Annotated in this window: 53 protein-coding genes and 2 tRNA genes (2 of these 55 running past the window's edge); 34 read left to right on the forward strand and 21 right to left on the reverse strand. The window is 57.2% G+C overall.

All coding sequences use genetic code 11. From position 1 onward, the window contains the following. A protein-coding gene (gene leuB / locus AAF465_00450) for a 3-isopropylmalate dehydrogenase (GenBank protein MEM7081197.1) crosses the window boundary here: on the forward strand, positions 1-824 show its 3' portion. Its footprint begins 241 nt before the window's first position; the window shows 824 of its 1065 coding nt (coding positions 242-1065); its start codon lies beyond the left edge, outside the window; its stop codon occupies positions 822-824. A gap of 22 nt (positions 825-846) precedes the next feature. On the opposite strand, the gene AAF465_00455 is transcribed toward leuB, so the two are convergent. Continuing rightward, positions 847-1224 (reverse strand): GTPase, encoded by a 378-nt coding sequence (locus AAF465_00455; protein ID MEM7081198.1) that lies wholly within the window; start codon positions 1222-1224, stop codon positions 847-849. Positions 1225-1528: 304 nt separating this feature from the next. On the opposite strand from AAF465_00455, the gene AAF465_00460 reads away from it, so the two are divergent. The 6 genes from AAF465_00460 (at position 1529) to AAF465_00485 (ending at position 6084) form a co-directional block, all read left to right on the forward strand. Next, positions 1529-2425, forward strand: a complete 897-nt coding sequence (locus AAF465_00460) for a DMT family transporter (protein ID MEM7081199.1) — start codon at positions 1529-1531, stop codon at positions 2423-2425. A 50-nt stretch (positions 2426-2475) separates the two neighbouring features. Next, complete coding sequence (gene plsY, locus AAF465_00465) at positions 2476-3114, forward strand: glycerol-3-phosphate 1-O-acyltransferase PlsY (protein MEM7081200.1); 639 nt, start codon at positions 2476-2478, stop codon at positions 3112-3114. A gap of 16 nt (positions 3115-3130) precedes the next feature. After that, positions 3131-4114, forward strand: coding sequence for a biotin--[acetyl-CoA-carboxylase] ligase (locus tag AAF465_00470; protein MEM7081201.1), 984 nt, complete (start codon positions 3131-3133; stop codon positions 4112-4114). A gap of 133 nt (positions 4115-4247) precedes the next feature. Next, positions 4248-5018: a type III pantothenate kinase gene (locus tag AAF465_00475; GenBank protein ID MEM7081202.1), complete on the forward strand. Its 771-nt coding sequence runs from the start codon at positions 4248-4250 to the stop codon at positions 5016-5018. A 28-nt stretch (positions 5019-5046) separates the two neighbouring features. Next, on the forward strand, positions 5047-5868 hold the full coding sequence (locus tag AAF465_00480) for a hypothetical protein (GenBank protein ID MEM7081203.1): 822 nt from the start codon (positions 5047-5049) through the stop codon (positions 5866-5868). A gap of 140 nt (positions 5869-6008) precedes the next feature. After that, positions 6009-6084, forward strand: a tRNA-Thr gene (locus tag AAF465_00485). Between the two features lie 33 nt (positions 6085-6117). Here AAF465_00485 and AAF465_00490 read toward each other — a convergent pair. The 3 genes from AAF465_00490 to AAF465_00500 form a co-directional block, all read right to left on the reverse strand. Then, complete coding sequence (locus AAF465_00490; protein ID MEM7081204.1) at positions 6118-6621, reverse strand: RDD family protein; 504 nt, start codon at positions 6619-6621, stop codon at positions 6118-6120. A gap of 39 nt (positions 6622-6660) precedes the next feature. Then, complete coding sequence (locus AAF465_00495; GenBank protein ID MEM7081205.1) at positions 6661-7035, reverse strand: DUF4345 domain-containing protein; 375 nt, start codon at positions 7033-7035, stop codon at positions 6661-6663. Between the two features lie 169 nt (positions 7036-7204). Next, a complete protein-coding gene (locus tag AAF465_00500) occupies positions 7205-12040 on the reverse strand; it encodes an NAD-glutamate dehydrogenase (protein ID MEM7081206.1) in 4836 nt (1611 codons plus the stop codon). A gap of 359 nt (positions 12041-12399) precedes the next feature. On the opposite strand from AAF465_00500, the gene AAF465_00505 reads away from it, so the two are divergent. Then, on the forward strand, positions 12400-12672 hold the full coding sequence (locus AAF465_00505; GenBank protein ID MEM7081207.1) for a hypothetical protein: 273 nt from the start codon (positions 12400-12402) through the stop codon (positions 12670-12672). 5 nt (positions 12673-12677) lie between these two features. Here AAF465_00505 and AAF465_00510 read toward each other — a convergent pair whose 3' ends face one another. Then, the gene (locus AAF465_00510; GenBank protein MEM7081208.1) at positions 12678-13163 is read right to left on the reverse strand and encodes a MarR family transcriptional regulator; all 486 of its coding nucleotides are present in this window, start codon (positions 13161-13163) and stop codon (positions 12678-12680) included. Between the two features lie 133 nt (positions 13164-13296). Here AAF465_00510 and AAF465_00515 point away from each other — a divergent pair, with 133 nt between their 5' ends. Further along, positions 13297-13782 (forward strand): GNAT family N-acetyltransferase, encoded by a 486-nt coding sequence (locus tag AAF465_00515; protein MEM7081209.1) that lies wholly within the window; start codon positions 13297-13299, stop codon positions 13780-13782. 21 nt (positions 13783-13803) lie between these two features. On the opposite strand, the gene zapE is transcribed toward AAF465_00515, so the two are convergent. The 9 genes from zapE to AAF465_00560 form a co-directional block, all read right to left on the reverse strand. Further along, positions 13804-14892, reverse strand: coding sequence for a cell division protein ZapE (gene zapE, locus AAF465_00520; protein MEM7081210.1), 1089 nt, complete (start codon positions 14890-14892; stop codon positions 13804-13806). Between the two features lie 78 nt (positions 14893-14970). Beyond that, a complete protein-coding gene (locus AAF465_00525) occupies positions 14971-15912 on the reverse strand; it encodes an electron transfer flavoprotein subunit alpha/FixB family protein (GenBank protein MEM7081211.1) in 942 nt (313 codons plus the stop codon). Then, positions 15912-16658: an electron transfer flavoprotein subunit beta/FixA family protein gene (locus tag AAF465_00530; GenBank protein MEM7081212.1), complete on the reverse strand. Its 747-nt coding sequence runs from the start codon at positions 16656-16658 to the stop codon at positions 15912-15914. Before AAF465_00530 ends, AAF465_00525 begins: the two co-directional genes overlap by 1 nt. 60 nt (positions 16659-16718) lie before the next feature. Further along, entirely contained in the window at positions 16719-18299 is a 1581-nt protein-coding gene (locus AAF465_00535; protein ID MEM7081213.1) for an electron transfer flavoprotein-ubiquinone oxidoreductase, read from the reverse strand. 134 nt (positions 18300-18433) lie between these two features. Further along, on the reverse strand, positions 18434-19822 hold the full coding sequence (locus AAF465_00540) for a pitrilysin family protein (protein ID MEM7081214.1): 1389 nt from the start codon (positions 19820-19822) through the stop codon (positions 18434-18436). Continuing rightward, positions 19819-21222, reverse strand: coding sequence for a pitrilysin family protein (locus tag AAF465_00545; protein ID MEM7081215.1), 1404 nt, complete (start codon positions 21220-21222; stop codon positions 19819-19821). The genes AAF465_00540 and AAF465_00545 overlap by 4 nt, the downstream gene beginning before the upstream one ends. A gap of 131 nt (positions 21223-21353) precedes the next feature. After that, positions 21354-22121 carry an SDR family NAD(P)-dependent oxidoreductase gene (locus tag AAF465_00550; GenBank protein ID MEM7081216.1) on the reverse strand — a complete coding sequence of 256 codons (768 nt, stop codon included), beginning with the start codon at positions 22119-22121 and terminating at the stop codon, positions 21354-21356. 126 nt (positions 22122-22247) lie between these two features. Continuing rightward, on the reverse strand, positions 22248-23429 hold the full coding sequence (locus tag AAF465_00555) for an acetyl-CoA C-acyltransferase (GenBank protein MEM7081217.1): 1182 nt from the start codon (positions 23427-23429) through the stop codon (positions 22248-22250). Positions 23430-23481: 52 nt separating this feature from the next. Further along, positions 23482-24651 carry an acyl-CoA dehydrogenase family protein gene (locus AAF465_00560; protein ID MEM7081218.1) on the reverse strand — a complete coding sequence of 390 codons (1170 nt, stop codon included), beginning with the start codon at positions 24649-24651 and terminating at the stop codon, positions 23482-23484. A gap of 391 nt (positions 24652-25042) precedes the next feature. Between AAF465_00560 and AAF465_00565 the strand changes: the two genes are divergently transcribed. Further along, on the forward strand, positions 25043-27022 hold the full coding sequence (locus tag AAF465_00565; GenBank protein MEM7081219.1) for a DUF3857 domain-containing protein: 1980 nt from the start codon (positions 25043-25045) through the stop codon (positions 27020-27022). Here the strand turns inward: AAF465_00565 and AAF465_00570 are convergent. After that, positions 27005-27700 (reverse strand): lysophospholipid acyltransferase family protein, encoded by a 696-nt coding sequence (locus AAF465_00570; GenBank protein MEM7081220.1) that lies wholly within the window; start codon positions 27698-27700, stop codon positions 27005-27007. The two genes, AAF465_00565 and AAF465_00570, sit on opposite strands and share 18 nt — an antisense overlap. Positions 27701-28041: 341 nt before the next feature. Here AAF465_00570 and xerD point away from each other — a divergent pair, with 341 nt between their 5' ends. Beyond that, positions 28042-28974 (forward strand): site-specific tyrosine recombinase XerD, encoded by a 933-nt coding sequence (xerD, locus tag AAF465_00575; GenBank protein MEM7081221.1) that lies wholly within the window; start codon positions 28042-28044, stop codon positions 28972-28974. A 186-nt stretch (positions 28975-29160) separates the two neighbouring features. Further along, positions 29161-29955 (forward strand): DsbC family protein, encoded by a 795-nt coding sequence (locus AAF465_00580; GenBank protein MEM7081222.1) that lies wholly within the window; start codon positions 29161-29163, stop codon positions 29953-29955. A gap of 167 nt (positions 29956-30122) precedes the next feature. On the opposite strand, the gene fdxA is transcribed toward AAF465_00580, so the two are convergent. The 3 genes from fdxA to AAF465_00595 all read right to left on the reverse strand — a co-directional run bounded on the left by fdxA (position 30123) and on the right by AAF465_00595 (position 31167). Then, positions 30123-30452 carry a ferredoxin FdxA gene (gene fdxA, locus AAF465_00585; protein ID MEM7081223.1) on the reverse strand — a complete coding sequence of 110 codons (330 nt, stop codon included), beginning with the start codon at positions 30450-30452 and terminating at the stop codon, positions 30123-30125. A gap of 25 nt (positions 30453-30477) precedes the next feature. Further along, a complete protein-coding gene (locus tag AAF465_00590) occupies positions 30478-31026 on the reverse strand; it encodes an NUDIX hydrolase (GenBank protein MEM7081224.1) in 549 nt (182 codons plus the stop codon). Positions 31027-31080: 54 nt separating this feature from the next. Next, positions 31081-31167: transfer RNA gene (locus tag AAF465_00595), tRNA-Leu, on the reverse strand. A gap of 107 nt (positions 31168-31274) precedes the next feature. Here AAF465_00595 and AAF465_00600 point away from each other — a divergent pair. The 8 genes from AAF465_00600 to secF all read left to right on the forward strand — a co-directional run bounded on the left by AAF465_00600 (position 31275) and on the right by secF (position 39372). After that, positions 31275-31880 (forward strand): RNA polymerase sigma factor, encoded by a 606-nt coding sequence (locus AAF465_00600; protein MEM7081225.1) that lies wholly within the window; start codon positions 31275-31277, stop codon positions 31878-31880. 4 nt (positions 31881-31884) lie between these two features. Then, the gene (locus AAF465_00605) at positions 31885-32592 is read left to right on the forward strand and encodes a hypothetical protein (protein MEM7081226.1); all 708 of its coding nucleotides are present in this window, start codon (positions 31885-31887) and stop codon (positions 32590-32592) included. After that, a complete protein-coding gene (locus tag AAF465_00610; protein MEM7081227.1) occupies positions 32586-33737 on the forward strand; it encodes a PDZ domain-containing protein in 1152 nt (383 codons plus the stop codon). The genes AAF465_00605 and AAF465_00610 overlap by 7 nt, the downstream gene beginning before the upstream one ends. Positions 33738-33813: 76 nt before the next feature. Further along, positions 33814-34851: a tRNA preQ1(34) S-adenosylmethionine ribosyltransferase-isomerase QueA gene (gene queA, locus AAF465_00615; GenBank protein ID MEM7081228.1), complete on the forward strand. Its 1038-nt coding sequence runs from the start codon at positions 33814-33816 to the stop codon at positions 34849-34851. 55 nt (positions 34852-34906) lie between these two features. Beyond that, entirely contained in the window at positions 34907-36022 is a 1116-nt protein-coding gene (tgt, locus tag AAF465_00620) for a tRNA guanosine(34) transglycosylase Tgt (GenBank protein MEM7081229.1), read from the forward strand. Between the two features lie 70 nt (positions 36023-36092). Then, positions 36093-36461 (forward strand): preprotein translocase subunit YajC, encoded by a 369-nt coding sequence (yajC, locus tag AAF465_00625; protein MEM7081230.1) that lies wholly within the window; start codon positions 36093-36095, stop codon positions 36459-36461. A gap of 44 nt (positions 36462-36505) precedes the next feature. Then, the gene (secD, locus tag AAF465_00630) at positions 36506-38380 is read left to right on the forward strand and encodes a protein translocase subunit SecD (protein ID MEM7081231.1); all 1875 of its coding nucleotides are present in this window, start codon (positions 36506-36508) and stop codon (positions 38378-38380) included. 29 nt (positions 38381-38409) lie between these two features. Continuing rightward, a complete protein-coding gene (gene secF, locus AAF465_00635) occupies positions 38410-39372 on the forward strand; it encodes a protein translocase subunit SecF (GenBank protein ID MEM7081232.1) in 963 nt (320 codons plus the stop codon). Positions 39373-39499: 127 nt separating this feature from the next. Here secF and AAF465_00640 read toward each other — a convergent pair whose 3' ends face one another. Together AAF465_00640 and AAF465_00645 are read right to left on the reverse strand one after the other, a co-directional pair. Next, positions 39500-39883: a translation initiation factor 2 gene (locus AAF465_00640; protein ID MEM7081233.1), complete on the reverse strand. Its 384-nt coding sequence runs from the start codon at positions 39881-39883 to the stop codon at positions 39500-39502. 90 nt (positions 39884-39973) lie between these two features. Beyond that, positions 39974-40765 carry an inositol monophosphatase family protein gene (locus AAF465_00645; protein MEM7081234.1) on the reverse strand — a complete coding sequence of 264 codons (792 nt, stop codon included), beginning with the start codon at positions 40763-40765 and terminating at the stop codon, positions 39974-39976. A gap of 123 nt (positions 40766-40888) precedes the next feature. Between AAF465_00645 and trmJ the strand changes: the two genes are divergently transcribed. The 14 genes from trmJ (at position 40889) to AAF465_00715 (ending at position 53823) form a co-directional block, all read left to right on the forward strand. Beyond that, the gene (gene trmJ / locus AAF465_00650) at positions 40889-41689 is read left to right on the forward strand and encodes a tRNA (cytosine(32)/uridine(32)-2'-O)-methyltransferase TrmJ (protein MEM7081235.1); all 801 of its coding nucleotides are present in this window, start codon (positions 40889-40891) and stop codon (positions 41687-41689) included. 7 nt (positions 41690-41696) lie between these two features. Then, a complete protein-coding gene (locus AAF465_00655; GenBank protein MEM7081236.1) occupies positions 41697-42920 on the forward strand; it encodes an IscS subfamily cysteine desulfurase in 1224 nt (407 codons plus the stop codon). Next, positions 42895-43353, forward strand: a complete 459-nt coding sequence (locus tag AAF465_00660; protein ID MEM7081237.1) for an iron-sulfur cluster assembly scaffold protein — start codon at positions 42895-42897, stop codon at positions 43351-43353. Before AAF465_00655 ends, AAF465_00660 begins: the two co-directional genes overlap by 26 nt. Then, the gene (locus AAF465_00665) at positions 43343-43663 is read left to right on the forward strand and encodes an iron-sulfur cluster assembly accessory protein (protein MEM7081238.1); all 321 of its coding nucleotides are present in this window, start codon (positions 43343-43345) and stop codon (positions 43661-43663) included. Before AAF465_00660 ends, AAF465_00665 begins: the two co-directional genes overlap by 11 nt. Before the next feature lie 191 nt (positions 43664-43854). Next, positions 43855-44283: a nucleoside-diphosphate kinase gene (gene ndk, locus AAF465_00670; protein MEM7081239.1), complete on the forward strand. Its 429-nt coding sequence runs from the start codon at positions 43855-43857 to the stop codon at positions 44281-44283. A gap of 27 nt (positions 44284-44310) precedes the next feature. Then, positions 44311-45480, forward strand: a complete 1170-nt coding sequence (gene rlmN, locus AAF465_00675) for a 23S rRNA (adenine(2503)-C(2))-methyltransferase RlmN (GenBank protein MEM7081240.1) — start codon at positions 44311-44313, stop codon at positions 45478-45480. Next, complete coding sequence (pilW, locus tag AAF465_00680) at positions 45477-46247, forward strand: type IV pilus biogenesis/stability protein PilW (protein ID MEM7081241.1); 771 nt, start codon at positions 45477-45479, stop codon at positions 46245-46247. The genes rlmN and pilW overlap by 4 nt, the downstream gene beginning before the upstream one ends. Continuing rightward, positions 46237-47115, forward strand: coding sequence for a RodZ domain-containing protein (locus AAF465_00685; protein ID MEM7081242.1), 879 nt, complete (start codon positions 46237-46239; stop codon positions 47113-47115). The genes pilW and AAF465_00685 overlap by 11 nt, the downstream gene beginning before the upstream one ends. A 144-nt stretch (positions 47116-47259) precedes the next feature. Next, complete coding sequence (gene hisS / locus AAF465_00690; GenBank protein MEM7081243.1) at positions 47260-48543, forward strand: histidine--tRNA ligase; 1284 nt, start codon at positions 47260-47262, stop codon at positions 48541-48543. A 63-nt stretch (positions 48544-48606) separates the two neighbouring features. Continuing rightward, positions 48607-49239, forward strand: coding sequence for a tetratricopeptide repeat protein (locus AAF465_00695; GenBank protein MEM7081244.1), 633 nt, complete (start codon positions 48607-48609; stop codon positions 49237-49239). A gap of 136 nt (positions 49240-49375) precedes the next feature. Next, positions 49376-50542: an outer membrane protein assembly factor BamB gene (gene bamB, locus AAF465_00700; protein ID MEM7081245.1), complete on the forward strand. Its 1167-nt coding sequence runs from the start codon at positions 49376-49378 to the stop codon at positions 50540-50542. Between the two features lie 229 nt (positions 50543-50771). Continuing rightward, positions 50772-52154, forward strand: coding sequence for a ribosome biogenesis GTPase Der (gene der / locus AAF465_00705; GenBank protein ID MEM7081246.1), 1383 nt, complete (start codon positions 50772-50774; stop codon positions 52152-52154). Between the two features lie 2 nt (positions 52155-52156). Then, complete coding sequence (locus tag AAF465_00710; protein MEM7081247.1) at positions 52157-53368, forward strand: serine hydrolase; 1212 nt, start codon at positions 52157-52159, stop codon at positions 53366-53368. 203 nt (positions 53369-53571) lie between these two features. After that, positions 53572-53823: a hypothetical protein gene (locus AAF465_00715; GenBank protein ID MEM7081248.1), complete on the forward strand. Its 252-nt coding sequence runs from the start codon at positions 53572-53574 to the stop codon at positions 53821-53823. A gap of 163 nt (positions 53824-53986) precedes the next feature. Here the strand turns inward: AAF465_00715 and AAF465_00720 are convergent, their stop codons facing one another. Next, a protein-coding gene (locus AAF465_00720) for an NPCBM/NEW2 domain-containing protein (GenBank protein ID MEM7081249.1) crosses the window boundary here: on the reverse strand, positions 53987-57671 show its 3' portion. 1721 nt of this gene lie beyond the right edge of the window; the window shows 3685 of its 5406 coding nt (coding positions 1722-5406); the start codon falls outside the window, past its right edge; it ends in the stop codon at positions 53987-53989.

Below are 57671 nucleotides of genomic sequence, written 5' to 3' on the forward strand. Positions count from 1 at the left end.
ATCCGAAAGCGACCGTCAGGCCGGAGCAAGGGCTGCTGCGACTGCGCGCAGAGCTTGGCTTGTTTGCAAACCTTCGACCCATCCGAACGCATCCATCGATCATTCGGCACTCGCCGTTGCGCGAGGAGCTGACCAAAGACATCGACATGATCATTGTGCGAGAGCTCACTGGCGGCATTTACTTTGGTGAGCGCGTTGAGTCCGACGAGCAGGCGAGCGACCTCTGCGCCTATTCGGCGGATGAGGTGGCGCGTATTGTGCGCGTGGCGGCAAGACTGGCCGAGAATCGGCGTGGGCGTCTCGTGTCGGTGGACAAAGCGAACGTGTTGGCGACATCGCGACTGTGGCGCACCGTAACCACCGAGGTGATGGCCAGTGAGTTTCCACACGTAACGCTCGAGCATGTGCTGGTCGACGCAGCGGCGATGCATTTACTGCAGCGACCCGCGTCGTTCGATGTCATTGTGACAGAAAATCTATTTGGCGATATTCTTACTGACGAAGCATCGGTGATTCCGGGCTCAATCGGTTTATTGCCCTCCGCCTCCCTTAACGGCAGCGGTGTGGGCTTGTTTGAGCCGATTCACGGCTCGGCGCCAGACATCGCTGGCCGCGGCATCGCCAATCCATACGGCACGCTTGCCAGTGTCGCGATGTTGTTGCGCCACTCACTCGGCCTAGACGGCGAGGCCGACAAGCTGGAGCATGTGCTCGAAACGTGTTTGACAGACAGCTTGGTGACACCTGATCTTGCGGCACCGGACGTGGCGTTGTCGACCGAAGCGGTGGGTAGCGCTGTTTGTGAACGACTGTTGCAGGACTAATCCGGTAGTCGATTGCGCAGATTTACAGTATCGCCCGTTCTGAGAGTTTCCGATTTACCAGGTCGATGAGCTCATCAATCGTATCGGGTCGATTCATTTCTTCCTGCGAGATGAACGGTTCCAGTTTGCCCGCCTGACGCAAGACAGCCGAGGGGTACGCGAGCTGCGCGTCGGGGTGGGCCGCTTCGATCAGATCAATATAAGAGAATTCGACGTTGATCGGCAGGGTGTTGACAAAGCGTCGCCACTGCCCACGCATGTGGACGGGCGAATACGTCACGTCGCAGAGTTTACACGGGTACGTCGACGGCGAAAATGTCTTATGCACGGCGTCTTTGAGTTTATTCAATAAGCCGGATTCGGCGTTGTAAATAAAAACGAGATCGGGTTGGCTGGCCACCGTCAGGCTCCTGGCAACAGTAGGACTCTGTGCATGGTATCGCTCATCTGGCGTTCGTCAATAGGTGAGCGCGCAACGTTAATGAAACGTTAAACACTCGTTGTTCGATGAGCTTCATGGTATTTTTGCCGGTGCGCTGTGCGTCAGTCGAGGCGGACGTTTACGTTGAGTACGATCGCGGCCTTTTCGCCTTGGAGGAAAGCCTCTCAATCGCGGTAAACGGCAGCTTGGTCTGAGCGCGTGCACCACGTTTACGCGACCCTCGTAATAGGTGGTCGCTTACTATTTTATGACCGGTCCCGGCATGTCGCTTATTCTCACTTTGTTTTCGCCAAAACTCGCCCTTCTGCGCTTGATTTTTGGTGCAGTGCTAATCAGTTTCTCCGGTGTGTTCGTATTGCTCGTGGAAGCGGGACCCGTGTCGAGCGCATTTTGGCGCGTCATGCTCGGCGGCCTCATTCTCATGATGTGGATGCTCATCAAGCGTCAGCCTATTGTGCCGGGCTGGCGCTCGCTGAGCTGGCTGGCATTAGCGGGCTTAATGTTCGCGGTTGATTTGTACGCCTGGCACAAATCGATTGTGTATGTCGGCGTTGGCTTATCAACGCTATTGGCTAACTTTCAAGTGTTTGTCATGGCCGGTGCCGCGGTGCTGTTGTTCGGTGAACGCATGACGCGAGTGCAGCTGGTCGCCATTCCGATGGCGCTGTTCGGATTGTATCTCATCGTCGGACTGGACTGGCAAACACTGGATGCGACCTCACGAGCCGGGGTGTATCTGGGTCTGGTCACCGCCGTCGCCTACGCTGGCTACATGTTGTCGCTCCGGCAGGCTCGTTGGGTCGCGCCGCGGCGCAACGCGTCGTCCGATTTGTGTGTCGCCAGTTTTTTCTCGGCGCTATTCCTTTTTCTCGCCGCCTCGCTTGAAGGCGTGTCACTCGCCATTGGATCCTGGTCCGACTTTACGTGGCTCGGTCTCTACGCGCTGGTTGGACAAGTGCTGGGCTGGCTGTGTATTTCAAGCTCGCTCCCCTACGTGCCGACCGTACACATTGGTCTTGCGCTGCTGCTGCAACCGACCCTGTCGTACGTGTGGGGAGTGGTGATATTTGGCCGCGCCGTGTCGATGCTGGAGGTGATGGGCGCTGCCATTGCGATCATGGCGATTTTTCTCGGTTCTCGCCCGGCGCGACCACAGTAACTTGACGGCCTGGCGCTGTGCTATTCTGATCGGATTGATGAAGGTGCATTGTGTTTGAACTTGGTTGCAAAATTTTTCTGGCCTACCTGCTCGGCTCCCTATCGGGCAGCTTGCTGCTGGGCCGTTTAAAAGGCACGGACATACGCCAAATGGGCAGCGGCAATGCCGGAGCCACCAATGCGCTGCGTACGCAGGGATTGGTGTTTGCGTTGGGGGTGGCGATTTTTGATGTCGGTAAGGGGCTTATTGCGGCGGCCTGGCTACCGCACGCAGGTTGGTTGCCGCTTGACCCCTCACTGGAGCGCATCTGGGTGGTCGCAGCGTGTGGCGCGGCCGCGGTGGTCGGTCACATCTATCCTTTCTGGCATGATTTTCGGGGTGGCAAGGGCGCGGCAACCTTGATCGGGGCCTACTGCATCGTGGCGCCAAAACTCATATTGCCGGCCTTAGTGGTTTTTTTGCTGGGCGTGACTCTGACGGGTTATGTGGGCTTGTCTACCATACTGACGGTGACGGCGGCCTTTGTGTTTTCAATGGTGCTCTATGCGGACGTGTCGACGCCGTTTTGGTTTGCGCTGGCTATGGCGGTGCTCGTGGTCGTCGCGCATCGTGGCAACATTGAGCGCATGATCGCTGGCAATGAAAACCGCCTTGAACGCGCCATGATTTGGCGCAACCGGCGTTCTTGATCCAACGACGGGCCGCGTGAACATTCGCGTCGATCAGAGGCTCCGAGTATTGCAGGCGCTCACGCCCGGCGAACTCACGCGCCGCGAGGCCATAGCCGACGCGACGGGCGTGTCGGACGCATCACTTGCTGAGGCGGTCGATGCACTGGTGGCGGTGGTGCCGGAGCTGTCGATTGTCGATGAGCACCTCCTGTTGTCAGCGGAACTGAAGCTGATCGATTCGGCGCGTTTTGAGCGAGCACTGACTGCGCACTCGGCGCGAATACACAAAGCCTCGCTGTATGCTTTATGCGAATCAACCAACTCGGCAGTGCTGACACAACCCTTTGCCCAGAACGGTTCAGTGAATCTTGCGCTCGCAGAGTTTCAAACCAGCGGCCGGGGTCGACAGGGGCGCAAGTGGACATCGGGGTTTGCCGGTGGCATTTGTCTGACGGTGGCACAGCAGTTTAAGCAGCCGGTTGCGTCGACCATTACACTTGCTGTGGGCGTGTGCGTAGCGGAGGTGCTGGATTCGTTATTAACGGATCGGGTCTTACTTAAGTGGCCCAACGATCTCCTAATGGGCGGCGGCAAAGTCGGCGGCATCTTGGTTGAATCGACCCTGCAGGGGTCTACTTGCACGTTGCGGGTGGGTGTTGGGGTTAATTGTGTGGCGCCGGACGCACCGGCGCACAGCGACGGGCTACCCGCTCTTCGACCGGTTGCACTGAATGATTTTGTCGACCCGCCCGTCGATCGAACGCAACTCGCCGCTTCGCTCGTTCAAGGCGTATTGGCGGCGATGGATGAACATGCCGCTGAAGGATTCGCTGCGTTTGTCTCTCGTTGGCAAGATCGCGATTATCTTTATCATCAGCCGGTGCAGGTGTTTGATCAAGAACACGTTCGGCATGGCACGGCCATAGGCATCAATGCGCAGGGCGAACTGTGCGTACGCACAGAAGAGGGAGATCGTTGGCTGGGGAGCGGCGACGTTCGCGTGCGCAAACGTCTCTGAGCCGCGATGTCCGATCGAAACATGCCGCTCCCTGTGTTGGGGGTCCAAGATCCATCCATACGGGGTCGCTGCGATTGCCAATTGATGACGCATCCTGTGAAATCGACGTGTGCCAACACTAAAGGAGAGCCCTTTGACGCGAACGCACGATAGCGCCGACACGCTGTTGATTGACGCGGGCAACAGTCGACTCAAGTGGGCGATTTGGCGCGACGGTGTGCTGGTCGAACACGGTTCATCTGACTATAACGATGACGAAGATCGGGGCGTTGCGGCCGCTTTGGAGGGCGTTGGATCGGTTCGACGCGTAGCGCTGGGTAGCGTTGCCTCGTCGGCAGTTGCCAAGGGAGTTCGGGCTTGGGCGGCCAGTCGGGCTCCCACGCTCGACGTCCGTGACGTCGCGGTTGAGCCGCTGCCGGTGCTTGAACCAGCCTATTCTGATTACGGTTCATTGGGCGTCGATCGCTGGCTAGCGCTGCTTGGCGCGCGCTCGTTATATCCGGGGCACGTGTGCGTCGCCGATTGCGGTACCGCCTTGACGCTTGATGCGCTGGCCGCCGATGGCCGTCACCTCGGTGGTGTGATTGTGCCCGGCTACACGTTGATGCAAGAAGCCTTATTAACTCAAACTGCGCGCATTCGCGACGCCGATCAGCCGTTGCCTGACACCGTTTTTGGTACGTCGACCGGTGCGGCCGTGAATGCCGGTGCGACCTTCAGTCTCGCCGCTGTGCTCGATCGATTCGTCGCCGAAACTCGAGAGCGTTTGGAGGGGGAAGTGGTTGTTTTTGCGACAGGCGGGGCGCGTGAACGGCTTTTGCGATTCGCGACTTGCGACGTCATCGATGAGCCCGATCTGGTATTGTTGGGACTGGCAGCCCGGCTACAGATAGACCGAGACTGACGCAATCTAAAGGGATGGATAAAACGCGATGCGTGCGCTGATTTTGGGACTACTGCTTCTCAATATTTTGTATTTCACTTGGTCGAAGAATATTGACACCGATCCGTCGCGTATTCAGGCTGCTTTGCCGGCCGATTTACCGCGACTTCAACTGGTCGAATCGCCAGTAGCTCAGTCCGAGGTGGAGCCGGGCGCCGCTTCGGAGCAGGACGCGGTGTCTATGCCGCGTGTCGGTGCGGATGATGTGCTGTCCGTGGACGAGACGGTCTCGGACGTGGCTGAGATCACGACCCTGGAGGCGCCGGTCGATGACCCGGTTGAGCCCATCGAATCGCCGCTTCTGGTCAATGCTGATCCGGTGGTGTTTCCTCAGCGATGCGTAGGCGTCGGCCCTTTTACCAGTTTGCGTCAGGCGTCCGAGGCGGCGGCGCTATTCAATGACGCTGGCGTACAAACGGCTCAGCGCGTTGAAGAAGCGCAGGTTTGGGTGGGCCATTGGGTGCATTTGCCGTCTTATCCCACGCGTGAAGCGGCGATAGCGGTGGTCGAGACTCTGCGCGAAAAGGGCGTTAAGGACATCTATATCGAACCATCGGGCGAGCTAAAAAACACCATTTCGCTCGGCCTTTTCTCGAATCTTGAGCGCGCCGAGGTGCGCGCGGGCAATGTGCGCAAACTGGGTGATGTGAAACCCCAGATCCGCAATCGCAGTCGTGATGGCCTGGTGTACTGGATCGATCTGTCATTAGAGTCGGGTAAATCGCTCGAATTGAATGCGCTGCCGAGTGATCCTAACCAAGAAATGAAAACCGAAGCCATTGAATGTCCGGCGCCTGCCGTGTTCAGCTGAGTCAATCGCTTGGATCGGTGATCCGCGGGCGGTCAGAGGTTTGACGTGGATCATTGACAGGCCGGCTCAAGTCGCTAGAATCGCGTTCTCGATGATCGACATCGTGTCCGGCTTAGCGCAATGCGCTGGGCCGCCGAAATGCCGGAGTAGCTCAATTGGTAGAGCAGCGCACTTGTAATGCGAAGGTTGGGAGTTCGATTCTTCTCTCCGGCACCATTTCCGCACTGACGCGACAAAGCGACACCTGTTCTAGCGGGTTTTGGTTTCCCATTCCTCGCGTTTGAGGACGACGGTTCCGGCCAATTTGTCGTGCCAGCCCTGGCGTCGTGAATCCCACAAGACCCACAGACAACCCAGTCCCAACAGTGGCACCGAGAGTACGGAGAAGGTGAGGTAGCGGACGATAAACTGGTGTATGCGCGGCGTGTCCCCTGTGTGCTGGTCGACGATTTGCGAGTGAATCATCATTTTGCCGGGCGTAGCCTGAAAATGGGCGAGAAACCACAGTGCGGCAATGGCTGGAAGCAAGGCGCCGATAATGACATGCCAGGCACCCTCAATGAGCGTTTCATCAAACAAGTAGCCCGGTCCGTAAATCACCATGAGTACGGGTGTCACGAGCGCGGCAACCATAATGACATCGGCAGAGGTGGCCATCACTCGTGGCCAGAACGTCACGTAGTGCCAGTTATCCGGGTCACGAGCGGAATCGATCGATAGAGCGTCTGCGGCGGTAGTCGAATCGGTGGTCACAATAGATGATCGATCGGATTTGCGGCGCGAGGCGGGCCCTTAGCCTCGGGGCTTCAGGGATAAAAAACAGGCCAGAGCGCCTATGATTTCAATCGCCAATACGGCGTAGAGTAGCGAGCCCGTGCTGCCGTCGACAATAATGCCCACAATGCGCGAACACGCCACTGTGCCCATGGAGAGCAAGCCCACCAGCAAAGCGGGGCGGGTGAGGTCTGGCTTGAGCGCGCCGAGAATAAAAAACGCGGCGAGTCCAAGCTCCAGCCCACCGTAGAACGCGCGCATTTCGGTCGTGGCAAGCTTGCTGGTCAGTTCAAATTGCACGAGATTGGAAAAACTGACCGGATCAAACAGTGCCCAGCCGCCAAACGCCAAAAAGCTCAATCCGAAAATCCAAAGTACGACTTTTGCCGCCATGATGTGCTCTCCCCTGTTCGATCAGTGAGCAATACCCGCAACACCCGACGGGCTGCTCAGGTTGAACACGCAGAGTACCAAAAAAGAGTGTCCAGCCGCTCTAAATTGTTGTGAGGCACTGCAGGAAAAGTGAATTGGGCTTCGGATAGCACCGCTGAGCGATGCGAATTCAGTCGATCACCAGTTTGCGCATCTCCTGAACCGCAACGGACAGCGTGGCAAAGTCCATCGAACCCATACTGCGCATATCCGTGACAACCCGTTGCGCACGCGAGATCGATCGTTCTCGCGAAGCCAACCACGCGTCGGCCACGTCGCTACTGCCTTGTTGCCGATGTTTATTCGCCGCGCTGACGGCACTGACCGTGGCGGCACGGCGTATCTCGTACAAATTTTCACGCAGTGTGCCGCGCGCGAGTGCTTGCCAGCGGCCGCGTACCGGCAGGCTTTCAATCTGTTCGCTTAGCCAGCTTAAGCGCAGGCCCCGCGTCAGCTCAAAATAAACGCGGGCCACAAATTCGTCGTCACGTTTCAGCTGGACGGCCGCTTGCGCTATGTCGTAGCCGGAATACAGATAGCGTATTCCCGCCATCTGATGGGCGAGCGACTTATTCACGCCCATGTTCAGATAGATTTCGCGCGACGCTCGAAACTGCTTTAGTCCGTCACCTTGAAGCAAATTGCTGAGGTTCTTACTGAGATTGACGATGGCTGGGGCGAACGTACCGATCGCTTGCGTGGTATCACCCGCAAACTGCGGCCGTTGCAGAAGCCACAGCGCGGCGCGGCGCAACAAGCGAGAGGTTTCCGCCAGCATGCGGTACTGAGCGCGTGCCTGAATGTCGTTGTCGAGCGCTTCAACGGCTCGCCAAATTGGTCGCAAGTTGAGTGTTTCGCGTGCGATCGTGTAGGCGCTGGCGATTTCGCCCGCGGTGGCACCTGTTTCCTCTTGTGTGCGGACGACAAACGTAGGGCCCATACGGTTAACCAGGCTGTTGGCCGTTTGCGTTGCGATTATCTCATGCGCGAGTCGATGATCGGCCATGAGGCTAAGGTACTTCCTCTGCAGAGGCTTGGGGAAATAATTGACCAAATCTTCGCGTGCGAATTTGTTGTTGAGCTCGGTTGATTCTGACAGTTGATTAATCAGATTGATTTTGGCGTAAGACAACAGAATAGACAGTTCAGGGCGGGTGAGGCCGCGTCCGTTTTGCTGTCGCTCCAGCACCTCACTGTCGGTAGGGAGAAACTCAAGTTCGCGATCGAGTTCGCCACTTTGTTCGAGCATGCGCACAAACTGCATATGCTCATTGGCTCGAGCGACGGCGTCGCTCTCGAGCGTGCTGATGGCCTGCGTCTGGAAGTAGTTATCGCGTAACACCAGTGTTTCTACTTCGTCGGTCATCTTGGCGAGTAAGCGGTTGCGCTCTTTCATCGATAATCGTGTGCGCAGCATGGCAAGGTTAAGCAGAATTTTAATGTTCACTTCGCGGTCGGAACAATCGACACCACCGGCATTGTCGATGAAATCGGTATTGACCTTGCCATCATTGAGCGCATATTCAATGCGCCCATGTTGGGTAAGCCCAAGATTGCCGCCTTCGCCGACCACACGGCAGCGCAGGTCTTGACCGTTGACCCGCACAGTATCGTTGCTGCGGTCTCCGGCATCGTGGTTCGTTTCGGTGCTCGCCTTGACGTAAGTGCCGATGCCACCATTCCAAAGCAGATCGACTTGCATACAGAGGATGGCACGAATGACTTCGTCCGGCGTTGGGTCGCTAGTGCCTTTGAGGTCGAGCATCTCTTTGGCACGAGCGCTGAGTGGCAGCGTCTTGCTGCGACGAGAATAGATACCGCCCCCTTTTGAGATGAGCTTACTGTCGTAGTCTTCCCAGGTTGATCGCGGTAGATCGAACAGACGCTGTCGCTCTTTGTAGCCCGCCTTGGCATCGGGATCGGGGTCGATGAATATGTGCATGTGATTAAATGCGGCTTGCAATCGGAGAGTGGCCGAGCGCAACATGCCGTTGCCAAACACGTCGCCACCCATGTCGCCGATGCCGGCGACGGTGAAGGGCTCGGTCTGGGTGTCGATACCCATCTCTCGAAAATGCCGTTTCACCGCCTCCCAGGCGCCTTTGGCGGTGATGCCCATGCCCTTATGGTCGTAGCCAACCGATCCACCGGAGGCAAAGGCGTCGTCGAGCCAGAAACCGTATTCGGCCGAGATACCGTTAGCAATGTCAGAAAACGTCGCCGTGCCTTTATCCGCCGCCACGACCAGATAGGGGTCATCGCCATCATGCCGCACGACCTGCGCGGGCGGCACGATCTTGTCGCCGTCGATGTTTTCGGTGATGTCTAATAATCCGCGAATCAGGGTTTGGTAACAGCGAATCACTTCCTGTTGCACGACGTCGCGATCACCCACCGGCAGTTTCTTGCAGACAAAACCGCCTTTTGCGCCGGTCGGGACAATGACCGTATTCTTGACCACCTGCGCTTTCATCAGTCCAAGCACTTCGGTGCGAAAATCTTCCCGTCGATCCGACCAGCGAATTCCGCCTCGCGCGACGCTGCCGCCGCGAAGATGCACACCCTCCATATGCGACGAGTAAACGAATACCTCGTACATCGGTAAGGGTTTGGGAAGGCCGGGAATTCGCGCCGGATTGAACTTGAACGACACGTAGGGTTTGGGTTGACCGTCATCGTCGGCTTGATAAAAGTTCGTGCGCAACGTGGCCGCTAGTGCGGCGGTAAAGCTGCGGAAAATTCGGTCTTCGTCGGCGCTCTCGACCTGATTGATTGATTTGCGTAGTTTCTTTAATTTGCGATCGACGGCGCTGGTGCGATTGCGGGTCGAAATATCGGGATCAAACTTCAGTTGAAACACTTCCATCCAGTCTTGTGTGAACGATGGGTTACGTCCGAAGACTTCCTCCATGTAGGGCTGACTAAACGGCAGTCCGGTTTGTAGAAGGTAGCGACAATAGGCACGCAGCAGCGTCGCCTCGCGCCAAGTGAGACCGGCGGATACGACGAGCGTGTTGAATCCATCGCTCTCGGTGTTGCCACGCCAAGTTTGTTCAAAGGTGTCTTGGAAGCGCTGTCCGATTTCCACCGGGTTGATTGTCGCGTCGCCATGTGGACGCATCTCGAATTCCTGAACGTATACGCAGGTTGATTCAACCTGGCAGCGGTAAGGTCGTTCGCTGATCACGATCATGCCCATGTTCTCGAGCATGGGTAGGACATCGGAGATAGAGATTGGCTGGTCTTTTTGAAACACCTTAAAGCGCAGATGATTCTCACCAAACGAAGGTGGTCGGTAAAGCGCCATTTGAATCGATTTGCCATCAAGAATATTCGCGATGCGCTCCACGTCAAACGTGGCTTCATAGGGCGAAAAGTCCTCTTCGTAAGCCGCCGAGAAACCGGCGCCGTAACGATCAAATAGCATCGCGCCTTGCGCCGGACCGAGGCGGCTGATCAGTTCTTCGCGTAAGCCGCCACGCCAGGTTTGAACGGCCTCAGCAATCTCCTGTTCAATGGTGGCGAGATTGCTGCGGCGGGTTCGATCGGGTGGTGTGGTGACACGGCACTGCAGTCTGGCCAATGCCGATTCGGTAATGAGCACTTTTGATTCGATACTGGTGCCTTCAAAGCCGTGCAGTAATATCGACTCGATCTTGCCACGCACGACTGTGTTGTACTTTTCTTTGGGCACATAAATCATGCAGGAAATAAAGCGTCGGTAGGGGTCGCGTCGAATAAACAGTTTGACACGCTGACGCTCCTGCAGTCCGAGTACGCCCTCACTAATGCGCTTGAGGTCTTCCACACTGCTTTGAAACAACTCGTCGCGCGGAAACGCGGCGAGAATATGGGTCAGGCGCTTGGCGGCGTGACTGTGCTTGGGAAAGTTAAAGCTGTTGACCACGCGCTCCACTCGGCGGCGCAGATACGGTATGTCTTTCGGGCTTAAGTTGTACGCGGCGGACGTAAACAACCCCAAAAAGCGCTGTTCTTTGTACGCCTTGCCATTCTCGTCGAAACGCTTAACGCCAATATAATCCATATGCACATTGCGATGGACGCTTGAGCGCTGATTGGCCTTCGTAATAACCAACGGGCTACGCGAATTGATTTGCTTAACGATAGCCGCCTGTATTTTCGGATTGTCAGCGCGCGTGCTGGGTCGCTTACGACGCAAAATGCCGAGTCCAGAGCGCGGGACAGTGGCCAGCACTGGGGCCGGATCGTCTGGATTTAGCGTGTATTCCCGATAGCCTAAAAACGTGAAATGGTCATCGGCCATCCACTCGAGCAGGGCGGCGGTCTCAAGTCGGTCCTTTTCGCGTACCGGGCTCTTGCTGCTGCGCAGTTCGTCAGCGATGCTCAGTGCCTTCTTGCGCATGGGCTGCCAGTCGCGCGTGCAAGCGATGACGTCATTGAGTGCGGCGGTAATCCGTTTTTCAAGCTCCTGGAGTCTCGCTGGATCACCGACGCGATCGAATTCGAAATGCGCAAACGACTCGGCTTGCAATTTGGCGGCAGTCTCGTCATCAGCGAACACATGTTTAATGATGTTCGCGCGTGTGCGCTGAACGCGTAGAATCGGATGGAATATTTGGTAAATGCCCAAGTCCATTTCGCTGATGACCATCGATATGGTGTCGATCACGAAAGACATATCGGTGCAAACGGTTTGCAGTATCGTTCTGCCGGATGGCAGTAGCGGATCGTCATCGGCCGGATTGATCAACTTAATCACAATCTCATCCGGTTCACGCTTACGGGCGGTTCGCAAATGCAGTCTTGCCACGGCCTCGAGTTGCTCTTGTGTGCGCATCTGCAAGTCTTCGGCGGTCACCGACCGGAAGTACTGTCTCAAGAAGGTGGAATAATCGATATTGACGTTTGAGGGCCGATTGGTCTTTCCGTGATTGGCCAGGCTGTCGAGTAAACGCTGTTTGGAATCGCTGCTACGTCGTTGCATGCTCAACTCTCAGTAGGTAAATGGCGGCATTAATTTGCTAAAGCCTAAAGACGATAAGTCGCCGTCCAAATCGGACCGCATTGCCCTTTTGTTCCGTGTGAAACATTTCGGGAGTATAGCCGAATCGGTGCTTAACGGTCGTAGTTTCTTTGGCGGTTGCTCAAGCCAAAACTTGAGGGTTCCCAGAGTATGCGGCGTCGCGTCAAACTGCCCAGCAGCAGCGAGTTTTGTCGTCGCTATTGCGCCGATATGACACCGCTTCTTTTCAACCCGACGAGGTAAACGGACTGATACACTAACGGCATGAGTCGATACGCGTTGCCCGCCAATGCGGCGGAACGAATCCTGTGGGGAGTGGAATGAGCGAAAATCGGGGCGCCGAAATCGAGCGGTTTTATTGGCTGTTGGTCAATCTTTTGGGCAAGGCGTTTGGCTTTCTGATGCTTATCGCTGGCGGTTTGTTTTTCGTGGCGTATGGCATTGAGGCGTTGCGCACGGGACAGATGACCTGGAATGGTCAGACGCTCACTGAGTTTCGAGAGCAATGGCCGCTACTGCTCGGTGGTGGATTGACCGCGGCGCTTGGTTTTGTCCTGATCAAGCTGTTGCCGATCAAGCGTACGACAGAGTAGCCGATTCAGCCTCGCTGCTTGGCCTCTTCGCCTTCGATTTTTTCTGCCGCTGTGCGCATCAGATCGGCAATGCGATAAAATGCCGAGATATCGTCCTCGGTGAGTCCGCTGAGCAAACGTCGCTCATACTCGATGGCGTAGGGCGCTACCTGATTGTACACATCGGTTCCCGAGGCGCTGAGCGCGAGAATGGACTTGCGACGATCACCGGCATCAAAACTCCGAGAGATAAGTTCGCGCTCCAGCAACTGGTTGACCGCGCGACTAACGGCGACTTTGTCCATGGCGGTGCGCTCGGCTACCTCACGGGCGGACAGCCCGGGGTGTTGGGCGAGAATGCAGAAAATACGCCACTGTGGGATGTTCAGATCAAAGCGTGCGGCATAGGCGTCGGCTATGGTGGAGCTGATTTTGTGTGAGAGCGTGGCCAAACGATAGGGCACGAACTCTTCCAGCGTGATCAGGGTGTCGAGTTGTGGGTCATTCGTCATCGTGTTTCCGAGGTTCAGTTTGAAACGGCAGCACGCCTGCGCCATCATCCGCGTTACCACTATACAACACTTATCCCATCGATGGCGCTGCAATATATGTCCGAAAACGAACCACGTCGATCCGAGACGACCTATGGATGTCATTGAGGCGCAAGCTGAACACCTCGATGCGCTGAGTGTGTTGCTCGATCGTTACCGGCAATTTTATGGCAAAGCTTCTGATCTTGCGTCCGCTGAGTCCTTTGTGCGCGCGCGCTTGGCGGCACGCGATGCGGTGTTCTTGATCGCACGCGTGGAGCGCGATCAAGGTGACTTAGCCGCAGGATTTGCCCAGTTATTCTCGTCGTTTTCGACGGTGGCGGGGACACGTATATTGCTGCTTGGCGATCTTTATGTGCAGCCTTCATTGCGGCGCCAGGGTGTTGGGCGGGCGCTGATACGCAAGGCCAAGCAATACGCTCAGTCTCACCGCTTTTCAGGGATCAAGCTTGATACGCAGGACAGTAATCGTGTCGCTCGCGCGCTGTATGAAAGCGAGGGGTTTCAAGAGCTGCACGGTGTGCGTCAGTATTTTTTACCGCTGTCGGAGGCGCATTGGCTCACGCGGTTTTTTCGTTAGTCAACACAGTGGTCGACGCGATTACGGAATGTGCGCTTGAGCCAGGTAGTCCTCGCTTTGCATTTCGATCAGTCGACTGCGCGTTCGTTCAAATTCGAACGACAGCCGCGTGCCCTGATACAGTGAATCGAGCGGTACCGCAACCGACAGAAGCAGTTTGACGCGCCGATCATAGAACTCGTCAACGAGCGTGATAAAACGGCGTGCCTGGTCGTCGCTGTGACGATCCAATACGGGTATGTCCGAGATGACCACGGTCTGGAATGTGCGCGCAATTTCGATGTAATCGGCAGCACCGCGAGGACCGTTGCAGATCGCATCGAATGTGAACCACACGACGCCATCTGCGCGGCGCAGTGTGGCAATTTCTCGACCCTCCAGCAGCATCGTCGCTCCGTGACTGCCCGCGTCGGGAGCTAGCGCGGAAAACGCCTGATCCAACACCGTTTGTGTGGCGGCATTGTGGGGTACATGAAAGGTATTCGCCTGTTTTAGCACACGCAGGCGATAATCCTCGCCACCCTCTACGTGCAGCACGCTGGTGTACTGCTTGAGCGTATCGATAGCCGGCAAAAACCGACTGCGCTGTAAGCCGTCTCGATACAAATTATCGGGCTCGACGTTTGAAGTAGCGACCAACACGATGCCAAGATCGAATAGTTTTTCAAAGAGTCTTCCGAGGATCATGGCGTCGGCAATATCCGACACGAAAAACTCGTCGAAGCAGATGACGTCCGCCTGTTGTCGGATTCGCTTGGCCACCATCGCAAGTGGATCATCGATTTTCTTGAGTGTTTCGAGTTGTGCGTGTACGTCGAGCATGAAGCGGTGAAAATGCTGTCGTCGTTTGGGCAGGTCACCGCACTCGGCATAGAAAAGGTCCATGAGATAGGTTTTGCCACGACCTACGCCACCCCACATGTAGAGGCCCTTCGGGGCTTCCGGTGCCGGTGCTTGGCCGATGAACCGCGACCATAGCGAGGGTTTTCTGGCGGGCGCAAGCAATGCATCTCGCAAGGTGTCGAGTGCGTTGACTGCTCGCCACTGTGCGTCGTCCGCGTGCCATTGATTGGCGTCCAGATCGTGCTGATATCGTTTTGCTATGCTCAAAACAAGGGCTCAAAAAAAAAGGCGGCTGTACGTTGCACAGCCGCCTCATTGCCTAACGCATGTCATCGCCTGAAGAGACTACTTCTGTAGTGCGTCTCCCAGTTGCGGCGCGATTTCAAATAAATCGCCAACGATGCCGATGTCGGCCACTTCAAAGATCGGTGCTTCAGAGTCTTTGTTGATTGCGACAATGGTACCGGCGTCTTTGATGCCGGTAATGTGTTGAATCGCTCCGGAAATGCCGAAGGCGAAGTACACGTCGGGTGCGATAATCTTGCCGGTTTGACCGACCTGCATGTCGTTCGGACAGTATCCTGCATCCACCGCTGCGCGCGAAGCACCACATCCAGCACCCAGCTTGTCCGCCAGTTCGTAAATCACGCTGAACTGCTCTTCTGAACCGACGCCACGACCACCCGACACGACCCAGGCTGCGCTCTGCAGATCGGGGCGCTCAGATTTTTGTGCTTCCAGTTTTTGAAAGCGCGTGTGCGTCGGAAGATCGGCACTTACCGTTGTCGCGTCGATCGCGGCCGCGCTATCACCGCTCTCGGCCGCTTGGAATGAGGCGGTTCGTACCGTAATGACCGCCTTAGCATAGGCTTCGGTGTTTTCTTTGATCAGCACGTTACCGGCGTAAATCGGACGCTGGAAATTGTGTGCGTCGTAGACCTCCATAACGTCGCTAACCTGGTGCACATCCAGTAGTGCGGCCACGCGAGGGGCGAGGTCTTTGCCGAATGTGGTCGAGGGCAGGGCCACGACGGCATAGGAAGCCGCGAGTTCGGCAATTTGCGGAGCCAATACGGCGGCCAATGCGTTGGCGTTAGCCGCATTGTCCACGTGCAGTACTTTCGCTACGCCGGCCAGTGCTGCGGCCTGTGCGCAGACGTCTGCACCACCATTTGCCAGGACCGCAATGTCAGCGTCGCCCAGGGGCGCAACGCCTGTCAGGGTGCGCGCGGTCGAAGGATTCAGTTCGCTGCCGTCGTGTTCGGCAATTACCAATACAGTGCTCATTAGACCAGTCCTTTTGCTTTCAGTGCGTCAACAAGGGCGTCGACCGAATCGACAATTACGCCCGCTTCACGTGTAGGTGGCGGCGAGTAGTCGCTCGTGCCCACCGCCGGCGCGGCGTCGGCGCCAAGGCTGTCGGCGGCCACAGTTTCCAGCGGCTTTTTCTTTGCTTTCATGATGTCCGGCATTTTGACAAAGCGGGGTTCATTGAGGCGCAGGTCGGTGGTGACGACAGCCGGCAGGTCGATGTCGATGGTTTCCATGCCGGCGTCCACTTCGCGTGTCACCGTGGCGCTGTCGCCATTGACAACAACTTCAGAGGCGAAGGTGGCTTGCGGGCGACCCCAGAGTGTCGCCAGCATCTGTCCTGTTTGGTTGCGATCGTCGTCGATGGCCTGCTTACCCAAAATCACCAGTCCGGGCTGCTCTTTTTCGATGAGCTTAAGCAGCAGTTTGGCCGCACCAAGTGGCACGATAGGGCCGGTTTGTTCAATTAAAATCGCTCGATCGGCACCCATGGCGAGTGCGGTTCGCAGCTGCTGCTGAGAGTCGCTGCCACCAATGCTCACCGCAATGAGTTCATCGGCCACGCCTTTTTCCTTGAGTCGTAAGCCTTCCTCGACCGCGATTTCGTCGAAGGGGTTCATGCTCATCTTCACGCCGTCGGTGACCACACCGTCGCCGTCGCGGTTGATCTGTACGCGAACGTTGTAATCAATCACCCGTTTGACGCAGGCAATAATCTTCATGTTCTTCTCCAGTATTTCTTGTTCGATTGAATCTGGCGACCGACAGGCAGCTATCAGTGGCTAGAGGTTTTGATAGTTGGGTCCAGAGCCTCCTTCAGGCGTGGTCCACGTTATTTGTTGGTAAGGGTCCTTAATGTCGCAGGCTTTGCAGTGTACGCAATTGGCTGAATTTATCTGCAATCGCTTACCCTCTTCATCGTCCACAATTTCGTAAACGCCGGCGGGGCAAAAGCGCGTGCAGGGGTTGTTAAATTCTTCGGCGCATTGTGTCACACAAATACTGGTGTCGGCGACCTTCAGGTGAATGGGCTGGTCTTCGTCGTGCTCGTTTGATGCAAAGTACACGGACGCGAGACGGTCCCTTGGGGGTAAATCGCGATCGATCCAGCCGTAGTCCGGCGACGTGTAGCCCTCGAGCTTATGCAGCGAGTCATGATCGGCGTGGTTGGGCAACGTGCGCGGTAGCTTGCCCATGGTCACCGTTTCGATCGCCGCGGTGATAAGACCGCGCCACAAACCCTTAGCAAATCCTGGCCGGATATTACGGATCTTATTCAGTTCGGTGTTGAGCGGTGAAGCGCGCCAGCGTTGGTCAAAGCCCTCTGTCGTTTGCGCTTCGGTCAGGTGTTCGGCCGCCAGCACACCCGACCCCATCGCCATATGTATACCCTTGATCTTTACCACGTTGATGGTGCCAGCCGAATCGCCCACGAGCATGGCGCCAGGCATATCGAGTTTGGGCAGCGACTGCAATCCGCCTTCGATGATCGTTCTCGCGCCAGACGATAGGATTTCCCCGCCGTCTAGCATCTGTTTGATTTGTGGATGATGTTTAAACTGTTGGAAGGCTTCGAACGGGCTGAAGTTCGGATCGGAGTAATCCAAACCGCTGACAAAACCGATATACAAACGGTCTTGATCGAGTTGATAGAGAAAACTGCCGCCGTACGTTTTGCTGTTGAGCGGCCAGCCAATGGTGTGCTGAATATTCCCGGGCGTGGTGCGTCCCTCTGGTAGCTGCCACAGCTCTTTGAACCCCAGTCCATAGGTCTGGGGGGACTTCCCGGCGGCGAGGTCGTATTTGGCGATGAGTTGTTTGGAGATGCTGCCGCGGCAACCTTCACTGAGTACGGTGAATTTCGCGTGGATGTCGACGCCGGGTGCGAAAGCAGGCCCTTCGCTCCCATCTTTGGCGACGCCCATGTCACCGCAACGTACGCCGATCACTTCATCGTTTTCATTGAACAGCGGCGCCGCGCCGGAGAAGCCCGGAAACACATCGATTTCCAGTTCCTCGGCTTTGCTCCCCATCCAGTTGCACAGGGAGCCGAGCGACACAATAAAATTACCGTGGTTTTGCTGCTGAGGCGGGGTGGGAAGGGTGAACGAGCGTGTCGCCGTTAAGTACGCAAAGCGGTCTTTCTTTGCCTCGACACAGATCGCCGGCATATTGTCACGCCATTCGGGAAGCAGCTCGTCCAGCACGCCAGGTTCCATCACGGCACCGGATAAAATCTGAGCGCCGATTTCGGACGCTTTCTCCAGAACACACACCATCGCGTCAGGATTCAACTGCTTGTAGCGAATGGCGGTGGCGAGCCCAGCTGGCCCCGCACCGACGACCACCAGGTCGTACTCCATCACATCACGTTCGATCACTCGCCCTTACCTCCGCGCAGGCGCTCGCCCACCAGTGCGAATGCTGTACTGCGCCATTCTTGACCGAATCATTATAGAGAGGCCAATTTTTGAGGCAACTAATAGGCCGGCGCGGTCTACAATCGCTCGATACCCTCCAGAGCCGGTACGGCTTCGAGCTGCGGCACCACCCGCGCCAAATCACCGACAATGACCAGGGTCATTTGATCGGTAACTAAATGTTTTTGCGACATTTTTTGATGTTTATCCGGCGTGATCGAATTGACCGCGGAGAGGTAGGTATCGAGATAATCGTCGGGTAAATCGTGCAGGGTCATCTGCGAGATGCGCGCCAACAGGCCACCGGGCGTCGCATGTGACAAGACAAACGTGCCAGTTTGGTAGTTCTGGGTGCGCGACACCTCGGCCACCGAGGGCGCTTCCCCCTGAATTCGCGCTATTTCGGCGAAAATTTCATTCAGTGAGTCGCCCGTATGCTCGGTCGTCACATCGGCCGTCTGCGCCCAGTTCGCGGTGCGGTAGTTCATTGAAATGCGGCTTCGTGGGGAGTAGGTGTACCCCTTGTCCTCACGCAGATTGGCTGTCATGCGCGAAGAAAAATAACCGCCGAGCAGAATCTGCATCTGATTGAGTGCTGTAAAGTCCGGCGAGGCCACATCGTCGACCGGTAGACCTAAAATGAGGGTGGACTGGGGGGCGCCAGGTCGGTCGATGAGTTTGAGCCGAAAACCGCTCGCGACGGTTGGCGGTAACGTCAACGGGGCGGGACCCGCCGCCCAATCGCCAAACTCTCGTCGGACGGCCGCCATCATCTCATCGCGGTCAAATTGACCTGCGATCATGACGTGACTGCGTTGAGCGCCAAAATTGTCCCGATAGTAGTGTTTAATCTGATCGAGCGTGTAGCCCGCGAGCTGCTCTTCGGTGGGGTACGAGCGGCCGTAGGGATGATTGGGGTAGAGCAATTCGGCATAGGCGGCGGCGGCGATCGCCTGGGGCCGACTCAGCGAGAGCGCGCGGCTACGCACAAGACCCGCGCGCAGTCGTTCGAGTTGATCGGCTGGGAACGCCGGCTGTCTGAGCACTTCTGCCGCAAGACCCAGCGCATCACCGGCGAACTCCGACAGAACCGACAGACCCAAATACGTTTGATCGAGACCGGTCGATAGGGATAGCTCGCCGCCCATACGGGCCGTTTGGCGAGCGATGAGTTCAGCGGATCGAAGCTCGGTGCCCTCTTTCATCAGTTCGGTCGTCAGGTCGGCGAGCCAGACATTGTCGCCTTCGTTCAAATTGCCGGTGTGTACATCAACACGAATCATGGCTTTGGGAATTTTGCCGAACGGTACTAGCGTCACGCGCAAGCCGTTATCGAGCGTGAGTCGCTCGATGGTCGGCAGATTAAAGTCGCGAGCGGGACCGCCCTCTGGCGGCAGTTCGCGGGCAAAGCCTGCGCTGCATAAGGCGGCCAACCCAATCAGTAACATCAACCTAAGCTGTTTCATTGTGCCGCTCCTTGCGAACCGTCTTCACCGTTGGTGACATCCAGCACCAGACGATTGCTGGGGCGTAAGTACTCTTGTGCCGTCGTCAAAATCAGTTCGGGCGTCACGGCATCAAACTCTTGTTCAAGTCGGTTGATACGCCAAGGATCATTGTCAAACAAAGTGAAGCAGGCGAGTAGATCGGCAACCCCAAATTTTGTTGAGCTGCCGAGCAGTCCATAAAAGCTTGAACGCATTTTGGTGCGCGCAAGCTCAATGTCGTCGCGCGAGACTTTGTTAACCCGCAAATCGTCGATCACTTCATCAATCATGAGCATAATCTCGTCGGTGGTGACGCGCGGATCATGGATGATCGACATATGCCAATTCATTGGCCCATTGTAGTTGTACATATTCCCTATAAGGTTGACGCCGCCGCCCACAGACGATGTGATGCCCGCCTCTTTGACGAGTTTTTTATAGAAGCGACTGTCTTTGCCCGACAGCAACATCTGCGTGATGATGCCCATCGCATAGTATTCCGGCGAGTTGCGCTCGGGCATATGGTAAGAGACCGCCAATGCCGGTTGAGGTGCTTTGGGGTATACCTTGGTGACACGCTTCTCCTTGTTTTGGCGTGGTTCAGAAATATCAACCGGCGGTGGCAATTCGGCGGGTTCGATGTCGCCAAAATGCTGTTTGACCATGTCCATAACACGCTCGGTATCAACGTCGCCGACGACAACTAATACAGCGTTGTTCGGCGCATAGTACGTGTCAAAGAAATCCTGCACATCTTCGAGTGTGGCCGAATCAAGATCTTCAAGGTCGCCGTAGAAATTATGATTGTTGTACCAGTTTTCATTGGCGTGGGCGGGTACATCCAACCAAGGGAAACCTCCGTAGGGTTGATTCAGCACGTTTACCTTCACTTCGTTTTTAACCACACCCTGCTGGTTGGTCAGGTTTTCTTGAGTGATCGCCAGTCCGCGCATACGATCGGCTTCGGCCCAGAGCATGGTCTCGACTTTGTTGGAGGGCACCACCTCGTAGTAGTTCGTGAAGTCGAAACGCGTCGAGCCGTTGAGCACCCCCCCGTTACTCTGCACGAGATTAATAAACTCCATCTTGCCGAGATTCTCTGACCCTTGAAACATCATGTGCTCAAATAAATGGGCAAATCCCGTGCGGTTGCGTGGCTCGATGCGAAAGCCAATGTTGTAGTACACCGCGACGGTGGCCGTCGGTACCGAGTGGTCTTCGGAGACGACGACACGCAGGCCGTTATCCATCGTCGTATAGTAAATGGGCAGCGCCAATGCGCTGTCGGCGGCCGCAGCGGGCGCAGGTGGGGCAGTATCGGTCGACGCACACGCACCGAGCAGCAGCGCCAAGCTAACCAGTAACACCGTTCGCAACATGGCTGATCTCCATAAATGATCGCAAGAGTTAGGTTTTGATCGCGGTACGAGTGGGGACCGCACTACTACAGTATGGACCATACGGCGACGCCGTTGTTCATCGTGGTCCTTTGATCATGACTGTTCGGTCGTTATTTTGGCTGCATGCGGATCGCGCCGTCCAGGCGAATCGTCTCACCGTTGAGCATAGGATTGCCATAAATGCTCGCCACCATGTGGGCAAACTCAGCAGGGTGCCCAAGCCGACTGGGAAAGGGCACTTGTGCGGCGAGTGACTCCTGCACCTGTTCGGGTAGTCCGGCCATCATCGGTGTCATAAAGATGCCCGGCGCAACGGTCATGACGCGGATGCCGTGACGGGCAAATTCGCGTGCGAGCGGCAACGTCATGCCCACTATGCCACCTTTGGAAGCCGAATACGCTGATTGGCCAATTTGGCCTTCAAACGCGGCGACCGAGGCGGTGTTCACGATCACGCCGCGCTCGCCCTGTTCAGTGGCGGGGTTGTCGAGCATTGCCTCGGCGCTCGTGCGGGCGAGTAAAAACGAACCGAGCAAATTGACTTTGAGTACTTGCTCGAATTGACTGCCAGGCATCGGCCCTTTTTTACCCAGCGCCATTGCCGCGCCGATGATGCCGGCGCAATTCACCGATAACGTGATGGCGTCCATCTGCGCCAAACTCGCTTTCACAGCCGCCACCACGCTCTCTTCGCTGCTGACATCCGTCGTCACAAAGTGGGCGGCCGACCCCAGTTGGGCGGCGGCGGCCTGACCGGCTTCTTCATTGATGTCCAAAAGCGTAACCTGACCGCCTGCATTGACGATGTGCTCTGCGACGCCGAACCCAAGGCCCGACGCGCCGCCACTGATGATCGCTCGTGCGCTTTCTAGAATCATGATGCATTCCTCACTGTTGTCGCGTTGCAGAACGGAGCGCGCCTGCCTCGCGTGAATCGGGGCACGCTTGGGCGGCGCCAAGCCGTGCGAACGAATGGCCGGTCTTCTGCCGTCGCGTGGCGGTGTCTAGACTTCCAGCGCAACCGCCAGCGCTTCGCCACCACCGATACACAGTGACGCGATGCCGCGCTTTAGTCCGCGATTGCGTAGCGCATAGATGAGCGTCACCAGCAGTCGGGCACCGGTCGCGCCAATGGGATGACCCAATGCGCACGCGCCGCCGTTAACGTTAACCTTGTCACGCGGAATGCCCACGTCATGCATAGCGGCCATCGTCACGCAGGCGAACGCTTCGTTGATTTCGTACAAGTCGACATCGTCGACTGTCCAACCCAGCTGAGCCTGCACAGTAGCAATCGCTGATGAAGGGGCCGTCGTAAACCACTCGGGCTCGTGTGCGAAACCGGTGGCGCCCCGTAGCGTGGCCAGCACGTTGAGCTTGCGCTCAGCGGCAATGCTCTGTCGCGTCAGAATCAGCGATGCGGCGCCATCGGAGATTGAAGACGAACTGGCTGCCGTGACGGTGCCTCCGTCGCGTCGAAACGCGGGTCTCATCGTTGGAATTTTCTCGATGTCGCAGTTGAATGGTTCTTCGTCCTGGTCGACAGTGATCGTTTTGCGGCGGGCGGTATAAGTGACCGGCGCGACCTCATCCTTAAAATGGCCATTTTTGATGGCGTTCAGGGCCCACTCGACGGATTCGATGGAGTATTGATCCTGTTGCTCACGCGTAAAGCCGTAACGCTCGCTTGTCGCCTCGGCAAAGTGGCCCATCATATTGCCGTCATAGGGGTTTTGCAGGCCATCGTAGAACATGTGATCGAGTGTCTGCTGATGCCCCATGCGGTAGCCGCCACGGGCCTTTGGAAGCAGATAGGGTGCATTGCTCATCGACTCCAGGCCGCCGGCTAGCACAATGTCAGCTTCGCCACTGGCCAGCGCGTTGTGGCCCATCATGGCGGTTTTCATGCCCGATCCGCAGACCTTATTGACGGTGGTGCAGGGCACGCTGGTCGGGATGCCAGCGCCAAGTGCGGCCTGTCGCGCCGGTGCCTGACCGACGCCCGCGGGCAAAACGCAGCCGATAAGCACTTCACTGAGTTCGTCGCCATTCACGCCGGCCTGCTTCAGCGCAGCAGCATTGGCGGTGGCGCCAAGATCGACGGCAGAGGCGCCGGAGAGCGCCCCTTGGAAGGCGCCAATTGGGGTGCGTTTGGCACCGACGACGACGATGGGATCTGAGCTCATGGTGTGTTTGCCTTTATAAATGGAGCGGTATGACCGCTAAAAAATGCGTAGCTTAACCGGCGGAGCGGAACAGCTCACGGCCGATTAACATGCGTCGAATTTCATTGGTGCCGGCGCCGATGTCGTACAACTTCGCATCGCGCAGCAAGCGGCCGGCGGGGTATTCGTTGATGTATCCGTTGCCGCCCAACGATTGGATGGTTTCAAGCGCCAGCTTGACGCCACTTTCTGAGGCCATCAATAGCGAGGCGGCAGCATCTTGACGAGTCGGCACACCTGCATCAAATAGTTCGGCTGTGCGATACGTGAAGGCGCGGCTGGCCTGAAGCAAGGTATACATGTCCGCCAGTTTGGCCTGCATGATGCCAAATTCGCCGATGGCCTTGCCAAACTGTTTGCGCTCGTGCAAATACGCGAGCACGAGGTCCATGCAGGCCTGCATGATGCCCAGCGGACCGCCCGACAGCACCAGTCGCTCGGAATCGAGGCCGCGCATCAATAAATAAACGCCGCCGTGCAGTTCACCCAGCAGGTTGTCTTTGGGGATCGCGCAGTTGTCGAACACCAGCTCGCACGTATTGGAACCGCGCATGCCCAATTTGTCGAGTTTTTGTGCCGTGCTGAATCCCGGCATACCTTTTTCGACCAGGAACGCGCTTAGGCTGCGTGAGCCGGTATCGTTTTGTTTCGTGCGCATGTAAACAATCAGCACATCCGCGTCGGGACCGTTTGTGATCCACATTTTGGAGCCGTTGGCGAGATAATGATCGCCCTGATCAACGGCTTTACAGGTGATCGAGCCGACCACATCCGAGCCGGCGCCCGGTTCGGACATCGCGAGCGCGCCGACCCACTCGCCCGAGCAGAGTTTGGGTAGATAGCGCTGGCGCTGCGCATCGGTGCCGTTTAGATACAAATTATTCATGCACAGATTCGAGTGCGCGCCGTAGGACAGACCGACGGAGGCACTGCCGCGGGATATTTCTTCCATGGCCACAACGTGAGCCAGATAGCCCATTTCACTGCCGCCGTATTCCGCCGGTACGGTCATGCCGAGCAACCCTTGCTCGCCCATTTTTTGCCATAGTGCTGGATCGAACGCATTGTCTCGATCGATTTGCTCGGCGATCGGGGCAAGCTCGGCGTCGGCGAAACGGCGCACTGCCTCGCGCAGCATGTCGAGTTCTTCGTTAATCGAGGTATTGATGATCGCCATATCCATGTTAGCCGGTGATGCAGGGGCGCAAAGTATAGCGCAAGGCCGCGGGTAGCTTAAGCCGGCGAAGGGTGCTTTGTGGGGTTGGCGAGGGCTTATGACAAGTGGTGCCGGGCGGCCGTGAGTGCACGCATCCGGTCGAGCGGTGGCACCGGTGCCCACGAGCTGGCCGATTCACTCTATACTGCGACAACGGTAGGGCGCGATGTCGCGGCGCGGCACCCGGGCACCGATCGCTGGCAACCGTGTAAATTACCCCGAGAATCGGGCGTATCCTGCGTTTTTTCGAGACGCATCACAGCGGCGGATGTCGGGTGGGGATACCGTGTTTACCAACTTGAATCGATCATAATGAGTACCATTGAGCTCAAGCTCGCGGTCACCGACTGGACAGCCTTTGCACGCACCAACCGAACAGCTTTACGCCATTGAAGTTGCCCCGCAGTGGGTGATCGATCGACCGGTCGATGTGAACGTGCAGCACGACGCGGCGCCGTTTTTCTATTTGTTGGCCGATTATCAGGATTACGTGGATCGGGAGCGGACGTTCTCCTACACACGCACCGTACAGAAAATTAATGACGCCTCCCGGCTCGAAGACGCGTCGCTATTGGTTTCGGAGCTCAATGAGAAACACCAGCGGGTGTTTTTCCATCACATCGAGATCATCCGCAACGGTCAACGCATCAATGCACTCGACCCCGAGAATATTGCGGTCTACCAGCGCGAGACCTCGCTCGAGAGTCATATCGTCACAGGCCGCAAAACGGTCGCGTTGACGATCGACGATTTGCGCGTCGGCGACATTCTCGACGTGCGCATGACGTTTTGTAACTTCATGAGCACCCACCCGCTGCACGGCAAATTTTATTTGTCCACGTTTTGGGTCAGCTGGTCTTGTCCGGTGATAAGCCAGTCGGTGCGCGTCATCAATTCGGGCCATTTACCCTTGCTCTACCAGGAAGGTGGTGCGAACGAAACGCTTGGCGAAGTTCATCGCGTGGAGGCGGGCAGCGAATTCAGTCGTCAATGGGACAATCTGAGTCCCGAGTCGCTCGGCCACCACGTGCCGTCATGGGTCTGGCGTCCATTTTTGCAGTTCACCACCGGCACAACCTGGCCGGACGTGTCGCGCTACCTGTATCAATACTATGAGGCCAACGGTGTTCTGGATACGAAAATCGATATCCATAACATTGATTTGCTCGACCTCTCGGGACTTCAGGAAGATGATCTGCTTCGGATGGTGCGCTTCGTTCAAAATAATGTGCGCTATCGGGGTGAGAACCACGGCATCTACACCCATACGCCGAAGTCGCCCGAGCGCACACTCAAAAAACGCGCTGGCGATTGCAAAGACAAATCCAATTTATTGGTCGCCTTGTTGCGTCGACTCGGTGTCGACGCGAACCTTGTGTTGGTCAATTCGCGTGTTGGGCACAAGCTACAAGGGCTTAACCCGTCCGCATATCAATTCGATCACATGATTGTCAAAGTTCGATCGCGCGGCCGCACCCTGTATTTTGATCCAACCATTCAGGCGCAAGCGGGCGACCTGGAGCACTGCGCGCAGCTCAACTATGGCTATGGCCTAGAACTCACGGCAGAGGGGTGTGAGCTTGAGGCCCTGCCGTTTGATGTGAATCGCGTCGTCTTTGAGCTCGAACACGAATTCGATTTCAGCCACTTAAAATCCGACGCCGAGCTCACCATCACCCGCCGCTATTTTTACCATCGCGCGGATAACATGCGGTTTTATCTCAATTCGAAGAATCAACAGACACTTCACGAGGACTATCTGCGGGGTGCGCGCGAAACGACCGGTTGTCGGCTTGAGGTGATACAGCCCGTGACGCTCCAAGACGACACGCACCGCAATGTGCTCCAGACGGTTGAGCGCTATCACATGGTGGATTTGGCGCAAACGCATCCTGAAGCGTACATGCAGATCACCACCGAATTTGCGAACGACTACCCCGTCACGCTCGATGACAGCGCGCCGCTCGATTTAAACGTTGACGGTGCGCTGAGTCACTCCGTAGTGGTGACTACTCGCACTTCGCCAAAAGCGGAACCTAGTCAGGCACACATCGACAATAAATGGTTTCACTACTCCGATAAGGTGGCGGTGCGCGGCAACCAAATGCGGTTTCTCACGCGCCTCACGCCACGTGCGCGACACGCACTGCCTGAAGAAATCGCGGCGTACACCAAAGACGTTGACCACATGCGGAGTCGGTGCAGCAACAACTTCCGCTACCACTATCCCGGCTTCTTTTCGTTCAGCAAACACACTTGGGTCAGCGACTTATTGCGCACGGCAGGGGTGTTTGGCTTTGTGCTGGTGGCGTTAGTGGTGTTATTCGACCGACTCTAACGACACCAGATCGGGCTCGTCGAGCACCGACAGAATGGCGTTGCGACTCAAACTAGCGATGCGGTTCATCGCCTCGCGACCGTGGCCTTCGATGGCGATCGGCTCTAATGCGGTAATCACGAGTTTTCCAGGGCGCGGTAGCCAATGGTCGGCCGACAGCATCGCCCGCGAGCCGTCTATCACAATCGGCACCACGTCCAGCTGACCCTCTACGGCAGCTTTGAACGCCCCGGGGCGAAAGGCCGCTAGGCCTGGTTTGGTCTCGAACGTGCCCTCAGGAAAAATCGCCACGGACTCCCCGCGTTTGGCTAAGTCAATGATGCGTTTTGCATCGCGACCGCCTCGAAAATGATTGCGTCGCTCCACAAACTGCGAGCCAATCCGGCGTAATAAAAAGTGCATAAGCGGCACCTGTGTGACTTCCCGCTTGATCACAAACCCAAATCGGGCAGGCAGCACGGCTTTAAGAATGATGCCATCGAGATAGCTCGCGTGATTCGCAACGACAACGGCAGGCTGCGTGTCCAGGAAATGGCGATTGCGCACATCCAGTCGAACCAACGTCACGGCAAACCACACGCGAGCCAGCGCCCGGACCATCCGGCGACGTGCCGTCAGGCTGAGTGGCAGCAGCAACAAAAGCACTGCAACAAAAGCCACAAGCGCCAAGCAGGTCACAGAATAGATTCCGTAAAGCCATATGATGGGTAAATACCGTTTTTTGTGGTCCAAAATGACCGCTCCGGGGCGCGTAAACGCCTAATTTTCCTAAAAAGTGTGACGTGGTTCAACTTATGTCATGCACGGGTAAATTTGAGAACTGTATCACTGTAGTTTTCCGGGCCTGATCGCATACTGACGGCAGGAGTGAAAAGAAAAACCGGCGCATTGTGAGGATTAATGCGCACGAAAATGGTGGCAACCTGTGGTCTTTTGGACGCGGCTGCTGACCAGGCGTTTTGTCCGAAAATTGATGTTCGGCCAAATAGTATTCAGAGGTAATTTACGTGAGCGCGGTAATGTCAGAACGAGATTTTGAAGATCAGGGACCCTCGAACCAGGACGACGATAAAAACATCATCGATGTCTTTCTCGACGCCATTTGGATGGAGCGCGGATTGTCCAAGAATACGCTAGCCGCGTATCGAGCCGACCTAGTCGCTCTTTCGCGCTGGTTAGAGGCCCGCAACATCGATATGGTCAAAGCGACGCGCGAAAACCTCGTAGAATTTATTGCGGCGCGCGTTGAGAAAGGCGCTCGCCCACGATCGACGGCTCGGCAACTGTCGAGTTTCCGGCGTTTCTATCGGTATCTTGTGCGTGAAAACCAAGTGCAGGATGATCCGACCGCGAATATCCAAATGCCGAAGATCGGCCGCACGCTACCGAAGACGTTGTCTGAAGGCAAAGTCGAAGATTTGCTCAGTGCGCCGGAAATCAGTGATCCGCTGGGCTTTCGGGATCGCACCATGCTCGAGGTGCTCTACGCCACTGGATTGCGTGTCTCCGAACTGATCAACCTGAAGCTCAGCCAGGTAAACTTGAACCAAGGCGTGGTACGCATTGTTGGCAAAGGCGACCGTGAGCGTCTGATTCCATTGGGTGAAGAGTCGATGGAGTGGATTGCTAAATTTGTCCAGGGCGCCCGTCTTGAGATTTTGCTCGAGCGTCAAACCGACTATTTATTCCCAACACGACGCGGCGACCGTATGACGCGTCAGGCGTTTTGGCACATTATTAAGCGTTACGCGCGTAAAGCCTCCATTGGCAAAGAGCTGTCTCCACACTCGTTGCGCCACGCCTTCGCGACCCATCTGCTCAATAACGGTGCCGACCTTCGCGTCGTGCAGATGTTGCTGGGCCATAGCGATTTGTCCACCACCCAGATTTATACCCATGTTGCGCAGGAGCGTCTCAAGGATTTTCACTCAAAGCACCATCCACGCGGCTAGCGAGCGGCGAGGGAACCGATCGATTTTGTTAGGAAAGCCGCGCGAATGCGCGGCTTTTTTGCACGTGTTTTATAACCTCAGCCCGTTATTTTGCTAGACTCCGCGTCAGCTGCCCGCTGGAACCGGCGCGTCATCGCGCTGTCCGAGATGGGGCTCACGTTACCGAGTTTTCAGGGAATACCGATTATGTTTAAAAGAATGACTCTCACCGCGGCGCTTGCCGGCGCGGTTTTCCTGGGCGCCTGCGAGGCCGCCACTGACACGCCAGCCAAAGCGGCTGCAAGCGAATCGGCCGCCCCCGATGCGCCCGTTGCCATCAACGCGGACCTCGATCTCGACGAGGTGCGACGCAAATTTCCGGCGATCAATCCGGCTGATATTAAAGAAAGCCCGGTTCAAGGCTGGTTCGAAATCGATAGCGGCGGCCAGGTGCTGTACATATCTGGAGACGGACGTTACGCCATGCGTGGGGATCTGATTGATCTCGACACGCGCGTCAACCTCACCGATTTGCGCCGTAACACGTCGCGACAACAGCTCATGGCGAGCATCGGTGAAGACGACATGATCGTCTACACGCCCGACGGCGACGTGACGCACTCCGTTACCATTTTCACGGATGTGGATTGCGGCTACTGCCGCAAGCTTCACCAAGAAATGGAGGATTATCACAGCGAAGGGATTGAGGTGCGTTATCTGTTTTACCCGCGTTCTGGGCCCAATACCGCATCCTGGGAAAAGGCCACCAATGTGTGGTGCTCAGACGATCGAAACTCCGCGCTTACGCAAGCCAAAGCCGGGCAGCGGCTCGCTGCCCAACAGTGCGATGCGGGGCTTATCAATGATCACTTTGAGGCCGGTCGTAAAGTTGGCCTGCGCGGCACGCCAGCGATTGTTACCGAGAACGGCGAACTGATTTCTGGGTATATGCCGGCTAAGGCGTTGCGCACTCGGATCGAACAAGGTGCGCTTGCGCGCTAGATAAGCCGACTTTGGCGTTCGCCAATGTCAACAAAAGGCCGACGCTTGTCGGCCTTTTTTTATGCGCATGCCGCCTAAGCACCTCGGGATTCGCTAACGAGAAGATTCAGCCGGTGTCTCGGCAAACCGATTTTAACGCAGCGACGTTCGTCGCGCGCCATTAACGCTCATTCACCTTCGTCGAGGTGTTCGAGCTTGTCCGGCTGTCCGTCCCATTCTGCCGCGTCGGGCAGTGGCGCTTGTTGCTCGGTAATAACGGGCCATTTCTGGCTTAATCGTTCATTTATTTCACGAAAATGCTCTTGCCCGTCCGGCAGTTCGTCGTCCGAGTAAATCGCCTCTGCCGGGCATTCCGGTTCGCACAGTGTGCAGTCGATGCACTCATCGGGATCTATGACCAAAAAATTTGGCCCCTCGTGGAAGCAGTCGACCGGACACACTTCGACGCAGTCGGTGTACTTACACTTGATGCAGTTTTCGGTGACAACAAAGGTCATAGAGTTCTCGTGTCGCTGTCGGGCGTTAGGCCTGTTTGGGCCTGCGCCAATGGATATCGGTTTCGTGGATATTCTCAACGCCAGCGGCCCGATCTTCAAGATAGGCGCGCAGGGCATAGGTGACGCTCGGGAAGGCCATGTCGTCCCAAGGAATGTCGGCTTCATCAACCAGGCGGGTGTCGAGCGATTCCTGGCCCACGCCGTACTCGTTCTGTTCGAGCCGTCCGCGGTAGAAAAGATGGACCTGTTTGGCGTGAACGACATTGACGACCGCCAGCAGCGACGTGGTGGTCACGCGCGCCAGAGCCTCCTCCCAGGTCTCTCGTGCGGCCCCCTGTGCCACCGATTCGCCATTTTCCATAAAACCGGCGGGCACGGTCCAAAAGCCGTGACGAGGCTCGATTGCGCGGCGACAGAGCAGAATTTGCCCTTCCCATTCGGCCACGCACCCGGTCACAATGAGTGGGTTTTGGTAGTGAACAAAGTGACAGGACGGGCACACATAGCGCTCGCGGTTGTCGCCGTCGGGTATCTTGAGCTCGACCTCGGCGCCGCATTGACTGCAGAATTTCATGGCATGCTCGCTGTGTCGACGGCTGGGCTGGGTCCCATTGGAGTCATGCGATCATGGTGCCGAGGGAGAGAATCGAACTCTCACTCCGTTTCCGGAACTGGATTTTGAATCCAGCGCGTCTACCAGTTCCGCCACCCCGGCGCCTGATCGCTTGAGGGTGCAAGTATAGGGCACGAGCGCCAGCCTTCAAGAATTTTTTTCAGGTTTTTTGCGACCTTTTGCGTCAACAGTGAGTCCTTATTTGTGACATGAGTGGATTCTTTGCCAATAACATTGAGGAGGCCGTATTGAGCGGCTGCCGCCGCGGCGACAACGCGGCTCATGCGCAGCTGTTTGAGGCCTTTTCGCGCCCGGTCTTCACATTGGCGCTGCGGCTCACTGGCTCTCGTGCCGTGGCCGATGAAGTGGTGCAGGACACCTTCATTGAGGTCATCACCAAAATTCAGCAGTTTCGAGGCGATGCGCCGATCGGCGCCTGGGTGCGCCGCATTGCCGTGAACAAGGCGTTGGCCCAGCTGCGCTCGCCCTGGCACAAGCGCGGGGAGCCACTTATGCCCGATTTTGAAACCTGCGACATCGATCAGAGCGTCCCGCACGACCTAGAAATTTGCCTTAAGCGCTTGGGGGCTACGGCGCGCAGCGTGCTCTGGCTTCACGATGTTGAGGGGTATACCCACAAAGAGATTGCGGCGTTCATGGATAAAACCGTGAGCTTTTCGAAATCTCAGCTGTCGCGCGCGCACCAGCGCCTTAACGCCTGGGCGACGAGCGAACTGCACGAACCAGGGAAGAAAACGACGCCACGGAGCGCGACCGTTACACCATTGACCGGTAAAGCACCGGCGGCGAGTTAGTACTATGCATGCGACGACACAACAACTTCTTGATCTGCGCGACGGTGCGCCGATCGACAGCGAACTGGTGCGGCACATCGAACTGTGTGCCCAATGCAGTGCTGAATTGAAACTCATCACGGATCGCAAGGCGGCGCTGCAAGCACTGCCGTTGCAGGCGCCTTCCGCCAAGGTCTTCGCCCAATTGTCGGAGCAACTGGCGTATCAACAGCAGGCGCCACGACGCAATCAACCTCTGCACTGGGCGGTGGCGGCCGCCGTGGTGGCCGCCATCGCGCTGTGGCTGGTGCCGACCGCGCCGACGGTTGACGATTTAGAGCACGGACTCAACCCGGTGGCTGTGCACGCTGAGCCAAGCGCGCCGGCTGTTGTCGCACAACCGCACCGACAAGAACGTCGTGCGTTGATTCAGCGATCTAACGCGTTGGAGGCCGTCGCCCAACAGCTTGCGGAACTCAGCGTGGCGGAGCCATCGTTGAGCACCAACGACGCGCTCTCGGCACTGGAAGCGCAGCTTGCGTTGGTGGACTACAACTTAAATGCCGCGCAGATCGATCGCTATGCGCCGGAAGAATTTAACGCGTTATTGTCGCGACGCGTCAGCACTTTGGAGAATCTCGTGGGCGTGCAACGCGCAGAACTGGCGCGACAGGGATACCACGGGTTTCAGGTTATGACAGCCTCAAACATTGAAGAGGAACAGGTATGGTAAATGGCACACAGTTTTCCCTTTTCACTCGCGCCGTAAGCGCGTTTGTCGTGTTGTTTGTCACCGCATCGGTGACCGCTCAGAGCGACAACGAACAAGCGCTTCGCGAGCAAATGAAAGAAGCGCAACAGCAACTTGATGAAGCCGCACAGCGTGTCGCGAAATTGAGTCGTCAAATGTCGGGCGGCGAAGTTGCGCGTGTTGTGAAACGCATGCGCGTTGGCGAGCGACGCGCGATGCTGGGCGTGCAGATTCAACAAGCCGAGGAAGGCGAGGGTGTGCGCATTGGTACCGTGACAACAAACGGACCCGCGGCCGTCGCAGGCCTCGAAGCTAACGATCTAGTGACCCGATTTAATGACGTTGATTTGCGCGGTAAAGATGGTTCCGATGCGATCCACAACTTACTCCAAGCGCTGAAGCAGATGGAACCGGGCGATGTGGCCAACTTGAAAATCATTCGTGACGGCCGTCCACTGACCGTTGCGATTACCACGGGCAGTGTCGAGGAGGTTATGCCGACCTTCGGTGACTTTGCTGTCGCGGCCGGAAAGTGGGAAGGGATGGATGAGATGATGGCCAAATTAGCGGACAAACTGTCTGGATTTGAAGCCAACATTGATTTTGATGGCGATGTGATGCATTTCGAATTTGACGACAGCCAGATCGAAGAACTGAAGCTTCTGCCCAAACGCCTTGAAGAAGCCATGGGTGGTTGGGCGAACGGCGGTCCGGTTATCGCGATGATGGGCGGACCGGGTGGACTTGGCCATGGATTTCGTTTTGCGCCTGTCACACCGTCGCTCGGTAGCTATTTCGGGGTTGATCGAGGCGTGTTGCTAACGGCGGTGCCCGACGACGAGGCGCTCGGTTTTCAAGAGGGTGATGTGTTGCTCAGTGTCAACGGCGAGGCGGTGAATTCGCGCGGCGACGTGCATGCGCTGTTTGCGTCGGCTGATGAGGGTGACCGTTTGGCTGTGGAAATTGTCCGTCAACGTGAATCGATTACGCTCGATGTGGCGGTGCCTGAGAACGCCTGGGGGCGAGGCTGGCGCTGTCTAAGCGAGGAGGGTGACGACAGTCAGGGCAAACGCTGCGTGTCCCGCGATGGCGATGCGTTCTCGTTTAAGTTCGATTCTGATAATTAGTACGACTCCAATCGTCGGCTAAACCCACAAGGCGCACGGCCACCGTGCGCCTTTTTTCGGTGTACTATCGCCGCCCATGAAGCGCACCGATTTTTCTTTTCATCTACCCCCTGAGCTCATCGCCCGGCGACCGACGCCCGAGCGACGCGATAGCCGCTTACTCTTGCTGAGGAGTGACGGTCCACCGCGTGATCAGCAATTTTGTCACCTACCGTTATTGCTCACTCCGGGCGATCTACTGGTGTTTAACGACTCGCGCGTCATTCCGGCGCGAGTGTTTGGTCGAAAGGACAGCGGCGGGCGCATCGAAGTGCTGTTGGAACGCATTGAAGCGCAACGGGTATTGGTTAAAATCAAGGCCAGTAAAGCGCCCCGAGCGGGCAGCACCCTCTGGCTCGATGCCGGCGACCAGGCGCAGTTTGTCACAGTGATCGGTCGCGAAGCCGACTTGTTCGTGCTGAATTTCCCAGTCGATGCGCTCGGCTTCTTTCTCGAGCACGGGGAGATGCCGCTGCCTCCGTATATTGAGCGCCGAGCGGACGATGCCGACACCTCACGCTATCAAACGGTGTACGCCGAATCCCTGGGTTCAGTGGCCGCACCGACCGCCGGACTGCATTTTGATAACGCCATGCTCGAGGAGTTAGACAGCGCGGGTATCCAGCGGGCGCACGTCACACTTCATGTCGGCAGCGGCACCTATCAGCCGGTGCGCGCCGAACGACTCGACGAGCACGTCATGCACTCGGAGTATGTCGAGGTAGGCCAGGAATTGGTCGATCAAGTGCGCGCGACCAAAGCCGCCGGGCATCGGGTCGTGTGTGTGGGCACGACCAGTCTGCGCAGTTTGGAAGCCGCATCGCAGTCGGGCGAGCTACAGGCCTATCGCGGTATGACCGATATCTTTATCTATCCGGGCTACGCGTTTCGCACCGTTGATCGGTTGCTGACGAATTTTCATTTGCCCGAGTCGAGCCTCATTATGCTGGTGAGTGCGTTGGCCGGTCGGTCACGCATTTTAGAGGCGTACGCGCACGCGGTGACGGCGCGCTATCGATTTTTTAGTTACGGCGACTGTATGCTGATCGATCGCCGCCCCTTCGGTTCGCGCTGAGTGGGCACGCAGTCCACAGACCCGATCGATCTTTGAAACGCAGTGAGGCCACGGCATGAAATTTGAGGTGTTACAAAGAAGCGGCCGAGCCCGACGAGGTCGACTGACGTTCGCGCGGGGTGAGATTGACACCCCGGCATTCATGCCGGTTGGCACCTACGGCACCGTCAAAGCGATGACCGCCGAGGAGCTGGAGGAATTGGGCGCGCAAATAGTGTTAGGCAACACGTTTCACCTGATGCTCAGGCCCGGCACCGAGGTCGTGCAGGCGCATGGTGGCCTGCATGGGTTCATGCACTGGGAGCGCCCAATCTTGACCGATTCAGGCGGGTTTCAAGTGTGGAGTCTCGCCGAAATGCGCAAGATCAGCGAAGAGGGCGTCACGTTTCGGTCACCGGTCAATGGCGATAAGGTCGAGCTGACGCCGGAAAAATCGATCGCCGTGCAGCACGCACTGGGTGCCGACATCATCATGCAGTTTGATGAGTGCACGCCGTACCCGGCGACGCGCGACGAAGCGGCGACATCGATGACGCTATCGCGTCGATGGGGGAAGCGGTGCCGCGATTTTCACGGCGATCATCCCAGTAGCCTGTTTGGCATTGTGCAGGGCGGCATGTACCCCGATCTGCGGAACGAGTCTCTGGAAGGATTGGTTGAGATCGGCTTTGACGGCTATGCCCTGGGTGGACTGTCTGTGGGGGAAACCGAGGAAGAACGCTTGTTGGTACTCGACAGCACGGCGCACGCCCTGCCGGACAATAAACCCCGCTATTTGATGGGCGTCGGCACGCCCAAAGACCTTGTACAGGCGGTCGCGCGCGGAGTGGATATGTTCGATTGCGTGATGCCCACGCGCAACGCCCGCAATGGCTATCTGTTCACGTCCGAGGGTGTGATCAAAATTCGCAACAGCCGTCACCAGCATGACACCGGGCCCATCGACCCGGCGTGTGACTGCTACACGTGTCGCCATTACAGTCGCGCCTACCTGAGGCATCTGGACCGTTGCGGCGAGATTCTCGGGCCGCGGCTCGCCACGATTCACAATCTGCACTTCTATCAAACGCTCATGCGCCGCATGCGCGAAGCGCTGGACGCCGGCCAATTTGAGGAATTTGCCGCCGATTACTTGAAATCACCCGTGTGTAGCCCAAACTCTGTGGCATAATGCGGCGCTTATTTTTGCCGCCTGGCGCGCTGCCGGGCCGGCTGCGACCCTCACTCAAAGGAAGTTCGCCATGCTGGGAAGTCTCTCCGTTTCCGACCTCGGTGCCCTAGGCGCTGATTTTTTCATCCGCACCGCCTCGGCTCAGGCCACCGGCGCCCCGCAGGGACCGGGTTTGGGCGGCTTTATCTTGCCGCTGGTCTTCATTCTGGCGCTGTACTTTCTGCTGATCCGTCCCCAGGCGCGACGCGCCAAAGAGCACACCGCCATGGTCAAGGGACTGGGCAAGGGTGACGAAGTGGTATCAGCCGGAGGCGTGTTGGGGCGGATCACCGACTTGGACGAACAGTTTGTCACGCTAAAAGTTGCGAGCAACACGGAAATTAAAATTCAGCGACATCAAATCGGCGCGGTTCTGCCCAAGGGCACCGTCAAGTTTTAAACGCGACGCCTCGCGCCCATTTACCCTCACAAGGCCTAATTCGAATGAATCGTTATCCCTCCTGGCTCAATATCCTGGTTCTGTGCGTGGTGCTCGGCGCGGTGTTTCTGGCGTTACCCAGTTTTTATGGCGAATCACGCGCGGTTCAGATTACCCGCGATTCCGATCTGCCGCTGCCTAGCGATTTGAATACCGCTATCGAGCAGCAGCTCAGCAATGCGGGTGAGTCGGTGCCTCAGGTTTTTACGCACGATGACCGACTTTACATCGTCGTGAATGACGACGATCAGCAGGACCGCATTAAGACTTTGATGACCGACCGCTTTGGCGGCAAAGACAGCGGCTACAAGGTCGCCACCAACTTCGCACCGCTCATGCCCAAATGGCTACGCGACACCGGCGGTCAATCGGTGCGCTTGGGTCTGGATTTGCGGGGCGGTGTGCATCTTTTGTTTGAAGTCGATATGCCACGCGCCATTGCGCAGTACCTCGATCAGATGGCCTCAGCCATCAAGGTGCAAATGCGCGATGCCAAAGTTCCCGGTGTCCGAGTGCAATCGGAAAACGACGGGATTACCGTGACCACCCGTGATGCTGAACGATGCGCCGATGCGCGTCAGGTTGTCGACGATCTCGAGGAAGGGTTTTTGGTGGCGGAACGAAACTCGACCGCCGCGGGAGGCTGCCCGATTCTCCGACTCACCATGAGCGAAACGCAGATCGCCGATCGCCAAAGCTTCGCGATTGAACAAAACACCACGACCCTGCGCAGTCGCCTCGATCAACTCGGCGTGGCGGAACCGCTCGTGCAGCAGCAGGGCGCGAACCGCATTCTCGTACAGTTGCCGGGCGTTGGCGACCCGGCGGAAGTCATCGATACGTTGAGCGCGGTGGCATCCCTTGAATTTCGTGGCGCCTGTGAAACCGGCAGTCCCGCTGAAGCCGCTCGCAGCGGACGAGCGCCGGTAGGCTGCATGCTGGTGCAAGACACCAAAGACGACATTCCTTCACCTGCCGTGCTCGATCGTGATGTGATCGCGACGGGGGCCGAACTGGTTGACGCGCGCTTCTCGTATGACGCCGTTGACGGACCGATTGTGAACGTGAAGCTGGACGGCAGTGCGTCAAAACGCATGTTTGAACACACGAAGGCGAACCTCAATAAACCCATGGCGGTGGTGTTTATCGAGACCACGGCACGCAGTGTGGAAGGTCAGGAGAAGCCGATTCTCGACACCACCAAGGAAGTGATCAACTTCGCCACGATTCGGGGTGTGTTCAGCGATAGTTTCCGAATCTCCGGTTTCACGCCAAATGAGGCGCAGGAGCTTGCCGTGCTGCTGCGCGCCGGCGCCTTGGCGGCGCCGATCTATGTGGTCGAACAGCGTACGGTTGGTCCAACCCTCGGTAAAGACAACATTGAAAAGGGCAAGTATGCCGTGATCATCGGGTTTCTGCTGGTGGTGGTTTTCATGCTCTTTTACTACCGGGTGTTTGGCATCTTTGCCAACTTGGCGCTGCTGGTGAACCTGGTCATTATGATGGCGTTGCTGTCATTACTTCAGGCGTCGCTCACTTTGCCAGGGATTGCGGGAATTGTGCTGACGGTGGGTATGGCGGTAGACGCTAACGTGCTTATCTTCGAGCGTATACGTGAGGAGCTCAGATCGGGCTCTACGCCACAAAATGCGATCCATTCGGGTTACGACAAAGCATTCTCATCGATTGCCGATGCCAACATTACGACGCTCATTGCAGCGCTGGTGCTCTATCTGTTTGGCACCGGCCCAATTCAGGGCTTTGCCACCACGCTGGCCATCGGTATTTTGAGTTCGATGTTCACGGCGATCATCGGCACTCGCGCGCTGGTCAACTGGCTATACGGCGGTGACAAGCAAGTCGATAAGCTGTCGATCTAGTACCTCGGATTCTGTTCAAAGGCACCACCATGCAACTGATTACTAAAACTACCAACATCGATTTCGTCGGTCATCGACGCCCGGCCATGATTCTGTCGCTGGTGCTCATCGTGGTCTCGATTGGCTCATTGTTTGTGCAAAAACTGAATCTCGGTGTCGACTTCACCGGTGGTGTGCTAATGCAAGCGCAGTATCCCAACGGTGCGGATCTGCCGTCGATTCGCTCGGCGCTTGAAAATGCAGGCATTGATGACGCGACTGTCCAGTTGTTTGGTTCACCCCGCGACGTGCTCGTGCGTCTGCCGGTGTCCGAGGACACCGTACCTGACTCGCAGGATGTTGAAGAAGGCCAAAAAACAACCATGGGTGAAACCGTCTTTGACGTGCTCAAAGCCGCCGACGGCTCGGTCAAACGAGGCCGGGTTGAGGTAGTGGGGGCGCAGGTGGGTAAAGAGCTCAGTGAAGCGGGCATGTTGGCGCTGATGATCGCGCTGATGTTGATTTTTATCTATGTCGCGATTCGCTTTGTTTGGAAGTTCGGTGCCGGCGCCGTAGCGGCGCTAGTGCACGATGTCATTTTAGTGGTGGGCTTTTTCTCGCTATTTCAACTTGATTTCGACTTGTCGGTGGTGGCCGCGGTGCTCGCGGTGATCGGTTACTCGCTCAACGATACGATCGTGGTGTTCGACCGCATTCGCGAGAACTTTCTGGACTTACGCAACGTTGAGCCCGAAGAAATCGTGAACCGCTCCATTAATCAGATGCTCGCGCGTACCATCATAACCGGCGTCACCACACTGCTGGTGCTGCTGGCGCTGTATTTTGTGGGCGGTGAAGCGCTTCAGCCGTTCTCGCTGGCGCTCATTATCGGCATCGTTGTTGGTACATACTCGTCGATCTATGTGGCCAGTTCCACCGCATTGGGCCTCGATGTCACCGTGGAAGATTTGTTGCCGCCGGTGGTGGAAGACGAGCAAGACGCCCTGCCGTAACGGCGGACTCCTGCCCGCCTAGCCGGAATCGACCGGCATTCAGCTCAGTTGATGCGACTGAACGCCGCGCTGCGGTTCGCTGAACGATCGGCGATGTGTGATGTTGACGATCCTTGCCTGCCGAGGTCTATCGGCGCTCGAGCTCGACGATAAGCGGGTTGGGTTCGAGGTCATAGGACACGCCGGTTTGGGGGCCAACCGGTACATTGAATATCCCGCCGACCGACACCGATGCGGTGGCTGGGCGTCCACCGGTTTGCGATTTTACGGAACGAATGGTGGTCGTGTAAGGGCGGTAGCCGTCTTTGGTAAGGGTGACGCGAAATTCGCTCGAACGCGGTAAATCAAAGTGGCACGGTGTTAGGCACGATTCGCCGGTGGAGAGCTTAGCCAGTGCGGTTTCGGGCTCGCTTTGGATATGAAAGCGTTCGTTTTCGTTGCGGTTGGAGGACGCGCAGCTGGCCACTAATGGCAACAGTGCACACAGAACGCACACGGATGATCGACGCATAACAAACGCCTCAGTAAACGACTCACTAAGATGGACTCAAAACAACGTAATTAGTTCGGGCACTGGACCGCGGGCGTGAGTCGATCAGTTTTATTTGCGGTGAGGGGCCAACGTTTTGAGCAGGTCTCGCAACACACGGGCAGAACCTGCCGCCACATTACCAGTGGTTAAGTGCGTTTCTTGGCCGTCCAGATCGCTGACCAAACCACCGGCTTCGCGCACGATGAGTTCGCCGGCCGCAATGTCCCAGATTTTCAGTCCGCGTTCCCAAAAACCATCGAAGCGCCCAGCGGCGACATACGCCATATCCAAAGCCGCTGAGCCGGCCCGTCGGATGCCGGCTACCTTGAGGCTTACGTCGCGTAACATGCCCAGGTAATTGTCGAGTTCGACTGGGTCGCCGCGGTAGGGAAAGCCTGTGCCGATCAGTGTCCCCTCGAGTCCCTGCGGCGCGGTGACACGAATCTTGCGGTCGTCGAGTGTCGCGCCGTTGCCGCGACTCGCGGTGAACAGCTCCTGGCGAAGTGGGTCGTAAATGACGCCAGCCTCCATCTTGCCGTGGTGACGCGCGGCAATCGACACGGCAAACGCCGGGAAGCCGTGAATAAAGTTGGTTGTGCCATCGATCGGGTCGATAATCCACTCGACTTCGCCGTCCTGTCCGGTTGTCGTACCGGATTCCTCGCCTAAGAAGTTATGGTGAGGGTAGGATTTTTTAATGACTTCGATGATGCGCGCCTCGACAAACTTGTCGACTTCGGTGACGTAATCGTTACGACCCTTGCTTTGCACAGTGAGGTTGTGCAGTCGGTTCATGCTGCGAATAATCGCGTCGCCACCCGCGCGGGCGGCCTGTACGGCGACGTTAACCAAAGGAGTCATAGCGGTGCCTTCATCGTGTGGTGCGCGATCAGCGCAAAAGGATCGTTGGCAGACAGTCTGCACATGGCGATCGGCGGCGGATGGCGCGTAGAATAGCAAAGAATGTTTTGCAGTGTGATGGCAATGAGTGAAATGTCCGAATTCAGTAATCCCAGGCGCCAGGCTGCCACCGAACACGACGATTCGTCTGTGACGGCACTGTCCGAGCGACCCATTCGCATCGTGCTGGTGGGAACGTCGCATCCGGGCAACATCGGCGCGGTGGCACGCGCGATGAAAACCATGCGTCTGAGTGCGTTACGACTCGTAACGCCAAAGGTGTTTCCGCACGCGGACGCCACCGCGATGGCCTCGGGCGCCGATGACCTGTTGGCACGGGCCGAGGTGTTTGATCGGCTCTCTGATGCCATTGCCGATTGCGGCCTGGTGTTGGGTGCGAGCGCTCGTCTGCGTTCGCTACGATGGCCGCAAATGGAGCCACCGGAGGCCGCGCAGCGTGCGCTCGAGGAATCCGCGCAGCATCCCGTCGCGTTCGTATTCGGTCGGGAGCGCACCGGACTAACTAATGATGAGCTGGCGCTTTGCCACGGGTTGGTGCACATTCCGGCCAATCCGGAGTACAGCTCGCTTAATCTGGCGATGTCGGTACAGGTGATGAGCTATGAGCTGCTTATGACCAGTCGAGCCGCACTGCCGCTCCGCGAAAATGCGACGCGCGAGGTCGCCACTGCCGAGGAAATGGACTATTTTTATAGTCACCTGGAGCAGGTCATGATCGACTCAGGGTTTCTTGATCCGGCCGCACCGAAACACCTCATGAAGCGCCTGAGGCGGTTGTATGGTCGGGCGCGGCCCGATCGTCAGGAGCTCAATATTCTGCGCGGCATTTTGTCGGCGGTGGAGAAGCAACGTAACAACACGTGATGCAACGATGAACGACAAACCCATCTATCTGGACTTTGCCGCGACGACCCCGGTTGATAAACGAGTCGCGGCGCGCATGGCGGCATGTTTGACCGACGAGGGCGTGTTTGCCAATCCCGCGTCGACCTCGCATACGTATGGCCAGCAGGCCCGCCAAGCGGTGAATAACGCGCGAGCGCAGGTGGCGTCGTTGATCGGTGCCCAGCCGGAGCACATTGTATTTACCTCGGGCGCAACCGAGGCGGACAATCTGGCCATCAAGGGTGTGGCCCGAGCGAGCGCAGCATCCGGACGGCGCCATATTGTGACGGCCAAAACCGAACACAAAGCGGTGCTCGATACCTGTCGACAGCTTGAAGCCGAAGGGTGTCAGGTCACCTACCTGGTGCCAGCAGAACACGGCCGCGTAACTGCCGCACAAGTCCAGAGCGCCTTGCGGGACGAGACGTGCCTTGTGTCGATCATGCACGTCAACAATGAGATCGGCGTAATCAATCCGATCGATGAGATCGGCCATGTGTGCGCAGAGGCAGGCGTGCCGTTCCATGTGGACGCGGCACAAAGCGCGGGCAAAGTCGCGATTGATCTGTCGACGATAAACGTCAATCTGCTGTCACTTGCGGCGCACAAAGTGTATGGACCCAAAGGGATCGGTGCGCTTTATGTCAAACCCGTACCCCGTCTTCGCATTGAGCCCATTCTTCATGGTGGCGGTCACGAGCTGGGATTGCGGTCAGGCACGTTGGCCACACATCAGATTGTGGGTATGGGCGAAGCGTTCGCCCTCGCCGAACGCGAGCTCGAAGCCGAACACGCGCGGCTCGCGCAGTTGCGCGCGCGCCTACTCGATGGACTACTCGCGCTTGACGCTGTGCAGCTAAATGGGGGTGAGCCCTCAGTGCCGGGTATTGTGAACGTGAGTTTTGCCCAAATAGAAGGAGAGAGCCTGATGTATGCTCTGCGGCCACTGGCCGTGGCGAGCAGCGCCGCCTGTGGGTCGGCGTCGTCTGAATCGTCGTATGTGCTGCGCGCTTTGGGGCATTCGGACCAGCTCGCACAAAGCTCGGTGCGCTTCAGTCTCGGGCGCTCGACCACCCCGGCGCACATCGATCGGGCGATTGAGGTGGTGACTCGGGCCGTGACACGATTGCGCGCACTCAGTCCGGCAGCCGATGGATCGCGCGCCAAGTCCGCCATCAAAGAGGATGAGTCGCAGTCGGTTGGCCGGTGAACACACGGCCAGAACCAACCCGACTATTTTGAGTCTTATGTACAACGAGCAAGTTATTGAGCACTTTGAAGCGCCGCGAAATGTGGCGACGCCAGCGGATCTGGCCGGCTCCTCGCCGACTTTGGTGAGCGGAGAGGGCGGCAATGAGCACAGCGGTGTGTGGATCGGTTTTTGGCTCGATGTTGAGGGCATGACGATCAGGCAGGCACGGTTTCGTGCCTATGGCTGCCCGCATACGCTGGCCATGGCCTCGTGGCTCACCGAACGACTGGTTGGGGAACCGCTCACAAGCGGCTACACTCTGCCTAAGGACGAAATTGTGGCGGCGCTGGCGCTGCCCGCGGAAAAATTGCGCAGTGTGCTGGTTGCCGAAGACGCACTCAGAGACTGTGCCACACAGATACACGAAGGACAGGACGAATATGGCGATTGAACTCACCGACGCGGCGGCCACCCAGGTCGGCGGCTTTCTGAAGGAGCGAGCAGTGCAAGGGCTTAGGCTCAGCGTTAAGCCCACCGGTTGTGCCGGGTACGAATACATCGTTGGCTACGCTGAATCGATCGAAGATGGCGATCAAGTATTTGAAACTAAAGGAATATCTGTCGTTGTCGATGAAAAGAGCCTGCCGCTCATCGACGGTACCATCGTCGATTTCGTCGAATCGGGCATCAGTAAGGTCTTTAAATTCACCAATCCAAACGCCACCGGAGAATGTGGCTGTGGCGAGAGTTTTAACATTTAGCCATCGTCGGCGCGTCGGGGCGTCAGATCCCGTCCTGCTTGTGACATAAAAAAGACGGGATTGCCCTCCCCGGGCGCTCGGAGTAATATTCGTCGGTTCAATAAGTTACCTATCACTAACCCCTCGCGGTCGCGGTGAGCGAGCGCGTATTGCCAACACATTTTGGCCAACCTATTTGGAGAGTCCGCTACATGGCTATTGAAAGAACACTGTCCATCATCAAACCCGATGGCGTGGCAAAGAACATTATCGGTGATGTCTACACGCGCTTTGAAAGCGCCGGTCTTCGCATTGTTGCCGCGCGCATGTTGCACCTCACCCAGTCACAGGCGGAAGAGTTTTACGCGGTTCACAAAGAGCGCCCTTTCTACGGCGACCTTGTTGCGTTTATGACCTCGGGGCCTGTGATGGTTCAAGCGCTCGAAGGCGAAAACGCGATTGCCAAGAACCGTGAGCTGATGGGCGATACCAATCCGCAAAATGCAGCGCCCGGCACCATCCGCGCCGACTTTGCAACCAGCATTGATGAAAACGCGGTACATGGCTCCGATGCCCCCGAAACCGCCGCACAAGAAATCGAATTTTTCTTCGCGGCCGGTGTGTGTCCGCGCACACGCTAAGCGCATCGCGCAACGAACGGCAGCGTCATGGCAACCACTCACGACAAACGCAATTTGCTCGGCGACGATCTCGCGACGTTGTCCGAGCTATTGGTCGAGCTTGGCGGTAAGCCGTTTCATGCCCGCCAGTTGCTCAAGTGGATGCACGCGCGCGGCGTGAGTGACTTTGACGCCATGACCGACCTGTCCAAAAAAGTGCGTGAAAAACTCAACGCCCATTTCGTCGTCGAAGCGCCACGCGTTGTGCAGCGGTTTGACTCCAATGATGGGACCCGTAAATGGTTGCTCGAGGCCGGCGGCGGTCAGGCCATCGAAATGGTGTTTATTCCGGAGGGCAAACGCGGCACATTGTGTATCAGCAGTCAGGTCGGGTGTGCACTGGACTGCTCGTTTTGTTCCACCGGCGCACAGGGCTTTAACCGCAACCTGACGTCCAGCGAAATCGTCAGCCAGGTGTGGTTGGCCAATCACGAGCTCGGTGCCTATGCGTCTGGCATCGGCGAGCTGGCACTGCCTGATGATGACGGCGATGACGTGCCATCGCTTCATGGACATACAGCGGACCGTGTTACCAACGTTGTGTTCATGGGGATGGGTGAGCCACTGGCAAACTATCGGCAGGTTGTACCCGCACTCAACATTTTGATGAGCGATCACGCGTATATGTTGTCGCGCCGCCGCGTCACCGTCAGCACCTCGGGTCTTGTGCCGCAGTTGGCCAAACTGGGTGTGGACACCAATCCGGCGTTGGCCGTATCGCTGCATGCGCCAAACGATGCGTTGCGTGATGAGTTGGTGCCGATCAACCGCAAACATCCGATCGCTGATCTGCTCGATCAGTGTTGGACCTACGTTGAGCAAACCGGCGCACGCACGATCACGTTTGAATATACGCTGATCGATGGCGTGAACGATCAACCGTCTCACGCTTATGAACTTTCGCGCCTGCTGAAAGGTAAGCCCGCGAAGGTGAATCTCATTCCCTTTAACCCGTTTGACGGAAACGCGTTCAAACGATCCAAACCCAATGCTATCCGAGCGTTTAAGGATATTCTTCATCAAAAGAATATTCGCGCGATGGTGCGAAAAACCCGCGGTGATGACATTGATGCAGCCTGTGGACAACTGGCGGGACAAGTGTCTGATCGCACCAAGGTTCGCCTTGGCAATAAACAGTTTATGGTGGTGAGCGCATGATGAATTTGGCCCGGCGTGTGGGATGTATTGGCGTATTGGCGCTACTTGCAGCGTGTGTGCGTACCGATGTGATCGAGGAGCCAACGGCTTCGCCAGTGGAAGCGGCGCGTGCAAACTTTCAACTGGGCGTTGAGTATTTTAAGAAAAACAAGCTGCCGTTGGCATACGAGAAATTCAAACGTTCGGTGGAGCAAGACGGTTCCGTATCTCAAAGCCATGCGTTTCTGGCGCTGGTGGCTGAGCAGCTCGATCAAAAAGACGAGGCACGTAAGCACTATCGACTGGCTTTGCGAATCAACGATAAAGACCCGGTGGTGCAGAACATGTACGGGGCTTACCTGTGCCGTGAGGGACAGGCCGCCAAAGCCGAAGAGCATTTCTTGCTGGCGGCCAACAATCGGTTCTACGGCACGCCTGAAGCGGCGTTGACCAATGCCGGCGCCTGTGCACTGAAACAACAACGATATGATCAGGCGCTTGACTATTTGGACCAGGCGCTCAAACGCAACCCCAATTACGGCCTTGCGTTGTGGCAAATGGCCAATCTGCACTATGAGCAACAGCGCGATCTTCAGGCGCGAGCATTTCTCGAACGCCTGGGGCTGCCAGAGCAGCTGCCGCCCGAGGCGCTGTTGCTGGGTTACCAGATCGCTCGCCGCGCGAACAATGCGGCCCGCATGGACAGCTATCGAGCGGCGTTAACCGAACGCTTCCCGGATTCTACCGAGACCACTCAATTGCTGGAGATCGAACGCAATGGCGGATAATGACGACGCTGCGGCCGAGACACGACGGATAGACGATCCGTCACCGGGTGAACGGCTAAAAAAAGCCCGCACAAAACAAAAGCGTTCGCTCGACGACATCAGTAAGGAGCTGCACCTCGATCGTTGGATGCTCGAGGCGATCGAGCGCGATGACTACAACTCGCTCGGCGCCCCGGTGTTTGCGAAAGGCCACCTGCGGCAATACGCCAAAGTGCTTAACATTGAACCGGATGATTTGATGGTGGGCTATTACCAAGTGTGCGGTACTCGCGAACAACCGCCGCTTGTGGCGGACAGCATGCTTCACGCCCCGAGTCATCACGAACGAAGCTGGAATTGGGTGGTACCGGCCGTGATTGCCTTGGTGGCGATTGCCGTCGTTGCGGGTGGCATCTACTGGTACATGCAGCCGACGGAGGCGCCGGCGAGCGTGGGCGCCAGTAGTGAGGAATTAAACCTCGCCGCGTCCACAAGTCTGGTGCCCGCTATTGAGCCGGTGGCACAAGCCGCGCAGCCTGTGCTGGACGAAACGGTAGAGCCGGTCAATGCGCTGCTCATTCCGCCCGAGCAGGCACAACCCCGTGATGTACCGGACCCAGAGCGCCCCGTGATCGAAGATCAGAACATGACGGTCACGTTGCGTTTCACGGACGATTCATGGGTGGAAATCTACGACGGCAAGCGCCAAAAATTGCTGTACGGACTGGTGGAATCGGCGTCGGTAAAATATCTCAACGGACCGCCACCCATCAGCGTCTTTTTAGGGCGGCAGAGTGCGGTAAATGTGGAGGTCGACGGAGAGAACTTTCCGATCCCAGTAACGGCAACACGCGGCAACACGGCGCGCTTTCAAATCGATAAGCCCTAGATCATTATGATGGCGAGTCACACTGTTAAACGCCCCTGCACGCTTCATTACGCGCCAGGGAGATTCCGTCTTTTCATTGCGCCGTTGATTGAACTGCGATAATTGTCATACCCGCTAGCGCGGTCGCTGCAGCCAGGATTACACGTGAGCAAAGCCATCACCCCCATTAAAGGTATGCCCGACATCGTGCCCGAGCAGATGCCGTACTGGCATCTGGCCGAGAACGTCATACGACGCATTCTTGAGAGCTACGGCTATGATGAGTTGCGCACGCCCATGCTCGAGAAAACCGCACTTTTTCAACGCTCGATTGGTGACGAAACCGATATCGTATCGAAAGAGATGTTTACCTTCGAGAGTCGCGGTGGCGAGAGTCTTAGCCTTCGTCCAGAAGCCACTGCAAGCTGTGTAAGGGCTGGCATCACTCGCGGGTTGCTGCACAATCAGCGCCGTCGCGTGTATTACTACGGGCCGATGTTTCGCTACGAACAACCACAAGAAGGCCGCTATCGACAGTTCTATCAAATCGGCGCCGAGGCCTATGGTTTGGCCGGTCCTGATGTGGACGTGGAACTGCTGCTCATGCTGGCCCGTATTTGGCGCGGTTTGTCGCTCGATGGGCTCGCGCTCAAAATCAATTGCTTGGGTGCGAGCGAGGGCAGGGCGCAGTATATCGACACACTGCGTGCGTACTTTGACGGTCATCGAGAGGCGCTGGATGAGGACAGCGTGCGCCGACTCACGACTAATCCGCTGCGTATCTTGGACAGTAAAACCCCGTCAATGCAGACCCTGATTGATGAGGCGCCTCAGATGCAGGCGTTCTTGAGCGAGGACGAGCAGCGCTATTTCGAGGCGATTCTCGCGCGCCTTGACGATGCGGGTGTGCCATACACCGTCGAGCCACGGCTAGTGCGCGGCTTAGACTATTACACCGGCATGGTGTTTGAGTGGCAGACCGACCAGCTCGGCGCGCAGAATGCGGTCTGCGGCGGCGGCCGTTATGACCAGCTCGTCAAGCAGCTCGGCGGTCGGGATACGCCGGCGGTTGGGTGGGCGATGGGCATGGAGCGACTCATCGCCCTGTTGAGCCACAGCGATGCTACAATCCCCTCCCCCGACGCCAGGGTATACCTGGTGACAGTCGGCGAGCAGGCCGCTCGCGCCGGCGCGATGTTGCTCGAACGGCTGCGTGATGCGCTGCCCGACGTGCGCATGGTGGCGCACGGCGCTCAAGGCAGTTTTAAGAGCCAGCTGCGCGCGGCGGACAAAAGCGGTGCGGAACTGGCGCTGATACTTGGCGACGACGAAGTGGCGCGCCAGTCGCTTGCGATTAAGGCACTGCGACGGGACGCAGGGGCGCAGACCACCGTGGACTGGGACGAGATCGAGACGCAGGTGACTGCACTGCTCGAACACGCGCATTAATTTTCGGTGTGGTGCGCTTAGCGCGCCCACCCTCCAAACTGATAACGAAACTGGAAGATAGACGTGAACGATTACAACACAGACGAAGAAGAACTTGAGAAGCTGAAGAACTGGTGGAACGACAACAAGGTGTTTGTGGTCACAGGACTTGTTGCTGGTGGTGCCATTTTGTTTGGCTACAATTGGTACAAAGACATGACGCGCACGCGCGCAGAAACCGCATCGGCGGTGTTCAGCGAGCTTGAGACTGCGGTGGCTGGCAACGACCGCAACGTGGTGTTGTCCAAAGCAGCCGAACTCAAAAATGAGTTTTCAGCCACGCCGTATGATGCGCAAGCCGCCTTGTCATTGGCCAAGGTGCACGTCGACGCCGGTGATTTTGAGTCGGCCATTGCAGCGCTTAAAGATGCGGTCGACAGCGGTGGCCCTGAGCTGAGCCACATTGCGCGGCTGCGACTGGCGCGGGTGCAGCTTGCGGCTGGTGATACCGATGCGGCGCAAGCCACACTGAAGGTGCGCAATGAAGGCGAGTTCAGTCCGTTGTATCAAGAGGTTCGCGGTGATGTGTTTGTGGCCCTGGGCGACAATGAAGCGGCGATTGAGCAGTACAAATTAGCGCTCGCGCACGACATTCCGCTGGGCGACGTAAGCTTTTTGGAAATGAAGCTGCAAAACTTGGGTGCGTCTACGGACTGAGTGATGGGTGATGCGCGCGTCGCTGCATGGCCGCTGCATGAAACAACACGACTTCGCGTAAACGGACGCATCATGACAAAAGCAGCCTGATGCGTGGCACTAAATGGTGTCGCGTTGATTAACATGAGGTGAGGGTATGAAATCGGTTCGGTCGCTAATTTGGCTGGTCTTCGGCGTCGCATTGGCGGGCTGCCAGAACGCCAAGGACGTTAAGCTAGAGCCAGCGGAATTGGTGCCTCTCACCAGCTCGACCGTCATCACCAAAGAATGGTCGACTAAACTGGGCGGCAATCGCAAAGTCAATCGTCCGGGTCTTGCGCCGGCGGGCAATGGTGCTCGGGTGTTTGCGGCATCGAGCGATGGTGTGGTGTCGGCTTTTGATGCGGTGACGGGCAAAGTCATCTGGCGTACAAACTTGGGCAAAGAGCGCGGTATCTCCGGAGGACCTGGCGTCGGCGGCAACATGGTCGCGGTGGGCACGGCAGAAGGCGAAGTGATTACGTTATCGATCACCGACGGGTCCGAAATATGGACAGCCCGCGTGAGCAGCTCGGTGTTGTCAGCGCCAGCGGTGAGCACGCGCGCGGTCGCGGTGCGCACCATCGACGGCCAATTGACCGCTTTGGACGGTACGACGGGGCTCGAATTGTGGAATGTGGATCGTCGTGTGCAGGGGCTCACCTACTACGGACTGGCCGAGCCGGTGTTTGCCTCGGGTGCCGTCGTGAGTGGGTTTGATAATGGCAAGATCGCGGCGGTGGACGTTGAAAGCGGTCGGGTGATTTGGGAGCGCTCGGTCGCCGAGCGACGTGGGCGCAACGAGTTTGAGCGACTGGCGGATATCGACGGACGCATTACCATCAACGGCGAAGACGCTTTTACTGTTGGCTTTCAAGGTCGTGCAATGCTGGTGTCGCTGCCGACAGGTCAGCCCATTTGGGCACAGGACATGTCGAGCCGCTACCCGGTGGCCGTGGACTGGAACCAGGTGATCATCACCACCGACGAAGACTCGGTAGTGGCGCTCGATCGGCGCACCGGTGTGCAAAATTGGAAGCAGGATAGTTTGTTACGTCGCGAGGCCGGTGCGCCCGTGCTCGTGGGCACCTCGATCGCCGTAGGGGATTTCGACGGCTATGTACATTGGATTTCCGCGCTCGATGGCAGTTTCCAAGCGCGCACACGCGCCGGCAGTAGCCCCATTTCGGCGTCGCCACTGGTGATGGGCGATATGCTCTACGTACAAAATGACGACGGCGAGCTGCATGCGTTCAAAAAACCGGCGGTCATTGACGCACCCTAAGCACCGTTAAGCGCGCTCGCCCTCAGCAACAAACAGCAAACCTGTTCGCTGCTTACCGTATACTTTTATTCAAACGCACCGGAGTACATCGACATGCGCGCTGCGCAGTCGGCAGTAAAACACGAGTACTCCGTTTCGGTCTGACGCGCTCTTAGCGCGACACTGAGGCATGCGCACGATGAGCTCCGACAACGAACAGCTAGAACCGCAGGACGAAACGAGTAGCGATATGCTGCCCGTGGTGGCGTTGGTGGGTCGACCCAATGTCGGTAAGTCCACGCTGTTCAACACGCTTACTCGATCGCGTGATGCACTGGTGGCCGACCAACCTGGACTCACCCGCGATCGGCAGTATGGCTTTGGTCGTGTGGGCACCATTCCGTACCTAGTGGTGGATACGGGCGGTTTGTCGGGTGATACCGATGGCCTAGATGGATTGATGGCGCAACAGACGCAGCGCGCCATCGAAGAAGCGGACTATGTCCTGTTTATGGTCGATGGGCGCGATGGCCTGTCGGCTACCGATCATCAGGTGGCGCAGCTGTTGCGCCGACACAATACACCCATGCAGCTTGTGGTGAATAAATCAGAAGGCCTCGATCCCGATGTGGTCGGCGCCGAATTCTATGCACTGGGCGCCGGCGATCCGGCGTCCATTTCGTCCGCCCATGGGCACAATGTTGCGGCGTTGATGGACGAGGTGTTAGCCACGTTTCCAATACCGTCGGAAACCGCCGAAACGCACGGCATCAAGGTGGCGATCATTGGTCGACCAAATGTGGGTAAGTCCACGCTGGTAAATCGCTTGGTGGGTGAAGAGCGTGTGGTGGCATTTGATCGGCCGGGCACCACGCGCGACAGCGTTTATGTGCCGTTTGAGCGCGATGGTACGCAGTACACACTGATCGACACCGCGGGCGTTCGTCGGCGTTCTAAGGTCGACGATGGCATCGAGAAGTTCAGTATTGTCAAAACGCTGCAGGCAATCGACAAAGCCGATGTAGTGGTGTGCATGCTGGACGCGCGCGAAAGCGTGACCGATCAGGATGTGCGCTTGCTGGGTCTTGCTCTGCATCGTGGGCGCGCTCTCACACTCGCGATCAATAAATGGGATGGCCTCAGTCCGTATCAGCGTGACACGATACGTCGAGAGCTCGAAGTCAAACTGCCGTTTGCCACATACATCGACAGTCATTTTATCTCGGCGCTGCATGGCAGTGGCGTCACGGATGTGCTGGCCTCGGTCATCGACTGTCATACGGCTGCTACACGCGAACTGCCCACCGCCGAGCTCACGCGGGTGCTCGAAGACTGTGTGCAGTCCCATCCACCGCCTGCGTCGCGTGGTCGACGTCCCAAGCTGCGCTATGCGCATCAGGGTGGACGCAATCCGCAGATCATTGTCATCCACGGCAATATGACCAATCACATTGCGGACAGCTACCGACGTTTTTTGGAAAATCGCTTCCGGAAGAACTTCCGACTGCATGGTGCGCCGGTGAAGATCGAATTTAAAAGCGGTAAGAACCCGTTTGCTGGTCGGCGTAACAAGCTCACCGATCGGCAAAAAAATCGTAAAAAACGTTTACTCAAACACGTCAAACGGAAATAGTGATGAAGCCACTTGCGACCAACCGAAAGAAGACCTCTCAGCTGGGTTACACGTTTCTTGCCGTTGTGGCGGTGTTGGTGGTCCTCGGCGCGCTCAATCATGAAAAACTCTCGCGGCTTTACGCGGTGGTGACGCTGTTTGATGAAGACAAAATCGTCAATCATTTTTCCAACATGGATAACGTAATGCTATCGGCACCGCTGGTGCGCGATGGGCCCACCGACCCGTGGCCTGAGGCACGTGCGCCCATGCCAAATACCTTTGCGTATGACGGTGAGAATTTGGACGTCGAGGCGTTTTTGACCGACACCGCAACGACGGCGCTGGTGGTGATAAGCGACGGCGCCATTGTGCATGAACAGTATCGGCTCGGCACACAGCAGCAAGATCAGCGTATTTCGTGGTCCATGGCGAAGTCGTTTTTATCGGCGGTGCTGGGCATCGCGGTGGCCGAAGGGCAAATCGAATCACTGCGCGATCCTGTCGATAAGTATGTGCCGGCGCTTGGCGATTCGGCGTATGCCGGCGTGGCACTTGAAGACGTGCTGCACATGTCGAGCGGCATTCGTTTTAATGAAGACTATTTCGATTTCAATAGTGACATCAATAAGATGGGCCGCGTTCTGGCGTTGGGCACCTCGATGGACGACTTCGCGATCAGTATGAACGAGCGCGATCGTGATGCCGGCACGCAGTGGCACTATGTGTCCATTGATACGCATGTGCTCGCCATGGTGTTGCGTGCGGCCACCGGCACTACGCTGACCGACTATCTATCCCGCCGTCTGTGGCAACCGTTGCGCACCGACGGTGACGGCTATTATCTGACCGATGGCGAGGGCGTGGCGTTTGCGCTGGGTGGGCTCAACATGCAGACGCGAGACTACGCGCGGTTTGGTCAGCTTTTTCTAAATAACGGCAGCTGGAACGGTGAGCAGGTCATTCCGGCCGATTGGACCGAACGGTCAACGCGCAATAGTGCACCCGGTATGAAACGCGTTGGTCAAGGCTACGGGTATCAATGGTGGCTGCCGCCCGAGGCAAACGGCGAATTCTATGCCGGAGGTATTTACGGGCAGTACATTTACGTGAACCGCGAGAAGGGTGTTGTGGTGGCTAAAAATTCAGCGCACCGTACGTTCAACGCGCCCGGTGTGCGGATGAAGACAATTGCGTTCTTTCGGTCGCTCGCCGCGCATTACGATACCGAATAATCGTGCCCGATTCGCGCGGATCGGTTGAGCAGCAGACGTATTCGACGACCTGTCGATGCGAGTGTGTTCGAATCGATTTTCGCTTGCCCAAGCCTATTGGCGGCTATGAGCCCCGTCGCTGTGACTGTGCGTTCTGTACCGCCAGGCAAATCGCTTACTTGTCCGATAAAGACGGTGTGCTGATCGTGAAAAGTAGGCAGCCCATGCGGCCAGTACGGCAGGGGTCGGAGCAAGCGGTATTTTGGGCGTGTCCCGTCTGTAACGAGATTGTGGCGGTTACCCACCAAGACGGCGGCACCCTGCGGGGCGCCGCTAATGCCGCGCTTTTTGCTAACCACCACACGATGAAGGCGCCGATTACTGTATCCCCCAAATTACTGTCTCCCGAGGAAAAGCGTGATCGCTGGGTCGAGATTTGGGCAAGCGTCGAGTTCGCCACGGGGTCGGCCGAGTAGCGGGTGGTCGATGAGCGTAATCGCGATGATCCAACGATGGTGCCCAACGCGTTCAATCTGCGCCAATAAACCGCCACAAACAGGACTTTCGGCCCAGCGTCTGGACGACGACTAACGGTGTCAGGTCTGCTACGCAGAGCAAACCTGACACCTGTCGTGTCGCTTAAAGGGTGTTGCAGTTGGCGAGTGAGCTGGGTCCCGGTGCGCCGAAGATGCTGTTGACCATGACCGGGTAGTCGAGGAAGTTGACCACACCGTCGCCGTTGAAGTCATGCAACGGGTCCGTGCTTTGGAACGCTCCGCCAAACAGCGCGACATCCAAGAAATTCACTTCGCAGTCGTTGTTCGTGTCGGCGTCGCAGCGATTGCCAAAGCCATCGCCATCGGTGTCGAGCTGCGATGGGTTTGCCACATTGATGCAGTTGTCGTTGTTGTCTGTGAGACCGTCGGCGTCGCTGTCTACGGTGTCGTTGGGCAACGCATTCAGCTCATTGAGGTAGGCGCTGATCAACTGCGCACCAGCTGGATCAATGTCGAGCGTGGCGTGTGCGATGACCGCGTCGGTCAGATTGGCCGCCGAACCATCGTGAAGATACGGCGCCGACTGCCATAAGCCGTTCAGCGTGGGAGTGTCGATCGCGGCAAGTGTGCCACCCAGGCGGCCGCCGGATGCCGCGGTGATGGTGCCGATGTCGTGGGCACCACCGGTCGGTGAGTCCGTCGTCACCGTGCCGGCATGACAGGTTGCGCACCCCTGCTGAAGGAACAACGCTCGGCCCGCAATGGCGTCGGTGCTGAACGATTCGTCCGGTGCACGAATGGGGTTCATGGGTGTGCTGGCCAGCGAGTTGAGATACGCGGCGAGCGCATCGAGATCGGCGCTGAGTCCTGCTTTGGGATCGCCCAGCGGTTGGCTCACGCTGCCGGCGAAATAATCGGCGTCGGCCATTAGACCGCTGCCGCCGGCAAAGTCGCGAATCTGCCCTTCGAAGTCTTGTACCTCGTCGAAGTTATTGCTCCAGTGTAAACCGCCGTGGGCCATGCCACCTTTGCCGATGAGCGAGATAGTGTTACGCAGGCCTTCGCCGAACTGAGTGAAGTCCCATACGCGGCCGTCGTCGTCGCCTTCGTTATGACACGATGCACAGCTCATGTAGTCGCTCGCGGCGAGCCGGTCGTCGAGCGCATCCGTAAAGAGCTGCTTGCCGAGCAAAACGTTTGCCGATAACGCTTCGCTATTCACCATCGTGGTTGTCTGCAACTCGGTCGCGGCAAACGACACATCTTGCGAGATGGACGACACGTCGATGACGCTGACGCTGCGGTCCATAAAATTATGCGCATAGAGTCGATTACCATCAGCGGAAAGCACCACACTTTGCGGCGCACGACCCACATCCAGCCGCAACAGTTGTCCGCCATTGGACAGATCAATGACCGCCACGTGTCGGCTGGTCTCCAGTGCCACGAATAGTTTTTCACCATAGGCACCAATGACTGCACCCGTGGCCACACTCGAGTTGTCGTGATCGATTCGCGCGGTGAGTAGCTCGGCGCTGTTGATTAGGTTTACTTGAGACGTCACGGCGCGCACGGTGTGGTCAAAATCGAGTGTGCTGCCGTCTCGGGCGGTGCCGCCTAGAATATTGTCTTGCTTGGACGGCACATAGGCCATCATGCCGTCGGGCGCGATGACCGGTGCGTTGAGATAATTGGGAATGCCCGGTCCTTGTGTTTCTGAGGCCACGACGTTGCGATGTTGAAGCCGAATCTCGCCTTCTGGTTGAAGCGTATTGGCGTTGACGCGACGTATCAGGCCGCCGTCGGTCGCCTGCGGTGTGACGAGCGTTGTGGACTCACCGGTTAACTGTGGCGTGATGAATTGCGTCACGAGCAGTTGCGCGCCGTCAGCCGTGATCGCAAGGTGTCGAGGTCGATAGCCAAGCGGCGCCATGCCGTTGATGTTTGCGGTGGCAACGTCGATACGCAATAACTCCGCGCTTGCCTCCAGCACCACATAGGCGCTGCCGCCGCCGGGAGCGATGACAATACCATGCGGCGCGGAGCCGCGCGGTAAAAGCACGCTGCGTGTTACGTTGCGCGTGGCCACATCGATGATGCTAATTGAGTCGTCGGCTTTGTTACTCACCCATACCTCATTTGTGCTGTCGCTATAGGTCAGTCCCCACGGTTTTGCCCCGACGTCGATCTCGTCGATTTGCACGCCTGCCGCTGACAGCACGCCCACCGTGTCGTTGTCCGGATTGACATTCCATAGGTTGGCGTCGACCGCGTTGCCCAGCCGAATGAGCGTAGAGGAACTCACCGCACGCGGGGCGAGCGAAATATTGTCGCCAATGCCGTCGCCGTTGCTGTCACTGGATTCGCGTGGGTTACTGGCGAAGACGTCGCCATTGTCTCCGACGCCGTCACCATCGCTGTCCGCCGATTCATTGGGATCGCTGGGGAACGCGTCGCTGTTGTCGCCCACGCCATCAAGATCACTGTCCAGCCATTCGGTATTGTCGTTGGGGAACGCGTCGATACTGTCCGCGTAGCCATCGCCATCGGAGTCAACCGGGCCGAGTCCATCAAGGGCTTGCAGGAGCGCGAAGGCGTTGGAAAATTCGGCGTGCAGACCTTCGGCGATAAATAGCTCAAGCGACGCGCCGCCGCCATTCTCAAAAAAGATGAGTTCGATGTCATGTACGCCCACCCCTAGGTTGACCGAACCGAAGTTGTCGACGGGCGGATGGGTGAGGTTGTCTTCTATGAGCGTTTGACCGTTCACACGCAGTCGCACACCGTCATCAGAGTTAGTACCAAACGTGTAGTCGCCGTCTTTGACAATACTGATCTGTCCGGTAACGCGTACCGCGAGGGTATCGAGGTAGGGAAATAGCACGTTGTTGCCAAAATGACCGGTGCCACCTAAGCCATCCCAATAGTCGACGGTTGCAGTCGACTGGAACTCAGCCGCCACGCCGCCGCTATTGAGCAATGCTTCGGTAATTGCCAGTGTGTTGACCGCGTCGTCCGAGTCGACAAACAGCACATTGAACGTGCCATCACCGGCGTTGCCGAGTTCACCGTTAACCGGCTGCAGTAGTTCAAACGCGTCTGAAAACGCGGTGAGCGAACCAGGTGCTAAGAACAACTCGAGCGTGGCGCCGCCGCCATTCTCAAAGTACACCAGCTCAATTTCATGAATGCCGGGGTCCAAATCGATAGTCCCGAAGCGGTTCGCTGGACCATGTAGCGCATCGTCTACGATTACGTCCTGGCCGTTCACACGTAGACGTAAGCCGTCATCAGAGTTAGTGCCAAAGGTGTACGTGCCCGCCGTGTAAATACCAAAACGACCGGTCACTCGTGTCACAAACGTATTGAGATACGGAAACACATCGTCATTGGTGAAGTTGCCGGTGCCGCCCTGATTGTCGACAATATTGACTTGTGGCAATGCTTGAAACTGAGCGTTCACACCACCGCTTGCGAGCAGCGCATCGGAGTCGGCGAGCGAAGTGACCGCGCTATCCGAATCGACAAATAGAAAATTGAATGTCGGCGTGTTGTCCGCACGCGGCAGAAGATGTGCGTTGGCCCAGTCAGCATGGTCGCAGTTGATGTTGTCACCGCCGTCATTCACGCGCAGCGACAATGTGCTCACGCCGGCAATGCCCAAGTCCACGTCGACCGCGCCGCTTTGGTAGTCAAGCACTGGACTGGTGTAGAGCGGCAAATCATCACCAAACACGCTGAATTGTACGCTGCCGCACGCGGTGTCGACCACTTCGTCATCCACACCGAGCGTTGATTTAAAGCGGCTATAGTCGCCCGCGACATCG

The organism is Pseudomonadota bacterium, from assembly GCA_039028935.1.
Taxonomy (GTDB): domain Bacteria; phylum Pseudomonadota; class Gammaproteobacteria; order Steroidobacterales; family SZUA-146; genus SZUA-146.

Bases quoted from the DNA above. Each gene is read 5' to 3' on its own strand.
- AAF465_00645 (MEM7081234.1), bottom strand. From the start codon at position 40,765: ATGACTCCTTTGGTTAACGTCGCCGTACAGGCCGCCCGCGCGGGTGGC.
- AAF465_00505 (MEM7081207.1), top strand. From the start codon at position 12,400: ATGAGCGAAAATCGGGGCGCCGAAATCGAGCGGTTTTATTGGCTGTTG.
- AAF465_00560 (MEM7081218.1), bottom strand. From the start codon at position 24,651: ATGGATATGGCGATCATCAATACCTCGATTAACGAAGAACTCGACATG.
- AAF465_00540 (MEM7081214.1), bottom strand. From the start codon at position 19,822: ATGAAACAGCTTAGGTTGATGTTACTGATTGGGTTGGCCGCCTTATGC.
- AAF465_00500 (MEM7081206.1), bottom strand. From the start codon at position 12,040: ATGCAACGACGTAGCAGCGATTCCAAACAGCGTTTACTCGACAGCCTG.
- AAF465_00640 (MEM7081233.1), bottom strand. From the start codon at position 39,883: ATGCGTCGATCATCCGTGTGCGTTCTGTGTGCACTGTTGCCATTAGTG.
- AAF465_00605 (MEM7081226.1), top strand. From the start codon at position 31,885: ATGCATGCGACGACACAACAACTTCTTGATCTGCGCGACGGTGCGCCG.
- ndk (MEM7081239.1), top strand. From the start codon at position 43,855: ATGGCTATTGAAAGAACACTGTCCATCATCAAACCCGATGGCGTGGCA.
- fdxA (MEM7081223.1), bottom strand. From the start codon at position 30,452: ATGACCTTTGTTGTCACCGAAAACTGCATCAAGTGTAAGTACACCGAC.
- AAF465_00610 (MEM7081227.1), top strand. From the start codon at position 32,586: ATGGTAAATGGCACACAGTTTTCCCTTTTCACTCGCGCCGTAAGCGCG.
- trmJ (MEM7081235.1), top strand. From the start codon at position 40,889: ATGAGTGAAATGTCCGAATTCAGTAATCCCAGGCGCCAGGCTGCCACC.
- AAF465_00590 (MEM7081224.1), bottom strand. From the start codon at position 31,026: ATGAAATTCTGCAGTCAATGCGGCGCCGAGGTCGAGCTCAAGATACCC.
- AAF465_00580 (MEM7081222.1), top strand. From the start codon at position 29,161: ATGTTTAAAAGAATGACTCTCACCGCGGCGCTTGCCGGCGCGGTTTTC.
- AAF465_00600 (MEM7081225.1), top strand. From the start codon at position 31,275: ATGAGTGGATTCTTTGCCAATAACATTGAGGAGGCCGTATTGAGCGGC.
- AAF465_00530 (MEM7081212.1), bottom strand. From the start codon at position 16,658: ATGAAGATTATTGCCTGCGTCAAACGGGTGATTGATTACAACGTTCGC.
- AAF465_00495 (MEM7081205.1), bottom strand. From the start codon at position 7,035: ATGGCGGCAAAAGTCGTACTTTGGATTTTCGGATTGAGCTTTTTGGCG.
- AAF465_00550 (MEM7081216.1), bottom strand. From the start codon at position 22,121: ATGATTCTAGAAAGCGCACGAGCGATCATCAGTGGCGGCGCGTCGGGC.
- AAF465_00525 (MEM7081211.1), bottom strand. From the start codon at position 15,912: ATGAGCACTGTATTGGTAATTGCCGAACACGACGGCAGCGAACTGAAT.
- AAF465_00535 (MEM7081213.1), bottom strand. From the start codon at position 18,299: ATGGAGTACGACCTGGTGGTCGTCGGTGCGGGGCCAGCTGGGCTCGCC.
- AAF465_00665 (MEM7081238.1), top strand. From the start codon at position 43,343: ATGGCGATTGAACTCACCGACGCGGCGGCCACCCAGGTCGGCGGCTTT.
- bamB (MEM7081245.1), top strand. From the start codon at position 49,376: ATGAAATCGGTTCGGTCGCTAATTTGGCTGGTCTTCGGCGTCGCATTG.
- AAF465_00655 (MEM7081236.1), top strand. From the start codon at position 41,697: ATGAACGACAAACCCATCTATCTGGACTTTGCCGCGACGACCCCGGTT.
- pilW (MEM7081241.1), top strand. From the start codon at position 45,477: ATGATGAATTTGGCCCGGCGTGTGGGATGTATTGGCGTATTGGCGCTA.
- rlmN (MEM7081240.1), top strand. From the start codon at position 44,311: ATGGCAACCACTCACGACAAACGCAATTTGCTCGGCGACGATCTCGCG.
- queA (MEM7081228.1), top strand. From the start codon at position 33,814: ATGAAGCGCACCGATTTTTCTTTTCATCTACCCCCTGAGCTCATCGCC.
- secF (MEM7081232.1), top strand. From the start codon at position 38,410: ATGCAACTGATTACTAAAACTACCAACATCGATTTCGTCGGTCATCGA.
- AAF465_00685 (MEM7081242.1), top strand. From the start codon at position 46,237: ATGGCGGATAATGACGACGCTGCGGCCGAGACACGACGGATAGACGAT.
- AAF465_00545 (MEM7081215.1), bottom strand. From the start codon at position 21,222: ATGTTGCGAACGGTGTTACTGGTTAGCTTGGCGCTGCTGCTCGGTGCG.
- AAF465_00510 (MEM7081208.1), bottom strand. From the start codon at position 13,163: ATGACGAATGACCCACAACTCGACACCCTGATCACGCTGGAAGAGTTC.
- yajC (MEM7081230.1), top strand. From the start codon at position 36,093: ATGCTGGGAAGTCTCTCCGTTTCCGACCTCGGTGCCCTAGGCGCTGAT.
- AAF465_00660 (MEM7081237.1), top strand. From the start codon at position 42,895: ATGAGTCGCAGTCGGTTGGCCGGTGAACACACGGCCAGAACCAACCCG.
- AAF465_00460 (MEM7081199.1), top strand. From the start codon at position 1,529: ATGTCGCTTATTCTCACTTTGTTTTCGCCAAAACTCGCCCTTCTGCGC.
- AAF465_00480 (MEM7081203.1), top strand. From the start codon at position 5,047: ATGCGTGCGCTGATTTTGGGACTACTGCTTCTCAATATTTTGTATTTC.
- AAF465_00710 (MEM7081247.1), top strand. From the start codon at position 52,157: ATGAAGCCACTTGCGACCAACCGAAAGAAGACCTCTCAGCTGGGTTAC.
- secD (MEM7081231.1), top strand. From the start codon at position 36,506: ATGAATCGTTATCCCTCCTGGCTCAATATCCTGGTTCTGTGCGTGGTG.
- tgt (MEM7081229.1), top strand. From the start codon at position 34,907: ATGAAATTTGAGGTGTTACAAAGAAGCGGCCGAGCCCGACGAGGTCGA.
- AAF465_00555 (MEM7081217.1), bottom strand. From the start codon at position 23,429: ATGAGCTCAGATCCCATCGTCGTCGTCGGTGCCAAACGCACCCCAATT.
- AAF465_00715 (MEM7081248.1), top strand. From the start codon at position 53,572: ATGCGGCCAGTACGGCAGGGGTCGGAGCAAGCGGTATTTTGGGCGTGT.
- der (MEM7081246.1), top strand. From the start codon at position 50,772: ATGCTGCCCGTGGTGGCGTTGGTGGGTCGACCCAATGTCGGTAAGTCC.
- AAF465_00515 (MEM7081209.1), top strand. From the start codon at position 13,297: ATGGATGTCATTGAGGCGCAAGCTGAACACCTCGATGCGCTGAGTGTG.
- xerD (MEM7081221.1), top strand. From the start codon at position 28,042: ATGTCAGAACGAGATTTTGAAGATCAGGGACCCTCGAACCAGGACGAC.